This window comes from Pseudoalteromonas sp. NZS100, assembly GCF_015864815.1.
GTDB lineage: Bacteria > Pseudomonadota > Gammaproteobacteria > Enterobacterales > Alteromonadaceae > Pseudoalteromonas > Pseudoalteromonas distincta.
This window is the reverse complement of record NZ_JADYWM010000003.1, coordinates 173014-230684: the sequence shown is the minus strand read 5'-3', so window position 1 is coordinate 230684 and position 57671 is coordinate 173014. Positions and strand designations below refer to the sequence as shown.

At 39.7% G+C, this 57671-nt stretch carries 46 protein-coding genes, 3 tRNA genes and 2 pseudogenes (1 of these 51 running past the window's edge); 35 read left to right on the top strand and 16 right to left on the bottom strand.

Features of this window, described 5'->3' with window-relative positions; all coding sequences use genetic code 11:
• The 5 genes from I6E69_RS04450 to I6E69_RS04430 all read right to left on the bottom strand — a co-directional run.
• A protein-coding gene (locus tag I6E69_RS04450; protein WP_004335747.1) for a HAMP domain-containing sensor histidine kinase crosses the window boundary here: on the bottom strand, window positions 1-132 show its beginning. It extends 1161 nt beyond the left edge of the window; only the first 132 of its 1293 coding nucleotides appear in the window; its start codon is at window positions 130-132; its stop codon lies off the left edge, out of view.
• A gap of 19 nt (window positions 133-151) precedes the next feature.
• Window positions 152-856 carry a response regulator transcription factor gene (locus I6E69_RS04445; RefSeq protein ID WP_024597092.1) on the bottom strand — a complete coding sequence of 235 codons (705 nt, stop codon included), beginning with the start codon at window positions 854-856 and terminating at the stop codon, window positions 152-154.
• 24 nt (window positions 857-880) lie between these two features.
• Window positions 881-1264: a DUF3019 domain-containing protein gene (locus I6E69_RS04440; protein WP_024597091.1), complete on the bottom strand. Its 384-nt coding sequence runs from the start codon at window positions 1262-1264 to the stop codon at window positions 881-883.
• Window positions 1254-2036, bottom strand: coding sequence for a MipA/OmpV family protein (locus tag I6E69_RS04435; RefSeq protein WP_231619704.1), 783 nt, complete (start codon window positions 2034-2036; stop codon window positions 1254-1256). Before I6E69_RS04435 ends, I6E69_RS04440 begins: the two co-directional genes overlap by 11 nt.
• 478 nt (window positions 2037-2514) lie before the next feature.
• Window positions 2515-3318, bottom strand: a complete 804-nt coding sequence (locus tag I6E69_RS04430; RefSeq protein ID WP_002963149.1) for a hypothetical protein — start codon at window positions 3316-3318, stop codon at window positions 2515-2517.
• Window positions 3319-3430: 112 nt separating this feature from the next.
• Between I6E69_RS04430 and I6E69_RS04425 the strand changes: the two genes are divergently transcribed.
• Both I6E69_RS04425 and I6E69_RS04420 read left to right on the top strand, forming a co-directional pair.
• Window positions 3431-4585, top strand: coding sequence for a serine hydrolase (locus tag I6E69_RS04425; protein ID WP_039484498.1), 1155 nt, complete (start codon window positions 3431-3433; stop codon window positions 4583-4585).
• Window positions 4582-5082 (top strand): histidine phosphatase family protein, encoded by a 501-nt coding sequence (locus I6E69_RS04420; RefSeq protein WP_197120726.1) that lies wholly within the window; start codon window positions 4582-4584, stop codon window positions 5080-5082. The genes I6E69_RS04425 and I6E69_RS04420 overlap by 4 nt, the downstream gene beginning before the upstream one ends.
• 82 nt (window positions 5083-5164) lie before the next feature.
• Here the strand turns inward: I6E69_RS04420 and yhbY are convergent, their stop codons facing one another.
• Complete coding sequence (gene yhbY, locus I6E69_RS04415) at window positions 5165-5461, bottom strand: ribosome assembly RNA-binding protein YhbY (RefSeq protein ID WP_002963153.1); 297 nt, start codon at window positions 5459-5461, stop codon at window positions 5165-5167.
• An 88-nt stretch (window positions 5462-5549) separates the two neighbouring features.
• On the opposite strand from yhbY, the gene rlmE reads away from it, so the two are divergent.
• The 8 genes from rlmE (at window position 5550) to I6E69_RS04375 (ending at window position 13629) form a co-directional block, all read left to right on the top strand.
• A complete protein-coding gene (gene rlmE, locus I6E69_RS04410) occupies window positions 5550-6179 on the top strand; it encodes a 23S rRNA (uridine(2552)-2'-O)-methyltransferase RlmE (RefSeq protein ID WP_002963155.1) in 630 nt (209 codons plus the stop codon).
• Between the two features lie 66 nt (window positions 6180-6245).
• The gene (gene ftsH / locus I6E69_RS04405; protein ID WP_231619703.1) at window positions 6246-8180 is read left to right on the top strand and encodes an ATP-dependent zinc metalloprotease FtsH; all 1935 of its coding nucleotides are present in this window, start codon (window positions 6246-6248) and stop codon (window positions 8178-8180) included.
• A gap of 79 nt (window positions 8181-8259) precedes the next feature.
• Window positions 8260-9105 carry a dihydropteroate synthase gene (folP, locus tag I6E69_RS04400; protein ID WP_197120724.1) on the top strand — a complete coding sequence of 282 codons (846 nt, stop codon included), beginning with the start codon at window positions 8260-8262 and terminating at the stop codon, window positions 9103-9105.
• The gene (gene glmM, locus I6E69_RS04395; protein ID WP_197120723.1) at window positions 9105-10454 is read left to right on the top strand and encodes a phosphoglucosamine mutase; all 1350 of its coding nucleotides are present in this window, start codon (window positions 9105-9107) and stop codon (window positions 10452-10454) included. The genes folP and glmM overlap by 1 nt, the downstream gene beginning before the upstream one ends.
• Before the next feature lie 71 nt (window positions 10455-10525).
• The gene (tpiA, locus tag I6E69_RS04390) at window positions 10526-11275 is read left to right on the top strand and encodes a triose-phosphate isomerase (RefSeq protein ID WP_197120722.1); all 750 of its coding nucleotides are present in this window, start codon (window positions 10526-10528) and stop codon (window positions 11273-11275) included.
• Between the two features lies 1 nt (window position 11276).
• A complete protein-coding gene (gene secG, locus I6E69_RS04385) occupies window positions 11277-11630 on the top strand; it encodes a preprotein translocase subunit SecG (RefSeq protein WP_002962769.1) in 354 nt (117 codons plus the stop codon).
• A gap of 80 nt (window positions 11631-11710) precedes the next feature.
• Window positions 11711-11795 (top strand) — tRNA-Leu (locus tag I6E69_RS04380).
• 208 nt (window positions 11796-12003) lie between these two features.
• Complete coding sequence (locus I6E69_RS04375; protein ID WP_138488740.1) at window positions 12004-13629, top strand: methyl-accepting chemotaxis protein; 1626 nt, start codon at window positions 12004-12006, stop codon at window positions 13627-13629.
• A 226-nt stretch (window positions 13630-13855) separates the two neighbouring features.
• Here I6E69_RS04375 and I6E69_RS04370 read toward each other — a convergent pair whose 3' ends face one another.
• From I6E69_RS04370 to I6E69_RS04360, 3 genes are all read right to left on the bottom strand, one after another.
• Window positions 13856-14263, bottom strand: a complete 408-nt coding sequence (locus I6E69_RS04370; RefSeq protein ID WP_039484474.1) for a phosphate ABC transporter substrate-binding protein — start codon at window positions 14261-14263, stop codon at window positions 13856-13858.
• A gap of 12 nt (window positions 14264-14275) precedes the next feature.
• On the bottom strand, window positions 14276-15424 hold the full coding sequence (locus I6E69_RS04365) for a porin (protein WP_039484471.1): 1149 nt from the start codon (window positions 15422-15424) through the stop codon (window positions 14276-14278).
• A gap of 322 nt (window positions 15425-15746) precedes the next feature.
• Entirely contained in the window at window positions 15747-16337 is a 591-nt protein-coding gene (locus tag I6E69_RS04360) for a LuxR C-terminal-related transcriptional regulator (RefSeq protein ID WP_033022035.1), read from the bottom strand.
• A 409-nt stretch (window positions 16338-16746) separates the two neighbouring features.
• On the opposite strand from I6E69_RS04360, the gene I6E69_RS04355 reads away from it, so the two are divergent.
• The 10 genes from I6E69_RS04355 to purF all read left to right on the top strand — a co-directional run bounded on the left by I6E69_RS04355 (window position 16747) and on the right by purF (window position 32397).
• Window positions 16747-18969 carry a TonB-dependent receptor gene (locus tag I6E69_RS04355; protein WP_149602317.1) on the top strand — a complete coding sequence of 741 codons (2223 nt, stop codon included), beginning with the start codon at window positions 16747-16749 and terminating at the stop codon, window positions 18967-18969.
• A gap of 255 nt (window positions 18970-19224) precedes the next feature.
• Window positions 19225-20346, top strand: coding sequence for a 4-phosphoerythronate dehydrogenase (locus I6E69_RS04350; RefSeq protein ID WP_197120721.1), 1122 nt, complete (start codon window positions 19225-19227; stop codon window positions 20344-20346).
• A gap of 48 nt (window positions 20347-20394) precedes the next feature.
• Window positions 20395-21411, top strand: coding sequence for an aspartate-semialdehyde dehydrogenase (locus tag I6E69_RS04345; RefSeq protein ID WP_024594855.1), 1017 nt, complete (start codon window positions 20395-20397; stop codon window positions 21409-21411).
• Between the two features lie 354 nt (window positions 21412-21765).
• Complete coding sequence (locus tag I6E69_RS04340) at window positions 21766-26115, top strand: FimV/HubP family polar landmark protein (protein WP_197120720.1); 4350 nt, start codon at window positions 21766-21768, stop codon at window positions 26113-26115.
• 278 nt (window positions 26116-26393) lie between these two features.
• Window positions 26394-27188 (top strand): tRNA pseudouridine(38-40) synthase TruA, encoded by a 795-nt coding sequence (gene truA, locus I6E69_RS04335; RefSeq protein ID WP_002958360.1) that lies wholly within the window; start codon window positions 26394-26396, stop codon window positions 27186-27188.
• Between the two features lie 155 nt (window positions 27189-27343).
• The gene (accD, locus tag I6E69_RS04330) at window positions 27344-28219 is read left to right on the top strand and encodes an acetyl-CoA carboxylase, carboxyltransferase subunit beta (RefSeq protein ID WP_007376856.1); all 876 of its coding nucleotides are present in this window, start codon (window positions 27344-27346) and stop codon (window positions 28217-28219) included.
• A 25-nt stretch (window positions 28220-28244) separates the two neighbouring features.
• The gene (gene folC, locus I6E69_RS04325; protein ID WP_197120719.1) at window positions 28245-29510 is read left to right on the top strand and encodes a bifunctional tetrahydrofolate synthase/dihydrofolate synthase; all 1266 of its coding nucleotides are present in this window, start codon (window positions 28245-28247) and stop codon (window positions 29508-29510) included.
• Between the two features lie 11 nt (window positions 29511-29521).
• Entirely contained in the window at window positions 29522-30163 is a 642-nt protein-coding gene (locus I6E69_RS04320; RefSeq protein ID WP_002958357.1) for an SPOR domain-containing protein, read from the top strand.
• Between the two features lie 194 nt (window positions 30164-30357).
• Window positions 30358-30852, top strand: a complete 495-nt coding sequence (locus tag I6E69_RS04315) for a CvpA family protein (protein ID WP_002958356.1) — start codon at window positions 30358-30360, stop codon at window positions 30850-30852.
• A gap of 18 nt (window positions 30853-30870) precedes the next feature.
• Window positions 30871-32397 (top strand): amidophosphoribosyltransferase, encoded by a 1527-nt coding sequence (purF, locus tag I6E69_RS04310; RefSeq protein ID WP_024596369.1) that lies wholly within the window; start codon window positions 30871-30873, stop codon window positions 32395-32397.
• Window positions 32398-32511: 114 nt separating this feature from the next.
• Here the strand turns inward: purF and I6E69_RS04305 are convergent, their stop codons facing one another.
• Window positions 32512-33111 carry a Yip1 family protein gene (locus tag I6E69_RS04305; RefSeq protein WP_193226651.1) on the bottom strand — a complete coding sequence of 200 codons (600 nt, stop codon included), beginning with the start codon at window positions 33109-33111 and terminating at the stop codon, window positions 32512-32514.
• Between the two features lie 206 nt (window positions 33112-33317).
• On the opposite strand from I6E69_RS04305, the pseudogene miaE (I6E69_RS04300) reads away from it, so the two are divergent.
• The 9 genes and pseudogenes from miaE (I6E69_RS04300) to I6E69_RS04260 form a co-directional block, all read left to right on the top strand.
• Window positions 33318-33446: pseudogene (gene miaE, locus I6E69_RS04300) on the top strand (tRNA isopentenyl-2-thiomethyl-A-37 hydroxylase MiaE); the annotation flags it as partial.
• Window positions 33447-33558: 112 nt separating this feature from the next.
• Complete coding sequence (miaE, locus tag I6E69_RS04295) at window positions 33559-33792, top strand: tRNA isopentenyl-2-thiomethyl-A-37 hydroxylase MiaE (RefSeq protein WP_197120718.1); 234 nt, start codon at window positions 33559-33561, stop codon at window positions 33790-33792.
• A gap of 1 nt (window position 33793) precedes the next feature.
• Complete coding sequence (gene miaE / locus I6E69_RS04290; RefSeq protein WP_197120717.1) at window positions 33794-34570, top strand: tRNA isopentenyl-2-thiomethyl-A-37 hydroxylase MiaE; 777 nt, start codon at window positions 33794-33796, stop codon at window positions 34568-34570.
• Between the two features lie 9 nt (window positions 34571-34579).
• Window positions 34580-35833 carry a hypothetical protein gene (locus I6E69_RS04285; RefSeq protein ID WP_197120716.1) on the top strand — a complete coding sequence of 418 codons (1254 nt, stop codon included), beginning with the start codon at window positions 34580-34582 and terminating at the stop codon, window positions 35831-35833.
• A gap of 934 nt (window positions 35834-36767) precedes the next feature.
• Window positions 36768-39122: an EcoAI/FtnUII family type I restriction enzme subunit R gene (hsdR, locus tag I6E69_RS04280; RefSeq protein WP_197120715.1), complete on the top strand. Its 2355-nt coding sequence runs from the start codon at window positions 36768-36770 to the stop codon at window positions 39120-39122.
• Window position 39123: 1 nt separating this feature from the next.
• The gene (locus I6E69_RS04275; protein WP_197120714.1) at window positions 39124-40941 is read left to right on the top strand and encodes an AAA family ATPase; all 1818 of its coding nucleotides are present in this window, start codon (window positions 39124-39126) and stop codon (window positions 40939-40941) included.
• Window positions 40942-40944: 3 nt separating this feature from the next.
• Window positions 40945-42429 carry an N-6 DNA methylase gene (locus I6E69_RS04270; protein WP_197120713.1) on the top strand — a complete coding sequence of 495 codons (1485 nt, stop codon included), beginning with the start codon at window positions 40945-40947 and terminating at the stop codon, window positions 42427-42429.
• A complete protein-coding gene (locus I6E69_RS04265; protein WP_197120712.1) occupies window positions 42426-43583 on the top strand; it encodes a restriction endonuclease subunit S in 1158 nt (385 codons plus the stop codon). Before I6E69_RS04270 ends, I6E69_RS04265 begins: the two co-directional genes overlap by 4 nt.
• A gap of 9 nt (window positions 43584-43592) precedes the next feature.
• Entirely contained in the window at window positions 43593-45611 is a 2019-nt protein-coding gene (locus tag I6E69_RS04260; protein ID WP_197120711.1) for a hypothetical protein, read from the top strand.
• Between the two features lie 1175 nt (window positions 45612-46786).
• Here the strand turns inward: I6E69_RS04260 and I6E69_RS04255 are convergent.
• Together I6E69_RS04255 and I6E69_RS04250 are read right to left on the bottom strand one after the other, a co-directional pair.
• Complete coding sequence (locus I6E69_RS04255) at window positions 46787-47398, bottom strand: recombinase family protein (protein ID WP_231619702.1); 612 nt, start codon at window positions 47396-47398, stop codon at window positions 46787-46789.
• 166 nt (window positions 47399-47564) lie between these two features.
• The gene (locus tag I6E69_RS04250) at window positions 47565-49298 is read right to left on the bottom strand and encodes a recombinase family protein (RefSeq protein ID WP_197120709.1); all 1734 of its coding nucleotides are present in this window, start codon (window positions 49296-49298) and stop codon (window positions 47565-47567) included.
• Between the two features lie 63 nt (window positions 49299-49361).
• Here I6E69_RS04250 and I6E69_RS04245 point away from each other — a divergent pair.
• Window positions 49362-49997 (top strand): annotated as a pseudogene (locus I6E69_RS04245) (tRNA-(ms[2]io[6]A)-hydroxylase); the annotation flags it as partial.
• Between the two features lie 2 nt (window positions 49998-49999).
• Here the strand turns inward: I6E69_RS04245 and I6E69_RS04240 are convergent.
• From I6E69_RS04240 to I6E69_RS04230, 3 genes are all read right to left on the bottom strand, one after another.
• Window positions 50000-50785: a transporter substrate-binding domain-containing protein gene (locus I6E69_RS04240; protein WP_138488746.1), complete on the bottom strand. Its 786-nt coding sequence runs from the start codon at window positions 50783-50785 to the stop codon at window positions 50000-50002.
• Window positions 50786-50839: 54 nt separating this feature from the next.
• Window positions 50840-51577 (bottom strand): UDP-2,3-diacylglucosamine diphosphatase, encoded by a 738-nt coding sequence (locus I6E69_RS04235; protein WP_039484437.1) that lies wholly within the window; start codon window positions 51575-51577, stop codon window positions 50840-50842.
• Between the two features lie 89 nt (window positions 51578-51666).
• Complete coding sequence (locus tag I6E69_RS04230) at window positions 51667-52158, bottom strand: peptidylprolyl isomerase (protein WP_002958350.1); 492 nt, start codon at window positions 52156-52158, stop codon at window positions 51667-51669.
• Window positions 52159-52313: 155 nt separating this feature from the next.
• On the opposite strand from I6E69_RS04230, the gene cysS reads away from it, so the two are divergent.
• On the top strand, window positions 52314-53693 hold the full coding sequence (gene cysS, locus I6E69_RS04225) for a cysteine--tRNA ligase (RefSeq protein WP_039484435.1): 1380 nt from the start codon (window positions 52314-52316) through the stop codon (window positions 53691-53693).
• Window positions 53694-53766: 73 nt separating this feature from the next.
• Here the strand turns inward: cysS and folD are convergent, their stop codons facing one another.
• Complete coding sequence (gene folD / locus I6E69_RS04220) at window positions 53767-54621, bottom strand: bifunctional methylenetetrahydrofolate dehydrogenase/methenyltetrahydrofolate cyclohydrolase FolD (RefSeq protein ID WP_002958348.1); 855 nt, start codon at window positions 54619-54621, stop codon at window positions 53767-53769.
• Window positions 54622-54974: 353 nt separating this feature from the next.
• On the opposite strand from folD, the gene I6E69_RS04215 reads away from it, so the two are divergent.
• The 4 genes from I6E69_RS04215 (at window position 54975) to clpP (ending at window position 57663) form a co-directional block, all read left to right on the top strand.
• Window positions 54975-55051 (top strand) — tRNA-Pro (locus I6E69_RS04215).
• A gap of 70 nt (window positions 55052-55121) precedes the next feature.
• Window positions 55122-55198, top strand: a tRNA-Pro gene (locus I6E69_RS04210).
• Between the two features lie 378 nt (window positions 55199-55576).
• Window positions 55577-56881 (top strand): trigger factor, encoded by a 1305-nt coding sequence (gene tig / locus I6E69_RS04205; protein ID WP_002958347.1) that lies wholly within the window; start codon window positions 55577-55579, stop codon window positions 56879-56881.
• A gap of 164 nt (window positions 56882-57045) precedes the next feature.
• Window positions 57046-57663, top strand: coding sequence for an ATP-dependent Clp endopeptidase proteolytic subunit ClpP (clpP, locus tag I6E69_RS04200; protein ID WP_002958346.1), 618 nt, complete (start codon window positions 57046-57048; stop codon window positions 57661-57663).
• Window positions 57664-57671: the final 8 nt, after the last annotated feature.

Here is a 57671-nt window from a genome sequence, read left to right as displayed (position 1 = left end):
GATCATTTTACTTTGCTGACTAAATTCATCTTGTGGGGTATGCGCTTGTTGACTAAAAGCATCAATAAGCCAGCCCAATACCACAATAGATAAAAGTGCACTGCCTAGAAGCGATATATAAAACTTTTTCATTTATTTATTCATCGCTCTATTACCACGCGGTAGAAACAAGTAAATATCCACGGCCCCAAATAGTTTTAATTTTTTCAGGGTTTTGTGGATCATCATTAAATTTTTTACGAAGTGCAGAAATAAGTACATCAACACTTCTATCAAGCCCGTCGTACTCTCTACCTTTCGTCGCTTTAAATACGGCATCGCGTGAGACAACTTGACCTGCATTGCTTGCAAGGTAGTGTAATAATAGATATTCGGCGCTTGATATGTTTATATCTTGCTCGTTAAGGGTCACATTTCTAGATTCGGTATTAATACTAAGTGCACCAACTTGAATAACGCTTTGGCTAACCTGTGGCTTATTTGGCTCATTGTTTTGACGCAGTGCTGCTTTTATTCGCGCTAGCAATGCACGCGGACGCACCGGTTTCATTATGTAGTCGCTTGCGCCAACTTCTAAACCAATAACTTCATCCATCTCTTCATCGCGTGCGGTGAGCATTATAATAGGCGAATTATAAAAGCTACGAAGCTCTCTACATACGCTGATACCATCTTGCCCCGGGAGCATAATATCAAGGAGCACAATATTTGGGTTTAACGTTTTGACCTGGCTAACAACTTCGTCACCACGATGACAAACATGCGTTGTATAGCCTTGCTCTGTTAAATATTCAGCAACCCATTGCGCTAGTGATGCATCGTCTTCAACAAGTAAAATAGTGCCGTAGTTATCCATAAAATATCCCTAATGCAATTGGTATTAAAATAGTCGCCAGCGGCGTTTTTTTTGTCTGTTTTGATAAACCCACTGTAGTTTTACTTCTGCTGTACTGATGACTTTGGATGTATTGCTATCAAATAGTTCAAATGAAATGCTTTGCTGTGAGTCAAAAGCATAATTAAAAGTACCACTTTGTTGCTTTAGCCAACATTGCATAATGTACTTTGAAGTTGCATCGCGTAGGCAGTAATTACCAATGATAGGTTGCTCCCACGTAAGTGTAACATCGGCATAGCAATTACGCCCTTCGCGCAGTGCAACGCAAGTGTCGGGTAGTGCTATGAGTGCTTCAGGGGGGTCCTGCGCTTTAACAGTAAAGGTACTGGGAAAGATCAGTAATACCCAGATCCATCTAAAATACATAACGTAGGCCTACCTTGGCTTTATGTTGATATCCTTGGGAAATAATTGGACTGTCGTCAATTTCTTTTGAAAACCATGTAGTAAGCCAACCGGATAAAAACACCCAATCTTGGCTTATTGGATATTCAGCATGGAACTCAAAGATAATACTAGTACTGGCATTGCTGGTATAAACCGGGCGAAGGCTGGTGGCTTCATCGCTATCAATGCCAAAGTAATAATTGGTAAAGTCAGCAGAGTAGGCGCTTAAACCAACACCAGACCTAAACTCCCAGTTTCGCCATGGCAAAATGTGGCTAAAAAAGCTATTTATAACCCAGCCATTATGGGCACCAGATACGTCATGAAGGTATTCAAAGGAGAATTGTGAGTTTTCAAATCGGCGCGAGAGCCTAAGACCAACATCAAAATCGTAATTACGTTTTTTAATACCTTGGAGTTCTTTTATAACACCGTGGTTATAAAACCCGAGGCCTTTTTCGTCAAACCCGGCTTGAGTATTTGTGCCAAGTATATCTAAGCCCCAATCAAATTTATCTATAAGGCTGTAACCAATTACAAGGCCACCGCTGAGTTGATTGTGATCAAAATCAAGATAAAATTTATCGTAAGAAACAGCAAGACTTAAATCAAGCTCAACGCCCTTATCGTAAGATTCGATACCGATTAGGTAAGAATCTTCAATATAAAAACCCGCACCGGCACTCCAATCCCACGCAAAGCCTTGGGTTGGTTCTAACGTATTGTCTGCATAATAGCGATTACTTGCCATACTTGTGGTGCTAAAAATAAAGCAAAAAAGCAATGTTATGCTCACTAAAGTATGGTTAAGCAAAGTGTTTCTCATCCCTATAGGGCCTAATTATTATTTGTTATTAAGCGTAGTATATTGTTAATTCGTTCCTTTAATCTGTAAAAAAATGTAGTAAGTGTTAGGTCTGTTGAACTTTCAAAGTTAAATTTGCAGCAGTCTGTTTGGTATTTAGGCAAGGCAGAGCCTATGCAGTGTGGCTATTCCCCATAAATGGGCGATAACGTAGCATTAATGCCAAACAGGCGCTGCCCAAAGGGTTCTTCCTAGGGGCTATTTACGCTTTGTTGCTCGGTTTTTACTTATTCTTACATGGATGTAAGCCATTAGAATAACGCAGGAGCAGTTACCGAGCCCACTAGGTTACAAACCTCGCGCCGCGATTAAATAGCCCCTAGTTTGAACAAATTTTAATCCGTAAAGTTCAACAGACCCTAATTTACTGAACTTTAATTTTATCGATTAATATACTGCTTAAGTAAAACTGCATCATAGGCGTTAATGCGCTTACTTCTGTTCTGTTACATGGACCACTAAGCTTGGCAAGGCTAGATAACTTTGACAACGTTTTGTACTGAGGAATTTGAATGTCTTTTCCAAGTCTTTCCATGCGGGCTTCATCAGTATTTTGCTGATGGACAAAAGCGACAACCTCAAGCTCATTAGTTATTTTTTGCTCTTCGGTGAAACTATAAACTAGCGGCTCACGATGAAAACTTGCACTATCAATAGAAGATTTAGCAAACCAAACAACATCACCCGATGCTTTGTGTGTGAGGCGCATACTTACTTGTGCGAATATTGCAGCACATTCCTGAGTTGGGTATTGCTGAGCAATATCTGAATATAATGTAAAAGGGTTCTCAGGTTGCTTTATTGCGTACTTAACATCGTCAGTGAAAGTTAAATCAAGTTGCTGAATAGTTAGTGTGTAGTCGCTGTTATTTTTAGTGGTTACTTTTAGCTGTTTATCGTTAAGTGCTTGGCTAATTTGCGATAAAAGTTTATCGGTTACACTTGCCTTATCGGTAATAATTTTTACTGTTTGGTTTCTAACTACCTTATGTGCAGGAAGTTGAACGGATTTAACTTTTGGGGATGAGTGTTCTGTGGTGTACTCAAGCTGGTAGGTCTGACTTTTTAATGTTGGCTTTAATGGCATAGCCAGTGGCTCGGCCGGCTGCTTTGTAAGAGTACAACCAGTTGATAATATAACAAAAAGTGACACAACTAAAAAACGCATAAGTACTAAACACTCGCTTAAAACCAAATAATCGTCGTATTGTACGTTAGTCCAAACAAAACTTCATGATATTATCTACATAGATGTAGTTAAAAAGATAAAATTTATAAAAATGAAGTATCTCAAATCTTTATTGTATAGCCTACCTGCTTTGTGTTTGTTGTTTAGCTCTGTGAGTTTTGCAGCAAAAGCAGATCCTGATTGGGATGCATTTGTAAAAAAGTACGGCCGTTATGCGCAAAAAAAACTGAAAAATAAAGGTATACCAGGCGCTGCACTTTCGATTGTAAGTACAAACAACTCAGACTACATCCATACTATGGGTGTAACTAAAACCCGAAATGGACAAAAAGTAAATAAGCATACCCGGTTTAGGCTCGCGTCTGTTTCTAAAACATTTGCAGGCTCGTTATCTGCTAAATTAGCCAATGAGGGCTTACTTAAATTAGATAAAGCTGTTAGCGATTACATAACTGAGTTCAAAGGGACTGTTTATCAAGATGATTTAAAGGTATTTCACCTTTTAAGTCATGCAAGTGGGTTAGTGCCTAATGCGTACGATAATTTGATAGAGTCTCGTATGGATTACCCCAGTATTGTTGAAAAATTACTTAGTGTTAAACCTATTTGCAAACCAGGCGAATGTTATGGTTATCAAAATGTTATGTTTAGCCTTATAGGTAATGTGATATTACAAAGCAGCGGTAAAAGTTACGCGCAGTGGTTACGAGAAACTATTTTTGCGCCTTTAAAAATGAGTGATGCCAGCTTAGGTTTTGAATCTATGGTTCAGGATGAAAATTACGCATTACCACACGTGCGCGGTACAAAACGTTGGTATAGCGCTAAGCTTAAAAAAAATTATTATAAAGTGGGACCTGCAGCGGGTGTAAACGCAAGTGCAAGTGACATGGCCATTTGGTTAAAAGCCCAGCTAGGGCAATACCCTGATGTTTTGTCATTGGATACTCTCGCAAAGCAAACGCGTCCTTATACACATACAAAAAAAGAAATGCATCGCAGGGTGTGGAAAAAACACCTTAATGAGGCTTATTACGGACTAGGTTGGCGGGTTTATAATTACGCTGATGAAACGCTTTACTATCATAGTGGCTGGGTGCAAGGATATAGAAGCGATGTGGTTGTGTTTCCCCACTTAAATGTTGGTTTTAGTTTAATCGTTAATGCTGAAACCGGCGTAATAAATGAATTAACGACTGAATTTATCGACAGGCTATTAGAATACAAACGAGGAAAAAAAATATGAATAAAATAATATTAGCAATCACTTTTTTAGCCTTGTCATTTAATTGTAGTTTGGCATTTGCCGCACCTGACGAGGTATATTTGTTTCGTCATAGCGAAAAGTTAACGGGGAAAAACCCAGCGCTCTCAGAAGAGGGGAAGGCACGTGCAAATAATTTAGTTACTTTGTTTAAAAAACATCAAAATATACATCTTTTTAGCAGCAACTATAAACGCACGTTGCAAACAGCCGCACCTTTGCAGGCACATTTTAATACCAAATTAAATGTGTATAACGCAGGTGAGCTAGGTGATTTAAAAAATGAGTTACTCAAACTAAAGGGTGTAGTTGTTGTTATTGGGCACAGTAATACGACGCCGCAACTGGCTGAACTACTCTCCAATGAAAAAGTGCCAGCTATGAGTGAAACACAATTTACTCAGTATTTTATATTGCATAATAAGCCCAGAAGTAATGGCACTGATTATGATGTAACGCATCATACAATGAGCTTTTAAAATAAAAAGTGTTATATAACAAAAAACCAGCATTAAGCTGGTTTTTTAATTTAAACGTACTAAATCCTTTAAATAGGATTAATTAGTTACGTGGTAAATGTATTTTTTTCTCAACACTTTGACGATAAAGCACAATAGTGTGACCTATCGTTTGTAGCTTAGTCGCACCAGTTTCACGTACGATTGCTTCAAAAATAAGTGCTTTTGTTTCACGATCATCAGTTGGAACTTTAACTTTGATTAATTCGTGAATTTCTAATGCACTTTGAATTTCGACTACTACGCCTTCGGTTAAACCGTTAGAACCTAGTAAAACTACAGGCTTGAGGCTATGTGCCTGACCTTTTAAAAACTGCTTTTGTTTGTTTGATAATGTCATGTTTATACAAATTTTGCTGAATATGGCTTGAATTAAGGGTATTCTAACGCCATCTAGAGAATATTACTAATTAGTTGCGTGTTAATTTATGACAAATAAAAAACAGTCAGCCAGTTCACAGCGATGGCTGAAAGAACATTTTGATGATAAATATGTTCAAGAAGCGCAAAAAAAAGGCTGGCGTTCCCGAGCGGTTTTTAAATTAGATGAAGTACAAAATAGAGATAAGTTACTTCGCCCTGGTATGACCGTTGTTGATTTAGGAGCAGCTCCAGGAAGCTGGTCACAGTATTTGGCAGAAAAAGTCGGTGACAAAGGTCAAGTAATTGCCTGTGACATATTACCTATGGACTCACTTGCGGGTGTTGACTTTTTACAAGGCGACTTTCGTGAAGAAGCTGTGTTAAATGCGTTGCTAAAACGTATTGATGGTAAAAATGTTGATGTGGTACTCTCTGACATGGCACCAAATATGAGTGGTAATAACTCAGTAGATCAAGCGGGTAGTATGTATTTGGTAGAACTTGCGCTGGATATGTGTAGTCAAGTACTAAAGAAAAATGGCGCATTTATTGTTAAGGTTTTCCAAGGTGAAGGCTTTGATCAATACTTGCAAGATGTACGTAATAGTTTTAAAGCAGTGAAAATACGCAAACCTGATGCCTCACGTGCCCGTTCTCGGGAAGTATATATAGTAGCGACTGGATACAAACTGTAGTACAGTTGCTTGGCGTTTAGTTGAATTTAAATTAATTGGATACAAGAGGTTAACCCCTTGAGCGATATGGCGAAAAATTTAATACTATGGCTGGTGATTGCAGTTGTGCTGATGTCAGTCTTTCAGAGCTTTAATGGTGGCGAGCAAGTTGATCGTCAAACAAGTTACACTCAATTTGTTAAAGATGTCCGCAGTGGCTCTTTACAAGAAGTTATTATCGACCGCGGTACAGGAAATATTACTGGTACTAAGAGCAGTGGTGAGCGTTTTCAAACAACGATGCCAATGTACGATGAAGACTTAATAAATGATTTACTTAAAAATGATGTAAATGTGAAGGGTGTACAACCTGAAGAACAATCATTCTTAGCAAGTATATTTATTTCTTGGTTCCCGATGATACTGCTTATAGGTGTATGGATATTCTTCATGCGTCAAATGCAAGGCGGCGGCGGTAAAGGCGCTATGTCATTTGGTAAGAGTAAAGCTCGTTTAATGAGCGAAGATCAAATTAAAACAACGTTTGCAGATGTTGCTGGTTGTGATGAAGCGAAAGAAGATGTTACCGAATTGGTAGACTTTTTACGTGACCCTTCTAAGTTTCAAAAGCTTGGCGGTAGTATTCCTAAAGGCGTACTAATGGTTGGTCCTCCTGGTACTGGTAAAACGTTACTTGCAAAGGCTGTTGCGGGTGAAGCGAAAGTACCGTTTTTTACAATTTCTGGTTCAGATTTTGTTGAAATGTTTGTCGGTGTTGGTGCGTCACGTGTACGTGATATGTTTGAGCAAGCTAAAAAAGCGGCACCTTGTATTATCTTTATAGATGAGATTGATGCGGTTGGTCGTAAACGTGGCGCAGGTATGGGCGGCGGTAACGATGAACGTGAGCAAACACTCAACCAAATGCTAGTAGAAATGGATGGTTTTGGTGGTAACGAAGGTATTATCGTTATTGCGGCAACTAACCGACCAGATGTTCTAGACCCTGCATTACTTCGTCCAGGTCGTTTTGACCGTCAAGTAGAAGTTGGTTTACCTGATATCCGTGGTCGTGAGCAAATACTCAAAGTACACATGCGTAAGGTGCCATTAGGCGATAACGTAGAAGCGGCTCTTATAGCACGTGGAACACCAGGTTTTTCTGGCGCTGATTTAGCGAACTTAGTAAACGAAGCTGCACTTTATGCTGCACGTGGTAATAAACGTGTTGTAAGTATGGCTGAATTTGACGCTGCTAAAGATAAAATCATGATGGGCGCAGAGCGCAAAACCATGGTGATGAGCGAGCAAGAAAAAGAAATGACAGCATATCACGAAGCAGGCCACGCAATTGTGGGCCGTATGGTTCCTGAACATGATCCAGTTTACAAAGTATCTATTATTCCACGTGGCCGTGCGCTAGGTGTAACAATGTACTTGCCTGAACAAGACCGTGTTAGTCATTCAAAAGAGCTTTTAGAATCAATGATTTCAAGCCTTTATGGTGGCCGTATTGCTGAAGCGCTTATTTATGGTGCTGACAAAGTAACAACGGGTGCAAGTAACGATATTGAGCGCGCAACTGATATTGCACGTAAAATGGTTACACATTGGGGTTTAAGTGAAAAGCTAGGTCCATTGCTTTACGCTGAAGATCAAAACGAGATGTATATAGGTGGTGGCGGAAGCCGTGCATCTAGTATGTCGGATGATACTGCTAAAGTAATTGATGCTGAAGTACGCTTGTTTTCAGATCGTAACTACCAAAGAGCAGAAGAAATATTAAAAGAAAATATTGATATTCTTCACTCAATGAAAGACGCGTTAATGAAATACGAAACAATCGACGCTAAGCAAATTGATGATTTAATGGCGCGCCAACCAGTGCGTGAGCCGCGCGATGCTCATGACCGCCATGAAGCTAAGCCGGTAAAAGAGCAAGAGCCAGTGCTTGATGAAAGTCAAAAAGCGGATGATTCATCGAAAAAAGATGAAACAAACCTTGATGATAAAGCTGAATAATCGTTAAAATAGCTAGTGAAAGCCCCGAATTTCGGGGCTTTTTTGTATCAGCTATTTAGAAAAAGAATAAAGGTTGGCAATGACTAATATATTAAAGCTTCCCAGAGGACGTACGCTCAATATTGAAAAGCCTGTTATTATGGGAATATTGAATGTAACGCCTGACTCATTTTCTGACGGCGGGCAGTTTTTAGACCCCAAAATAGCGCTAAAGCGCGCAATGCAATTGTTAGAGGATGGTGCGCAAATTTTAGATATTGGGGGGGAGTCTACCCGGCCCGGCGCGCCAGATGTGAGTTTAAAAGATGAACTTTCCCGAGTAATTCCTGCTATTAAAGCGATACGTGAGTACAGTGATTGCGTTATTTCAATTGATACTAGTAAAGCGCAAGTTATGGAGCAAGCAATACTCGCTGGGGCAGATATAGTCAATGATGTAAGAGCTCTACAAGAAATAAACGCCTTAGAAACGGTTGCGCAGTATGAAGATGTAGCAATTTGTTTAATGCATATGCAAGGGCAACCTCGCAGCATGCAGTGCGCACCTCATTACGACAATCTGTTTGCAGATATAAATATGTTTTTTAGTGAACGTATTAAAGCATGTGAAACAGCAGGGATTAAGTTTGAGCGACTTATTCTAGACCCTGGTTTTGGATTTGGAAAAACACTTAGCCATAACTATCAAATATTGGCTAAGTTTGATGATTTTAATAAGTTAGGTTTGCCATTATTGGCCGGATTATCTCGTAAGTCGATGATAGGTAATCTATTAAATAGAGAAACAAATGAGCGATTAGCGGGCAGCTTAGCTGGTGCGTTAATCGCGGCGCAAAATGGCGCAAAAATTATTCGTGTACATGACGTTAAAGAAACCGCAGATGTACTTGGTGTATATCAAGCCTGCGAGAAAGGATTTGTATAATGAAAGAAAGAAAATATTTTGGTACTGATGGCGTACGTGGTCTGGTAGGAACGTCACCAATTAATCCTGAGTTTGCAATGAAGTTGGGTTGGGCTGCCGGACGCGTATTATCACAAAGTGGCACTAAAAAAGTAATTATAGGTAAAGATACGCGTATTTCGGGCTACATGCTTGAAACTGCACTTGAGGCTGGTTTAATTGCCGCTGGTATTGATGTTGTATTACTGGGTCCAATGCCGACACCTGCAGTTGCGTATTTAGCGCAAACATTTCGTGCAGAGGCAGGCATAGTAATTAGTGCCTCACATAACCCTTATTACGATAATGGTATTAAGTTTTTCAATGGGCAGGGTCTAAAGCTTGACGATGAAGTAGAGCTTCAAATTGAAGCGATGCTTGATGAGCAAATGACATGTGTTGCTTCAGATAAACTAGGTAAAGCTTCGCGTTTAGTTAGTGCAGACGGCCGTTATATAGAGTTTTGTAAGAGCCAGTTCCCCCAAGGGTTATCTTTAGAAGGTCTTAAAATTGTTGTCGATTGCGCAAATGGCGCTACATACCATATAGCTCCTTCTGTCATGCGTGAACTTGGCGCTGAAGTTATAACACATGCATGCGAGCCTAATGGCGTTAATATAAATCATGAATGTGGCGCTACTCATGTAGATACTCTTAAGCGCAAAGTGCTTGAATTTAAAGCTGACGTAGGTATTGCATACGATGGGGATGGCGATCGTGTAATGATGGTTGATCATAATGGTCGTGTATTTGATGGTGACGATTTAGTTTATATTATTGCTTGCCAAGCTGCCGAAGATGATATGTTGGGTGGAGGTGTAGTTGGCACTGTAATGTCTAACATGGGTCTTGAAAATGCTTTAAAAGCGAAAGGTATCGAGTTTGCTCGCAGTAAAGTGGGTGACCGCTATGTAATGGAATTACTACAGCAAAAAGGCTGGAAAATTGGCGGTGAAAGCTCAGGCCATGTATTAAATTTAGATTTAATTAGCACGGGTGATGGCATTATATCAAGTTTGCAAGTACTTGCAGCTATGGTTGCACAAAACCGTACACTACAAGATTTGGGTGCTGGTTTTACTAAATATCCAATGAAAATGATTAACGTGCGTTATACCGCTGGAACAGATCCGACAAAAGCGCCAGAGGTACTTTCAGCTGTAGCAGAAGTTGAGCTTGCTTTAGGCGAAAAAGGACGAGTTTTACTGCGCAAATCAGGCACTGAACCTGTTGTTCGTGTTATGGTTGAAGCCGAGCAGGAAAAAATTGTAATAGACAGCGCTCAAAAAATTGCAGCTGTTGTAGAATCTATGAGCAAACGGACTGATTAATAACAATAACCTCTTGTAACTTTGGGCGAGAAAAGTTAATATCTCGCCCGCTTTCTAATGTGGAGTGGAAAATGGCAATACGCAAGGCGATGGTCGCAGGCAACTGGAAAATGAATGGTTCGTTAGAGCTAGTTAAACAAATGTCTGATGCTATTAACGATGTAAAATCACAAGAGATGGACATTGTTTTATTTCCTCCATTCCCACTTGTACCAGCGATGATAGCTAGTGGTGTTTCTACAGGCGCTCAAACTGTTTCTGAAAATACACCTGGTGCGTTTACCGGTGAAGTAGATGGACAGCTTCTAAAAGATTTAGGTGCAACTTACGTACTCGTGGGTCACTCTGAACGCCGTAGTATTTATAACGAAAGTAATGAAACTGTCGCTGAAAAGTTTGCTAGAGCACAAGAAGTTGGGTTAACACCAATTTTATGTATTGGCGAAAGTGAAAGTGAGCAAGAAAACGGTCAAACCGAACAAGTAGTTGCTGCACAAATTGATGCAGTAATTGAAAAATTAGGTGTAGCAGCACTGAAAGATTCTGTGATAGCATACGAGCCCGTTTGGGCCATAGGCACAGGTAAGACTGCATCGCCAGAGCAGGCACAAACTGTTCATAAATTTATCCGTGATAAAATTGCTGCACTTGATAGCACTTTAGCACAAGGGCTTTCCATCTTATATGGTGGTAGCGTTAATGAAAAAAATAGCGAATTATTATTTGCACAAACAGATATAGATGGCGGCTTAATTGGCGGCGCAAGTCTAAAAGCAGAATCTTTTACTGCAATCTGTAACAGTGCAAAAGGGACTGTATAAGATGTACGAAATTTTATTAGTAGTTTATTTAGTTGTGGCTTTAGCTCTAGTTGGAATGGTTTTAATTCAACAAGGTAAAGGCGCAGATATGGGTTCTTCATTTGGTGCTGGTGCATCAGGCACGGTTTTTGGTTCGTCAGGTGCTGGTAACTTTATGACAAAAACAACCACAAGCTTAGCAACAGTATTTTTTGTTTTAAGCATTGTGCTAGGTAACCTAACTGCAGGTCAAATTAAAAAGACTGACGAGTGGGAAAACCTAGAAGCAGCTCCTGCAGTGGAAACTGTAGTTCCTGTTGAAGAAGATGTTCCGGTAACATCTACGAAAGAGCAAAGCTCTGACGTACCGAACTAATTTAGCGTAATGTTATCGTTAAACGATTTATACTCCTCAAATAAATCATATGTTTAACAAATAAGCGAAAGCTTAAAAATGCGGATGTGGTGGAATTGGTAGACACGCCACCTTGAGGGGGTGGTGCTTTCGGGCGTGGGGGTTCAAGTCCCCCCATCCGCACCAAATTTAGAAACCAGTAACAGAAATGTTACTGGTTTTTTTGTGCCTGCGATTTAAATTGAATGTTATTTGTACTTTCTTTTTTAAAGAGCAATTAGTTATGTAAAATTTTGAATTATTTGTAAAAAAAACTAGAAATATTACAAATTTAGTTAACACTTATGAGTAATAAGCCGATAATAGATTTAGACAATAAAATAAGGTATTCACAATGGCTTCAGGCTTCTCTTTTCAAAATCTCAGCATAAGTAAAAAAATACATGCGATTACGAGTATTGCTGTCGTTGCATTTTTAGTGATTGTTCTGATCAACTATTTTGCTATGAATGATAATAGAATTGCACTTGATGAAATGGAAAAATCATCCTACAAAGTTGTTAAGTTAACATCAGCTAATGTTGGCATTTTAGAGAAGCTGGACGAACTTTACACCCAAGCCGTAACATTTGGTGAGCAAGATTTAGTCGAGAAAGCATCTGACACATACAAGCAACTTGAGTTGAATATTATTGCGATAGAAAAAATAAATGCCTCTTACATTCACAGTGACACTAAAGAGCAGCTCGCAAATTACGAAAAAATATCAGCGACTATCGCAAATGGCATGGTAAATGGAACAGCAGATTTTAGTGAAATTCAACAACAAGCACAGAGGAAAACAGCGCTTTATACCGATGTCCTAGAAAAGTTTAAGGCAGCACAAGTCAAAGCTGACGATCGCTTTTTTGAACTTGTTGCAAGCACAAAGGACCGTTCTGATTACGCCCTTACGTTAATGTTAGTTGTTTCTATTGTATCGCTTATTTTATTACTCTTTATGGCTATTTGGATAGCTAAGCGAATTGCTTCTTCGGCAAGTGATGCGGCAAATAATTTAAGCTTATTAGCAAGCGGTAAAGGCTCGCTAAGCACTAAATTGACAGTTAACTCTGAAGATGAAATAGGTCAAGTATCTATAAACTTCAACTCTTTTATTGGCATATTGAAAAAAACGGTGTTAGAAATTATCGCGGTTTGCGAACCGTTAATGGAAAACTCTACTCGTTTAGTGCAGGGGATGGAACAAGCGGAGCGTGCAACGACCAAACAAACCACTGATGCTGAGATTGTAAAGCAATCGATGGAAGAGATGAAACAGAGTGTAGGAGATATCTCTCAATCAGCTGCAAGTGCTTCTCATGCAGCGCAAACGGCAGAGAAAGAAGTTGAGCAAAGTCGAACTCAAGTACGAACATCAGTAACCGCTTCTCGTACGTTAAGTGATGAGATTAATCACGCTGCTACAACTATCAATAAATTAGCAGACGATACAAAAAATGTGTCGCAAATATTAAATGTTATTACATCAATAGCGGAGCAAACAAATTTACTAGCACTTAACGCTGCCATTGAGGCTGCTCGTGCTGGTGAGCATGGCCGAGGCTTTGCTGTTGTTGCTGATGAAGTTAGAGAGCTTGCATCGCGAACTGCTCACTCTACAAATGAGATTCGAGAGCTGTTGACTACTTTAACTGAAGCGGCTAACGAATCAGTTACTGCAATGACGACTGCAAGAGATATGGCTACAGATAATGCAACTGCAGCAGAAAAAACGGGCATTTCTATAGAGAAAATTGCAGAGCAAATGCTAGAAATAAATGGGATGAACTCACAAATTGCTGCTGCCACAGAAGAGCAAACATCAGTTGCTGCTATGGTTGTAGAAAACGTGACAAATATGCACGTATCATTTGAAGATACAATGGACTCGCTAACGGCTGTGAGGGATGTAGCTAAAAACCTTCATTACCTTTCAGATAACCTATTAGATGCCACGGCTAAATTTAAAGTTGAGTAATGTAACTACACCAATTCGCAGTAATGCTTATTCATTTTGAGAGGGCAGGTCAGACGCTAGCTGCGTTAAAATTTCTTATTTAGAATACTAAATAAGAAATTATTTGCCTTGCTATCGACACCGTTTCTCTCCCTCAAAATATTTTACTTAATTGAGCGAATTGTTATTAAAGTTAAGTTATAAAAAAACCACCGATTAGGTGGCTTTTTTAATTTAATAATAGCAATTAAAAGGTAGCAATCACTTTAACTTTATCAGTTGCTTTACTGCTATCTATATAGCCGATTGAATCACCATTAGCGGCAACAAAGTCAATGACAGCTTGATCTGAATCAAACTTTTCAGGCGGTGTCCCTTTACCTGTAAAAACAAGTTTTGACCAATAGGCATTTAATTGGCTGCTCGATTTACCTACCACTTTAGAATTGAATTCATCAGCAATAGCGGTACCGTTTTGAGTTGCTGGGTTGACTTTATTGCCGTTATCAAACGACTTGGCCTTTCCTAAGTAAATTTTCTTAATAGTCTCTGCATCAAGTGCATTTGCATTACTAGGATTTACAATTACTGCAACTTCAGCCAAAGCACCGAAAGAACATAATGAAAGCGCACTAGCTAGGATTAATTTTTTCATATTCCGCTCCAATTAAAATACTAAATCAACACCAACGGCGACTATATCCGTTTCAGTGTCAGTGATGTCATCATCAAATCGACTGAAGTCAATTTTAAATGCAGCTGAAGGGTGGAAGTCATAACGTGCGCCAATTGTGTATACGTTACTCTCTGCACGCATGCTCTCGAGGGCAAAGTTCACAGTAGTATTTAATAAAGGAATTGATTCAAGAGTATTAAAACGTGACGAATCATGCTTATCATCATTTTTTTCATAGGTGAAGTGAACAATAACATCATCTATACGATAACCCGCAGAGGCATAGTATTGTGATTGTTCAGCCAAAATACTTCCCTCTACTTCAAACTGTGTATATTCAGCATCAAATAAGAAGTTATCATAGTCAATAGAGAAGCCAATACCAACAAAAGTTGTTTCATCTTCGTCAGTAATCAGATCATTTACTGTACTGGTTAAACCGTTAGTATTGAGTACATCAATAATTCCATTTAAGGCACTTAAGTTACTTGAGTCACTGCTATCAATAGAAATGCTAGTGTCGGCCACAATATATGCAGCTCGTGCACTGAACCAGTCGTATGATAGGCTCCAGTTTATACCGCCTAAATTATTTAACTCAGCAGGTAAGCTATCTCCAAATACATCTATATCGCCATCAAAAGCGCCGTAAAACCCTTGCAAAGTAGAGTCCCAATCTCCTAATTGATTGTTGTAAACAACACTCAAGCCTTCATAAGTCGAAAATGGGATACCGTACACTGAGCGAGGTGGGCGTACCCAGCGATAAGCATAGCCAACATCCAAAAAATCTGAGTATTTATAGAAAGGGACACGCATTTTACCAGCGCTAAATTGCAGTTCATCGCTGTATTCATAAGTAACATATGCCCATTCGAACGTGGCGTCAAAGTCGTCCTCTCCACGCGCAATAATTTGAGCCGTAGCCGTCAGTTTCTCTTGAAGATCAGCAGATAGTTGTAAAGCGAACTTACTCTCATTTTTAAATGAGATATCGTCGTCATATCCGTATAAGGTTTGATCACTGTCTAGGCTTTTACCACCCACAATAGATGCAAAACCATTAATACGTACTTCAGCGCTTGCATAGCTAGATGCAAGTACAGCACATACAGCTACTGCTACAGATAGCTTTTTCATATGTATTTCCTATTTGTTATTTAGATGTTGATTTCAATAGGATTATAGAAGTGATAGTGTTTTTTATCTAATAAATTTAGGAAGTTAATAAAAATAAATTTAGTAACGGCTTTTTAATTTTGTAACATATATATTTTATGTATGTATTAAAAGCAGAATAGTATGATTTTATTAGAATAAATTTTAAATCTAGTTAATAAGGCTTTTTTAAAGTGGCGGGAATATTATAACTAAATTTTCTTTTTACGTTCTTTGGTTAAGGAGTTAGAACGAATGTTGCTGGTAATTACAATGGCTATTATCAAGTTTGCTTAATCGGTTTTTAACTATTGATCTTACTTAAGTTTTTCTTACACCAAAGTAATGCCTGTTGCTTGTTTTTTACAGCGATTTTTTGATACACCTTGTGTAAATGTACACGAACTGTAGCTTCACTGATAAATAAAGTGTCTGCAATTGCGCTTGAATGTAAGCCAGAAAATAACAAGTTTAATACTTTCATTTCTTTGCAGGTTAAGTTATTTGATTGCAGCGCAGTTTGTTGTTCACTCGCTAGCATTTGTCTCATCCAACCATCAGTTACCGCACGTGGAAACCAAAGTTTCCCTTGTTCTATTGCTTCTAATCCTTGCTGCAGTAGTACTTCGTCAGTGCCTTCATAAAACAAACCTTTTAAATTAGGCCACTCTTTTAATGCCAAAACATCACCGTCTTTGGGCACGTCAAAAATAACGAGGCCTTGATGACCGTTTTTTAGCATAAACTGATTTATAAGTTCATGGTTGATAATGACGTTTAAAGCTTGATAATTAACAAGTAGGACGTTGAAGTCAGCTGCAACACAAAAAAGTGATGTGTAATTTGGGCTGGTGAAGCATGTGGGGCTTTTATTGGCTGTATTTTCAATATTCATAATATTCTATCCATAGACTACATTTTAGCACTATATTCTTATTTTTAGTTAATTTCAATGATACCTGAATGTGTTTTAGCTCTTTTTTTATACACTAAAGTACATGTATGAGTATGTTTTATGCGCTCTTTAAAATAGTATTTATGAGATTTTTTGTTTTAAAACAGTTCATTAGTGAGGTAAATATTAGAGGGGTTTATTTATGATAATTCATCTAAAGCTAACAATGCTTAAATTACTGTCATTTTCTATGAATTTATTTAAATAATTTTATACATTTATTCACAATAATGTCATATAATACCTGTCCAGAGGAAAGATGCTATTTAGCGTCTTTTTTTATGCCTAAAATTTATATTATCAATATAAAAGCATAACAAAAATCACACGGTATCCTTTGGAGAATATTTTGAAACTACGCACACTCTCACAGTTAAGCCTAGCAATTGTCGCTGCACTATCTACCTCAGTAAATGCTGAAGAAGCTAAAACAACAGCAAAACAAGACGCGTTTGAAAAAATCGAAGTCACAGCTCGTAAACGTACAGAGAGCTTATTTGAATCTCCAACCGCTATCACATCAATTGGGGCGAACCTAATTGATAAAGCCAATATGAGTAATCTTGAAGATATTGGCAAATATGTTCCAAACTTAAACATCACCCGTTACGGTGTTGGTAATGCAGCACATGCGTCTGTATTTATTCGTGGTATTGGTCTGCAAGATCACATAATAACTACTGATCCAGGTGTAGGCGTATACTTAGATGGCGTTTATTTAGGTCGTCAAATGGGTTCTAATTTATCATTACCTAATGTTGAGCGTGTTGAAGTGCTTCGTGGCCCACAAGGTACTTTATATGGTCGTAATACACTAGGTGGCGCTGTAAATGTAATTACAAAGCAACCTGGTGATGAAGGTATTGTAACTACTTCAGCTAAGCTGGGAAGTCGTGGACGTATTGCTGGTGATGTTTATTTTAATAACTCACTAAACGATGAACTAAGCATGTCTGCGAGTGCATCTTACAAAACACGTGATGGTGTTGGTGAAGCTGTTAATTTAGCAAATCCAGAGAAAGAAATTGGTGAGGAAGAAGAATTTAGTGGTCGTGTAGCCCTTAAATGGCAAGCGAACAGCGATTTAGCATTCACTTTTGCTTTAGATGGAGTTGATAACGAGTCAGGTCAATCGCCTTACACAATTGAATTAACTGACCCGCTAGATGCAAACGATGTGTTTAATGGCGACTTCCCATTATTGACTCAAGATTTAATTCCATCAGACCCTGATGATTTAGGTACAACCGTTGCAGGTATTGAATCAACTTCTTACTCAGGTTGGGGCACATCGTTCTCGGCTGATTGGGCAATTAACGATACTTATACTACTAAGTTTATTTCAAGCTACCGTACATCTGAGTATGAAGGTGGCCTAGATGACGATGCATCACCTTTAAACTTGTCTGAGTTTCCAGAAGAGGGCGGAGCTGATCAGTACTCGTTTGAAATTCAACTAAATGCCACATTTGATAATATGGACTTTGTGTCAGGCCTTTACTTTTTTAATGAAGATGGCTTTACACGTTCAGGCCCATTTGTATTCAGCCCATTTAATACACCCAATGGCTTATTGAATGACGGAGTAACAGAATCATTTGGTGGTTACGGCGATTTTGAAATTAACCAAGAAACTAATTCTTACGCAGCCTACTTTAATGCAAGCTACGATTTAACTGACGATTTAACGGTAGGTGGTGGCCTTCGTTATTCAAAAGATGAAAAAGATGCAAATGCTATATTCCCATCATTTCCTACTCGTAAGTATGTAAGTGCAGATTTTGATGCAGTTACCTGGGATGTAAATGCATCTTATCAGCTTAGCAATAATATGAATGTGTATGGCCAGATTCAAAAAGGCTACCAAACAGGCGGTTTTCCACCGCGCCCATTTGGTGGACCAGACCAGTTTGTATCATTTGACGAAACGAAAGCGATTAACTACGAAATGGGTCTAAAAGGCCAAGTACACGAAAATGTATCTATGATGCTTGCGGTATTTGTGACTGATTACACTGATTTAGCATTACCGTTTTCAGACCCAACAGCAGGTGGCGGTTTCGTAACAATTGTAGAAAATGCGGGTCAGTCTAAAGCACAAGGTATTGAGCTTGAAACAACCGTCGCTATTACTGATGATTTTACTATTCGCAGTGCAGTTGGTTATTTAGATTCTGAAATAACAGAAGTGGCTGAGGGTGTACAAGGTATAGGTAAAGGCGATTCACCAGCACTTACACCACGCTGGACTGTCATGGTTGCACCTTCTTACTTTATGGATTTAGAGAGCGGCGCAACACTTGCGTTTAATGCTAATTATTCGTACCGAAGCGAAATGCAAGGGCAATCAGTTTATAACCAAAGTGAGACCATTGACTCTCGTGAACTAGTTGGTTTTAATATTTCCTACACTAATCCATATGGCGATATGGAAGTTACACTGTATGGTGAAAACGTTCTAAACGAAGTTTACGATGTTGGTCGTCTACAACAATCAGGTTTTGTTGGCGTAATGCGCAGTAATGATCGAAGTGAATTTGGTTTGAAATTCAAAAAAGATTTTGAGCTATAAACTAAAATCAAGTAAATGTAATTGAAGTTTATTTTGCATAATAAAGGCCGAATCATGCTGTGATTCGGCCTTTGTGTATTCAATAGTAAGGTTATTATTTGCATCGTTTAAATTCCTAATTTTAATTGCTGATTTAAAACAATCCACATCCCCATTTTTGAGTCTTTGTATTAACTAAAATGCGCCTTTTTAGTTTGTGTAAAGGCTAGGTTGTTCGCTACAATGGCGCCTCTTAATTGCCAAACGGACTCTGTAATGAAAATTCTTGCCGATCAAAATATGCCTTTAGTTGAGCAGTACTTTGCAGACTTTGGTGAGGTTGAGCGTTTTGATGGTCGTAAATTAACGCCTGAACAATTAATAGATGTAGATGTTCTTCTTACTCGTTCGGTGACAAATGTTAATCATGAACTTTTGGTACAAGCTAACAAGTTGAGCTTTGTAGGTACTGCCACAATCGGCATTGACCATATTGATACGCAATTACTGCATGATAGAAATATTGCTTTTACAAGTGCACCTGGTTGTAATGCTGTTGCTGTAGCTGAATATGTAATTAGTAGCTTATTTGCATTAAGCCAAGAAAATGCGCGTCCATTGTGTGGTCAAACAATTGGTATTGTAGGGATGGGCAACATTGGTACATGTTTGGCGCAAAAATTAAAAGCATTAAACGTAGTTGTACTGCTGTGCGATCCGATTAAGCACGAACAAGGCTTATTACAAGAGCATGTAGCGCTTGATGAGTTATTAGCGCAGTCAGATGTTGTTACTTTTCACGTTCCACTTGTTAAAAGTGGCGAGCATAAAACACTGCACATGATGGGTAAAGAGCGTTTAAAAGCACTTAAGCCAGGAACCACGCTAATTAATGCAAGCCGTGGCGATGTAATTGATAACCAAGCATTACTTGAGGTAATGGAAGCTGGGGCTGATTTAGATTTAGTACTTGATGTATGGGAGAAAGAACCCAATATTTTAACTGAATTACTAGAGCATGTTCGTTACGCTAGTGTGCACATTGCAGGGCATACACTTGAGGGAAAAGCTCGTGGTACACAAATGTTGTATCAAAAACTGTGTCAGCTCAAAGGTGTTGAGGCGATTAAATCGTTGGATGATTTTTTACCAACACCAGCCGTTACAAATGCAACTGTTACGCAAAGCCTTAATGAGCAAGATATTGCTGGTTTAGTGCATTTAATTTATGACGTTCGCCGCGATGACGGAATTTTACTTCGCCGCCTAGAGAGCGACGGCTTCGATAGTTTACGTAAAAACTATCCAATAAGGCGAGAATTTAGCACCTTATTTCTACAAGGTGATAGCTCACAACTAGCAGCACTTAGCCAGCTTGGCTTTAGCATAGCTGAATAATTATTTAACTAACGATGTTGTTTTAATGTCGTTTATAGAGGAAGAAATATGTCGCAAAAATATAACGTTGCCGTACTTGGCGCTACTGGTTTAGTAGGCCGTCAAATCATTGAAACGCTAGCAGATCGTAAGTTTCCTGTTGATCAGCTTTTTTTACTTGCTAGCAGCCGCAGCGCAGGTGAAGATATAAAGTTTCGTGGTGAGACCATTGAAGTACTTGACGTTGAAGGCTTTGATTTTAGCCAAGCGCATATAGGTTTGTTTTCTGCTGGTGGCAGTGTATCTGAAAAATATGCTCCTATTGCTGCTGAAGCCGGCTGTATTGTAATCGATAATACATCGCACTTTAGAAATGATTTTGAAATCCCACTCGTGGTGCCAGAAGTTAATGCTTCAAGCCTAGCTGATTTTAGAAATCGTAATATTATTGCTAACCCTAACTGTTCAACTATTCAGATGATGTTAGCACTTAAACCAATTTATGATGCTTACGGAATAGACCGTATTAACGTATCTACTTACCAAGCTGTATCGGGTGCAGGCAAAGACGCGGTTGATGAACTTGCAAAGCAAACAGCTAATTTGATGAATGCACGCCCTATGGATAATAAAGTATTTCCAAAGCAAATTGCATTTAACGTTATTCCTCAAATTGATAGCTTTGAAGATAATGGCTATACGCGCGAAGAAATGAAAATGGTAAACGAGACTCATAAAATTTTGGGTGATACCACTATTGCAGTGAACCCAACGTGTGTACGTGTTCCCGTATTTTTTGGGCACTCAGAGTCAATTAATATTGAAACGCGCATGCCTTATGACTTTGAACACGTTAAACAACTTTTAAAAGACGCGCCTGGTGTCGAGCTAATTGATGATGAAGGTGACTACCCAACAGCAGTGTCTGACGCTAGTGGTAACGATACAGTGTATATAGGTCGATTACGTGCTGATATTTCTCATCCTCATGGATTAAACATGTGGGTTGTAAGTGACAACACCCGTAAAGGTGCTGCGACTAATAGCATTCAAATTGCAGAAGAGCTTATTGCCAATTACATGTAATAGTTAATTGCGCTAAACATGCCTTTGAAGCGGTAAACAGTAATTGTTTGCCGCTTTTTGTTTATATAGCTTGTCAAATTTTTGCCGTTTAATTTTAAAAATACAAAAACTGATTGATAACACTCAATAAATTAATATTTATAAAGATGTTTTAAGGCATTTATTTTCAAGGTGTTGCGATGGATATTACGCTCTAACTGGTTTATAGTTTGTAATTGGAATAGAGCTTGCAATAAAAATAGATTGTAATAATAAATGCGAGTCAGTCATTTGGCTGATAATAGCAATAATAAACAATATTTATGCACTTAAGTTTTAGGTGTTTTATTAATATTTAAATATTAAAGGATCAGCATGCGCGGTTTAGCTACACTTATTATATTAGCGTCTGCATTGATAGTAACGCCAGTTTACTCTCAGGACAGTACCCAATTAAAGGGGCCTAAAGGCGTTGACTATGGTGCGCAAGGGCGATCAATTGGGCCAATTAAACCAACTGATACGCTTTGGCGTATAGCAGCTAAAGTGCGCCCAGACAATTCTGTCAGTATTTATCAAGTTATGCAGGCTTTGTATAACAAAAATCCCGATTCATTTTTAGAACAAAATCTTAACCACATTCAAAATGGTGCCTATTTAAAAATCCCTACCTTAGCCGAAATAAAAGCTGTAAATACGCAGCTCGCAAAGCAACGCTCTGAGCAAGATGATGCATTATGGGAAAAGAAAAAAAATGGCACGCTTACACAAAGCGAAATTAACTCAGCGCAAACAAAAGTAACTCAAGCGCGTAAAATTGATGTAGACGATGCTAAAAAAGAGATACAGAAAGAATTAAATGAAATAAAAACAGAGCAAGGAACTAAGCTTGTTGAGTTACAACAACAGTTTAAAAGCTCAGTTAGTAATGTAGAAGAGATTTTAGTTGAAAATAATAATCTTAAAAAACAGTTATCAGGAATATCAAAAGAGCTCGAAAACTTACGTTTGCAATTAGGACAAGACAGCGAAATTCAAAATCAGTTAAAAGAACTCATTGTTAAACAAAACGAGATTATTGCCCAACAAAAAAAACAAGAAGGAATACCAAAAGAGTCATTTGATTTTGGCTCATTATTTTCAAACCCCATAGTACTGGGCTTGTTAATGTTTATTCCTGGATTACTGATTATTTTTGCAATCGTTATGTTTTTACGCAAACGAGCAAGTAATCAAGAAGAGCCGCAAAACGATGATGACTTTTTACCACAAACCCCAACCTATACTGGCGATGATGATTTAGGCCCAAGCTTAAATGACGATCCAATTGTACCTGACCCTTTAGATGACTTGAGTGTTCAATTAGATGATAGTCTCGAAAGTGATATGTTGCCTAATGATGATTTAGACGACGGCTTAGATGATTTTTCTGGCGACGAAAATTTACTTGATCAGGATGAGCTCGAAAGCTTGCTAAGCGATGACATTGTTTTTGATGATGAAAATACCGATGACGATGATGAGCTCGATATTTTTATGCAGCAAGGGTTTGATCAACCTTCAGATGAAAACGCTGAAGATATAGATTTAGACTTATCTGATGACTCAATTAACAATGATGAAATCCTAACTAATGACGATTTAGATAGCTTGTTTGATGAAGACGATAGTCTACCTGAATTTGATGCACCGCAAACAAGCGAAGCTTTAGAGGATGACAGCTTAGAATCTCATGATGAAATGGCGGCTTTAAGTGAAGAGCTTGCAGATGAAGATAATTTTGATATAGATGAATTATTAGATCAAACATCAACAGAATTAGATACCTCAAATAACACTTCAGCTGAACTTGATACAAGCGACGATTTTGATTTAGACGATATAGATAGCTTAATTGATGAGGCGAATGACCCAAAAAGTGATGTGGTAGATGACTCACTTGATGCAGAGTTACTCGACGAAGATGAACTTCTAGAAGAAAGCGACGACTTTGATTTAGACGACATAGATAGCTTAATTGATGAGGCTGCAGTCGATACTGCAGATGACTCATTAGTTGAGGAAAGTGAAGACTTTGATTTAGACGACATAGATAGCTTAATTGATGAAGCAGCAGTTGATACTGCAGATGACTCATTAGTTGAGGAAAGTGACGACTTTGATTTAGACGACATAGATAGCTTAATTGATGAAGCAGCAGTTGATACTGCAAATGATTCATTAGTTGAGGAAAGTGATGACTTTGATTTAGACGACATAGATAGCTTAATTGATGAGGCTGCAGTTGATACTGCAAATGATTCTTTAGTTGAGGAAAGTGACGACTTTGATTTAGACGACATAGATAGCTTAATTGATGAGGCAGCAGTTGATACTGCAAATGATTCATTAGTTGAGGAAAGTGACGACTTTGATTTAGACGACATAGATAGCTTAATTGATGAGACTGCGGTTGATACTGCAAATGATTCATTAGTTGAACAAAGCGATGACTTTGATTTAGACGACATAGATAACCTAATTGATGATGAAGTAAAAAATTCAGATGTAAGAGATTCAGAAATTGATAATGCATTGGCAGACTCAGTTGAGGATTTAGCAGATGCTCAAGAAGAGTTAAATGTTGATGATATTGAGTCGCTTGCTTCATCATTAAATGAAGAGCCCGAGCTTATAGAAGAACCTGAGCTTGAAGAAGAGCCTGAGCTTATAGAAGAGCCTGAGCTTTACGATGAGCCTGAGCTTGTAGAAGAGCCTGCGCTTGAAGAAGAGCCTGAGCTTGAAGAAGAGCCTGAGCTTGAAGAAGAGCCTGAGCTTGAAGAAGAGCCTGCGCTTTACGATGAGCCTGAGCTTGAAGAAGAACCTGAACTTGAAGAAGAACCAGAGCTTGTAGAAGAACCCGAGCTTGAAGAAGAGCCTGAGCTTATAGAAGAGCCTGAGCTTTACGATGAGCCTGAGCTTTACGATGAGCCTGCGCTTGAAGAAGAGCCTGAGCTTGAAGAAGAGCCTGAGCTTGAAGAAGAGCCTGAGCTTGAAGAAGAGCCTGCGCTTTACGATGAGCCTGAGCTTGAAGAAGAACCTGAGCTTGTAGAAGAACCTGAGCTTGTAGAAGAACCTGAGCTTGTAGAAGAACCTGAGCTTGTAGAAGAACCTGAGCTTGTAGAAGAACCTGAGCTTGTAGAAGAACCTGAGCTAAAAGAAGAACCTGAACTTATAGATGTAACGGTTGATGATTTTTCAGATACATCAGAGTCGCTTCTTGATCCAGAAGATGCGCTTGAAGAATATACAGATGATACTTTAAAGAGCGTTGATGAGCTTTTAAATGAGCTACAACAAGCGACGGATGATGACTATATAGAAACACCAGATTGGTCTTTAGATGAGCTTGACGACGATCTTGAAGAAATAGAAGTAGATCTTGGTGACGATCCGTTAGCGGGCGACGATGACTCAGATCTTACAAAAGTTGAAGAGCAGCTTGATAGCGATCTTATAACGCCAAGTGAAGAGTTAGATGAATATCCTGAACTTGAATTAGATGATGATCATTCATTATTGGAGAATGAACCTTCGTTTGAGCCGCAAGAACCTAAAGAAAATGCACCGAGTGAAGAAAATGCAGTATCACTTAGTCAAACAGAGAAAGATCTCGCAAATGCGCTTTCTGAAAATGCTAACTTAGATAGCTTAGAAGATGATTTTGATGATGAACTATTAATTGATAATGACTTCTCTGAATCAGAAGCTAAGGTTGAAGACGAGTCGTTTGATGATGATTTACTGCAAGAAATTAATGACGGAATTGATTCTGTTGAACCAGTTAGTATAGAAGAGGATACCAAACCTCTTAACCTTGATGAAGTTCAAGAAACACTAGAAAGTGAGTTGCCATTTACCCCCGAAGAATTACAAGGTGATGATTTAGACGGTGAGGCGCAGGGAGTCGCTTCCAGCCAAGCTGAGCAGGACTTATCAAATGCGCTTTCTGAAAATACTGATTTAGATAGTTTAGAAGACGATTTTGATGATGAAATTTTAATTGAAGACGATTTTTCTGACTTAGATGTTGAGTTTGACGAAGATATTTTAGAGCAAGCGCTAACTGATGAGTTATCAGACGAGCAGCAAGAGCAAACAAATGCAGAGCGCGAAGCACAGTTAACAAACTCAGATGAAGCAGGTAGCACTGATATTAGCTCTGACGATGAACTTGATGAAGAGTTTATGTCAAATTTGACGCAAACTGATTTTGATTCATTACTTAGTGAGTTAGCGGAGCCTGAAGAATTAAGTGCTGAGGATAGCAGTGAATTTGATGTCGACTTTGACAGCTTGCTAAAAGAAGACTTAGAGGAAGATGACTCATTAACTACAAAAGAGCCACTTGTTGAAAGTAGTGATATTGAGCAACTTGATAATGATGAATTTGTAGATATAGATTCATTATTAGAAGAAAGTGAAGAGGCTGAACTTGAACACGAACCTTACACCGACGTTAATATGGATGTCGGTTTGAGTGAGTTTGATGCATTACTTGCTGGTGATAACCCAACCGATGTTGATGCTGAAAGTGGTGGCTACTCAGCTAAACTAGATTTAGCGCGTGCTTATATTGAAATTGATGATTTTGATTCTGCGCTCAAGGTCATTGAGGATGTCATCAACAAAGGCCCAGAAGAAGTTCAAGAAGAGGCACTTAGTTTAAAAGCGAAACTAAAATAACAAATTGTTAAAAAAACCCTTAATTGGTTATTCTAATTAAGGGTTTTTTTATGGATGTTAGTTTAATTATAACAAGGAAAAGCAACGCATTAATGAAGCGAATTTTATTGTATGTAATTGTTATAAAGGAATAATTTACATCGTAATTATTAAGTTATTTGATTCATTAAAATGATCATGTTTTTAATAAAAAGGGTATTACCGCACACCTCCTTTTATTGCGTCGAGAGATAGCATAAAATGCCGTGTTCATTAGCACAGTAGGTAAAGCAGTAATTATGCGAGTAGCACTTGGAGTTGAATACAACGGCGTACGCTATAGTGGGTGGCAACGTCAATCACATGTAAATAGCGTACAACAAGAAGTAGAAAAGGCATTGTCGCGTATTTGTAATCACCCAGTTGAAGTAGTATGTGCGGGGCGAACTGATGCGGGTGTGCACGGTACAGGTCAAATAATACATTTTGAAACTGAAGCTTCGCGTGACATGGTCGCATTTACAATGGGTATGAATACCCTATTGCCTAAAGATATTGCTATTCGCTTTGCACAACCAGTTGCTGTCGATTTTCATGCTCGTTTTAGTGCAACAGCTCGCCGATACCGCTATATTATTTATAACTCTCCTTTTCGAGGAGCGGTGTTAAGCGAAGGGGTTACGCATTTTCATCACCCATTAGATGAAGTTAAAATGCAGGAAGCCTGTCAGTATTTGATCGGGACACACGATTTTACATCTTTTCGAGCGATCCATTGTCAAGCAAATACACCGACTCGCACTATTCATCATTTATCGGTACAGCGCCAAGGGTGTTACGTTATTATTGATATTAAGGCGAATGCGTTCTTACATCACATGGTACGTAATATAACGGGGAGCTTGATGGATATTGGCATACATAAGCAACAGCCCATTTGGTTGAAAGAATTACTTGATTGTAAAGAGCGTGCTAAAGCAAGTGCTACAGCTAAAGCTGCAGGTTTATACTTAGTTGATGTCGATTATCCTGAAGAGTTTAATATTCCTAAAATGCCTTTAGGTCCATTGTTTTTACCTGACGCTGAAATTTAGTTATGGTTGTCGTTAGTACTTTTTATGAACACTTTTAACTACTAAGACCAGTTTTTTATACCGCGTTAGTGTAATTCATGTTTTAATTGAAAAAATTTGTCTGCTAATTGCTATTGGCAGGCTCGCGACACAGAACAGCATTAAGAGAGTTGCAAATGAGTTGGCTAGAAAAAATCTTACCTAAAACGACAAAATCATCAGGTCGTAAAGAAATCCCAGAAGGTGTTTGGGCTAAGTGCACATCGTGTGATTCAATTTTATATAAAGCTGAATTAGAAAAGTCATTAAACGTATGTCCTAAGTGTGACCACCACATGCGTGTTAGTGGCCGTAAGCGCCTGGAGCACTTTTTAGATGAAGGTGACCGTCAAGAGCTTGGCACACAACATGAGCCTAAAGACATTCTTAAGTTTAAAGATTCTAAAAAATACTCTGATCGTATCAGTGCAGCCCAAAAAGCAAGTGGTGAAAAAGATGCACTTGTAGCTATGAAAGGCCGATTAAAAGGCATTCCAGTTGCAGCAGTAGCATTTGAGTTCTCATTTATGGGTGGCTCAATGGCTTCTGTTGTTGGCGCTCGCTTTGTTGATGCTGTTGATCAATGTTTAGAGCATAACATGCCGCTTATTTGTTTTTCTGCATCAGGCGGTGCACGCATGCAAGAAGCGCTTATGTCGCTTATGCAAATGGCTAAAACAAGTGCTGCACTTGCAAAAATGACTGAAAAAGGTCTTCCGTTTATTTCAGTCATGACTGACCCAACTATGGGTGGTGTATCTGCATCACTTGCTATGCTGGGCGATATTAACGTTGCAGAACCTAAAGCGTTAATTGGCTTTGCGGGTCCTCGTGTTATTGAGCAAACAGTTCGCGAAACATTACCTGAAGGCTTTCAGCGTAGTGAATTTTTGCTTGAACACGGTGCAATTGACATGATTATTGACCGCCGTGAAATGCGCGATACCCTTGCACGCATTTTAGCTAAATTTATGAACTTGCCTTCTACGGAACAAGAGCATAGAGTAGCGTAAATTTCAGCTTTACTGATTACACGCTATGACAAAAAAAATTCCTAGCCAATCATCAAGCCTTGATGATTGGCTTTTTTATTTAGAAAGTGTTCACCCAGCTAACATTGCTATGGGCTTAGAACGAGTTGCTAATGTTGCTAACAATATTGGCCTGTTAAACACTCCAAGTAAAATTATTCTTATTGCCGGTACAAACGGTAAGGGCACCACAGCACGCTGCTTAGAGTCGCTATTGCTAGCGCAAGGTTTCAGTGTGGGTACTTACGCATCTCCACATTTAATTCGTTATAACGAGCGTGTACGAGTTAATGGGGAAGAATTGGCAGACCAATTTCATATAGATGCTTTTCACCAGCTTGAGCAAGGCCGTAAAGACACTGCTCTGACTTATTTTGAATATGGTACTTTGGGGGCGTTGGCAATTTTTAAACGCTGTAACGTCGATTATGTATTACTAGAGGTTGGTTTAGGTGGGCGCTTTGACGCCACAAATATAGTCACTCCCTTTGCAAGCGTGATCACCACTATAGACTTAGACCATAAAGAGTACTTAGGTGATACCCGTGAGTTAGTGGCTTATGATAAAGCCGGTATTTTTCGTGAAAATACGCCCGCTATTATAGGGGATTTAAATATTCCTCACACAATGACTGATTACGGCAAAGAAATTAATGCCAACATGACGCTGTCGGGCAGTGACTTTATTTTTAAAGAAAATGCTGAGAGCTTTAATTGGCAATATAAAGAACATAATCTTGAAATAGATAAGCCTGCAATACCGTGTCAAAATGCAGCTACCGCATTAACTACGCTAAGTGTTTTAAACTTATTACCTAGTGAATCAATTATACGAAGTTGTTTAGCTAATTTAGTTGTCGAAGGGCGCTTTCAACAGTTAAGTATTGAGCCTTTAGTCTTTACCGACGTAGCACACAACCCTGAGTCGGCGCGTTATTTAGCCAATAAGTTATCAAGCTATAAAGATAAAGGCTTTAAAATTCATGCATTAGCCGCTATGCTTGCTGATAAAGATAAAGCGGGTGTATTTAAAGAAGTAAGTCACTTGGTCGATGAGTGGTCATTAGCGAGCTTAAGTGGCCCGCGAGGCGACACTGCAAGTAATTTACAAAATGCACTGCACGAATTGTCTCATCATAATACTATTAATAGCTATGATAGTGTGGCACAAGCACTGAATGTAATTTTACCAGAACAACAAAGTGATACTATGTTGATTATATTTGGTTCATTTTTTACAGTTGCTGGCGCTATTAATTACTTTAAAAAATAGAGAGGATGTCGGTGAACTCAAGTTTTATTAATCGCTTAGTCGGAACAAGTATAGTGGTGATCGCAGCAATTGTGTTTATCCCTAATATACTCGATGGCGAAAAAGTGCATTATAAAGAAGGCTTTAAAGCGATCCCAGACCGCCCTGAGTTCAAAACAATCGATCTTCAAGAGTCAATTGATGAAAATATGGCTAATGCTGAGCCACTAAAGCAAGATGAAATTGAAGACATTCAAGCTGACGATGAAGCTTTTGAGCAGCAAAGCGCGATGGATGAGAGTGATTACGCTGTGGAAGATAAAGTTGTTGAAGCAACTATAGAGCCCAAAGCTACACCAATTACAAAAGCGCCTGTTCAAGCTAAGCCAGAGCCAATTGCACCACGTAAAAGTGATGAAAACCTAACGAGTATGGCCTATGTTATTCAATTAGGTAGTTTTTCACATGTTGCAAACGTTAAAGCATTACAGGCTAAATTAAAGGCTGAAGGGTTTAAAACGTTTACTAAACCGATTAAAACCCCAAATGGGACACTAACCAAAGTATTTGTTGGTCCTTCGCTTGATAAAAGTGAATTACAAAAGCAGCTCCCCCAGCTCAAAGAGCTTACTAAATTAAATGGTAAAGTTACGCAGTACGAAGTAACAAAATAATTTTAAAAAGGCTTGTATAACAAGCCTTTTTTTATTTATTTATATTTTTTTTATCATTATCTTTATCTCACAATACCTAGACTAGAATGTTAATTTTTTGTATTAACTACAACCCAGTAATCTCCCGTTTAAACTTGCATACTAACGATGTTTGGGTATAGAATGCGCCCCAAATTAGCGACTAATTGGTTCTTATGATCTGGGTTGATTACGCCATTATTGGCATCATTGTATTGTCTACCATCATCGGTTTAATACGCGGCTTTGTAAAAGAAGCAATGTCATTAGCGGTATGGGCTGGCGCCTTTATCATCTCTAGCTTATTTTACCAATATTTAGCTTCCTTCCTAACAACCATTTCTGAACCCCTTTTAAGAAATGCGGCGGCCATAGCCATATTATTCTTTGCGACGCTACTGTTAGGCGGTTTACTAAACTACATTTTAGGTGAACTTGTACATCGTACTGGTTTATCGGGTACCGACCGTGTCTTTGGCATAGTGTTTGGTGCTCTACGAGGCGTGTTGGTCGTGAGCGCGTTACTCTTCTTTCTTGATGCTTTTACTGGTGCACCCAATACGCACTGGTGGGGCAATTCTATTTTGATTCCAGAATTTGGCTTTGTTGTTGAATGGTTCTTTTCATACCTAGAAAACAACTCGAGCTTTTTAAATTCAGTAAACCGTTAATCGGCGAGGATAAATTACATGTGTGGTATCGTTGGAATAGTCGGAACATCCCCTGTCAATCAGGCGATTTATGATGGCTTAACTGTTTTGCAGCACCGTGGTCAAGATGCCGCGGGTATAATTACCATTGAGAATAATACGTTCAGCTTACGCAAAGCAAATGGCTTAGTGAAAGATGCCTTTCACACTCGTCATATGAAACGACTACAAGGTACGATTGGTCTTGGCCATGTGCGCTATCCTACAGCAGGGTCTTCAAGCTCATCTGAAGCACAGCCTTTTTATGTTAACTCACCGTTTGGTATAGCACTTGCCCATAATGGCAACCTTACTAATGCAGAAGCTTTAAAAGAGCAGTTATTCTCAGAAGCACGTCGTCATGTAAATACAACATCTGATTCAGAAATCTTACTCAACATCATGGCACATGAACTAAGTAAATCTGATAAGTTGCATTTAGACCCTGAAGATATATTTACTGCGGTAACCGAGGTAAATAATAAAGTAAGCGGTGGTTATGCAACAATTGCTATGATTATTGGTCACGGTATTGTTGCTTTTCGCGACCCTAATGGTATCCGCCCACTTGTATTTGGCAAACGTGAGACTGCAAAAGGCACTGAGTACATGTTCGCCTCAGAAAGCGTTGCGTTAAAACCGGACGGCTTTGAGTTTGTACGTGACGTTGCCCCTGGTGAAGCTATATATGTTACAGAAGAAGGTGAATTTCATTCACTTAGTTGTGCAGATAAAGCATCTTACTCGCCGTGTATTTTTGAATTTGTTTATTTTGCTCGACCTGATTCAACAATAGACCGTATGTCTGTGTACGCAACACGCGTAAACATGGGCACAAAACTAGGTGAAAAAATTGCACGCGAATGGGCTGATAAAGACATTGATGTAGTTATCCCAATCCCAGAAACTTCATGCGATGTAGCACTGGAAATTGCACGTGTGCTTGATTTACCGTATCGTCAAGGTTTTGTTAAAAACCGTTATATCGGTCGTACATTTATCATGCCTGGCCAAGAGATGCGTAAAAAATCAGTGCGTCAAAAGCTAAATGCAATTGATCGCGAGTTTAAAGGTAAAAACGTATTATTGGTTGATGACTCAATTGTTCGTGGTACAACATCAGCACAAATTGTTGAAATGGCTCGAGAGTCTGGTGCTAAAAATGTTTACTTTGCATCCGCAGCGCCTGAAATACGCTTCCCTAATGTGTACGGTATTGATATGCCTTCAGCAGCAGAGCTTATTGCTCACGGACGTGAAGTTGAAGATATTAATGCAAGTATTGGCTCTGACGGTTTAATCTTTCAATCGTTAAAAGATTTAATAGCTGCGGTTAGCCAAGAAAATCCTGAAATTACTAAGTTCGAAACCTCAGTATTTGATGGGCAATATATTACAGGCGATATTGATCAAAACTATTTAAACCGTATTGATGAGCTACGTAACGATTCAGCAAAAAGCACCCGCGAAAGTGCGATGTCTTCAAGTTTAGAGATTCACAACCAAGACGAAAACGAAGCTGATTAATAATTAGTTAATAAAAAGTCGTTACATAAAAAAAGGAGCTAATTAGCTCCTTTTTTGCGAAGGAAAGAAAGGGAACATTTCTATCAAACACGACTCTTTATTAGCTAAACTTTATTAAGTAAACATTGGACTAACAATCCCATTTGTCCAAAGCATAGCTGTTACAGCTAAAATAATAACTAGTAATATTAATCCACACGTTACAACCGAGCTGGCATAAATAAAGCCACGCTCTTGTGGAATATGCATAAGTATTGGTACGCCGGTATAAAGTAAGTAGACCGAGTAAGCTAGTGCAATAATTCCAATACACACTACAAACCAAAGTACAGGCCAAAAGGCGGCAAGCGCCGACATAAACACAGGTGTTGCAGTATAAGCTGCAAGTTCAAGTGTTTGTGTAAATGTAGGCTTAGAGCCAAATGTAACGGCCATCCAATGAGCCAAATACGCCAATGCAAAAACACCCGCTATTAAAGCAAAATACATTGCAACTGCAATTAATAGCGCACTATCGTGTGTTAAAAATACAGGATTGCCTGCGCCTATACTCCATCCTAAATAAACAGATGAGTAATAACCCATTATTGAAGGAAACAAAGCAATCAGTAAAATATGCGACAAACTATAGGTTAAACTTTCATGGCGATTATCTATTGTTTGCCATTCTTCAAGTGGGTGAGCATAAATGCCCCAGAGATGATTTAGTATCATAGTGCTTACTCCATAAAAGGAACGTATTACTGTTTTGGTTGGTTTATTTTTATACAGTCTATGTACAGTTATGGTTCACTTATTTTGCAAAGTCAAGTTAACTCACTATTAACATTTTTGCACAGGTTAGGGCTTTGATTTATCCCAAACAAAATTTCGTGTTAAAATAATGGCATATCAAATTTATTTAGTAATGAGCAGTCAACGTGCCACATAGCCAACTTTTAGAGCCGATCAATAACTTTTTAGTGTGTACAACCCCACAGCAGTGGGTGGAGCAGGCAATTAAAAAAGAGAACTTATCAGTAATCTTAATCGATCACTTAATTTGTGAGCTAACGACTTATGTGTGCAAGTTACTAAATGGTTGTACAACGAATCTATTTATAAGTGCTTTCAATGGTGATTTTCCCCTAGGCCATAAATTAACAGCTAAGGAGGCTTAAGATGGATGAGTTACTAAAGCCAATTAATTCGTTTCTGCAAGCATCAACGCCTGATGAGTGGATTACTGAGGCAACAAAGCAAGACAACCTATCAGTGGTGCTCATAGACCACCTAGTGTGTGAGCTAACGACTTATGTGTGCAAGTTACTAAATGGTTGTACAACGAATCTATTTATAAGTGCTTTCAATGGTGATTTTCCCCTAGGCCATAAATTAACAGCTAAGGAGGCTTAAGATGGATGAGTTACTAAAGCCAATTAATTCGTTTCTGCAAGCATCAACGCCTGATGAGTGGATTACTGAGGCAACAAAGCAAGACAACCTATCAGTGGTGCTCATAGACCACCTAGTGTGTGAGTTGAAGGCAGCTCAGTCAGCTATGTTTTTGATTCGAAAGTATGCAGTGGATAAAGAAAGCGGTGATGCGCTACTCGAATGGCTTAAACCCTTCGAGACACTGATATACAAGCGACAGGGTAACTGGCGTGAACTAGCAGACAAGAACAAGCTCACCAAATCAATGATCCCGAAGTCAAATACACCTTACGGGCAACATTTGATAGACAAAATGGTGATGCTTATCAAAGAAGAGTTACATCATTTTTATCAAGTACTCGAGATCATGTATGAGTATGGTGTCGAGTATCACAGTATTACTCCATGTCGTTACGCAAAAGGTATGCTGCGTCATGTAAAAAGTTACGAGCCTGACGCTTTAGTCGATAAACTAATCATAGGTGCCTATATTGAAGCTCGCTCTTGTGAGCGCTTCGCAAAATTAGCACCACATGTGGATAAGCGTCTAGGTGATTTTTATATCTCATTGCTACGCTCTGAAGCGCGTCATTACCAAGATTACTTAACACTCGCACAAGATATTAGCGAATTTGATATCACTGAGCGCGTTGAGTTCTTTGGCAATGTTGAAGCTGATCTTATCTCTAGCCCCGATGAGGACTTTAAGTTTCACAGCGGTAAGCCAACAGCACCTTGGTCTGCTAATAGAAGGTAGGGTGTCGCTTTGGTTGAAGATGCAATAGAATTACTACCTGTATGGACTCTGCATGGAAAAGCAATAAGTAACCGGTTGAGTAATAGGATTAGCTATCAAAGTTCTCTTATTGTTGAAGAGCTGTTGGAGTCTATGAAAAAGTTATATAATGACAATGGTAAACGTTTTAACAAGCCAGTAACTAAAAAGTGTCTGTCTACAATTTTAGCCCACCTAATTTATGCAAGCGAACATAGCCTTCGAGTAAGGTATTCGCGTTCAACAAGTCATACAAAAGGGAAAATGAATGCACTGACCATAATAGGTGTATTAGATTTCCTTCAAATACAGTCACTCGTAAAACAAGACATAGCTCACCAAAATGAGCATAGCAACAAACAGTCAACGTTTTGGGCGACAGACCAGTTCAAAGAGCTTGTTAAAAATACTGTTAAGTGGAGTGAATTAGCATATACGGGTCCATTAGTAGTCATTAGAGACGAGAGCAAGAAAATGTTACCTCTGCCTGCTCAAGCAAAAAAGATTGTTACAGCCGTAAATATCTTAAATACCTTCTTGAAGTGTTTTGAGGTTGTTCAGGATGGCAAGAAGCAGTGTATAGCTTTAAGAAGGGTCTATAGGGACTCCTTAGAGTTAGGAGGGCGTTTCTATACTCATGGCATGCTGACGTACCAAAATAACAAAAAAGCTCTACGTAGTACTATCAAAATTGATGGTGAAGATACTTGCGAATTAGACTATAAGGCAATGCACCTAAACATTCTACATGCATGGAAGAAAGTACAATGTAAAGAAGATCCATATGATATCCCTGGTCTTGATAGGGACACTGTAAAGCGCCTTGTGGTTAGATGGGTTAATTCAAAGCCTTCTGATTTTAAGAGAGTGGTTACCATGAGTGGTAAACCAGAGCACAGAACTGAAGCTGGAAGAGCGCATTTAAACCCTGATGCAAGAGATAGCCTTATTGAAGGTCTACCTCCAGGGATTAAAGGGGAATATGCGTACAGTAAGCTCTTGGAAGCTTACCCTGACATAGTCAGCTTTATAGAGAAGAAGAATATCGGACTACAGCTACAGTATACGGACAGTACTATCATGAGCATCATTCTTGATGAGCTCAGGTTGAGAGTGATCCCTGCATTGCCATTACATGATTCAGTAATAGTCAAAACCAGTGATGCTGAGATTACTGAAAAAGTAATGTTAAAAGCGTATCAGAAGGTTTTAAATGGCTTCAGCATTGGTATATCTCGAAGTTAGCTAATCAACAGTAACGCACCGGTTTACGGCTTAAAGTAGTTATATATGGTTGATTGGTAGGGTGGTTACTTTAGCCCATTAGTCCTGACCTTACATTATAAAAGATAAGTAGTTCTCCTACGACGAAGTCGGAGGAGCACAAAGGAGGCGAAGCCTTCTTTGTCCTTGTGGCCGTTATTATAGTTATAAATGGTCTTTCAGCGTATGTTTAATGTTTGTTACTTGGATTGTTTTATTGACCGTATATTAAGCACCAATTACGTTGATGTGTCTATTGGTGCTTTATTCTCTAATTGGAGTCTATCCTAGGATAGAAGGGGGGTAGTCGATATGTATCTAGTGGTACCCCTTGTACATATAGTCTTCTATTATACTACTTAAGCTTTGTATAATCCGAAACCCCTGCATCGCAATTAATTTGGGATTAGCTCGTGAGTAGGAACCACCAGCTAGGTTTGTCTTAAAAGTGTTCATATACACTTAATTCGGGGTGAAAAACCTTCTTTAACTACGGTCCCTTTAGAAACAATGATCGTGAGTACGAAAAGTCAGCATCCTGCGGCGTAGAGGGTTTGAAACGATTACAAAAAGTATGGGTAGTGGCCTAACCGCTATATTTTTCATGCTACTCCTACGTTAAGTTACTTGTTAAAGCCTCTGTAGCAGCTACTTAGCTTTAATAGCAGTCTTTAATATTAGCTATGGCCTACCAAATATTAGAATGAACCTTACGAACCTAGTGGGTGCTTTTTAACCGATTGATGAAGTGGTTACATAGCTCGAGATTTAACCTAAGCCTAAATAGGTAAAGACAAAAAAGTGGTTTTTGTGTATAAAACACTATCGGTTAAGTATATCTTGTCGGTAGTTAAACTTACGCGCACACGTGTGCGCAGTAGGACATAAGCGAATAACGTTTACAGGGAGTAGATAAGTGCAATCAGAAGCAGATACTAGAGCAAATTATATAGACCCAGCTCTCAAGGCCGCACATTGGCAGCCAGGTAACATCATTCGTGAACATTACTTCACAGATGGCCGCAAGCTATCAGGTGGCTTAAGAGGCAGGCGCTGCTTCGTCGATTACCTTCTTCACAAGGAAAACCGTTACCTCGCTGTTGTTGAGGCCAAGAAGGAGTCTGAGCACCCCACTAAAGGGCTTCAGCAAGCTATTGACTACGCTAAAAAGCTACTAGTTCGTTTTGTATACTCTAGTAATGGTCTTCAAACCTATGAGTTTGATCTTAAAACCGGTAAGGGTGATTACATTGAGTTTTACCCAACGCCAGAAGAGCTCGAAAATCGTTACGACGGAGTGAGTTCTGACTTGGGTCAGCAGCTGCGTAATGTAGCGTTTCATCTAGAAGGAGCGATGCAGCCTCGCTATTACCAAGAATTAGCCGTACATGCTGCTACAGATGCGATTGGTAAAGGTGAACCACGTGTATTGTTAACTCTGGCTACGGGCACGGGTAAAACATTCATCGCTTTTCAAATTGTGCATAAGCTGTTTCAATCCCGCTGGAACAAAGAAACTCCTGGCACCCGCCGCCCCAGAATACTGTTTTTAGCCGACCGTAACATTTTAGCAGACCAAGCAATTAACACCTTTAACCCCTACGAAAAAGACCTCATCAAGATTAATGGAGAAGAAGTACGTAAGCGTGGTGGAGTTGTACCAACTAATGCGCATATCTTTTTTGCCATCTACCAAGCTATTGCTGAACGCGAAGATATAGAAGGACACTATAAAGCCTACCCAAGTGACTTTTTTGACTTAGTAATGATTGATGAGTGTCATCGTGGCAGCGCTAATGAATCAGGCTCATGGCATGCGATTCTGAAGCACTTTGATAGTGCAGTGCATGTAGGTTTAACTGCAACGCCAAAACGTGAAGCAAATGTAGACACTTACGACTACTTTGGCGCACCAGCTTTCGAGTACTCATTAAAAGACGGTATCAATGATGGTTTCCTAACACCTTATAGAGTCAAACGTGTCCGTACTAACTTGGATGAACTGGTACTGACCAAGGACGACAAAGTCATCGAGGGCGAGTCAGGACAAGATGTGTATCAGGTTGAAGACTACGATAAGAAAATAGTTGTCGACGAGCGTACAGAGCTAGTGGCGAAGGCTATTATCGATAATATTAACCAGTTCGACAAAACCATAGTTTTTTGTGAAAATCAAAACCATGCGCTTACTATGCGCGACATGATCAATAAGCACAAAAAGGTGAAAGACTCACACTACTGTGTACGCGTTACTAGCGATGAAGGAAAACGAGGGCGTGAGCTACTTGAAAAATTTCAAGATAACGATAAAGACATCCCCACGATTATCACTTCATCACAAATGCTCACTACGGGTGTTGATGCTCGTAATGTGCGCAACGTAGTGCTTGATAGAACTATAGGATCAATGGTGGAGTTCAAGCAAATTATTGGTCGTGGTACTCGCGTTTTTGACGGTAAAGACTATTTCAGCATTATCGATTTCCGTGGTGCTTCTAATAAGTTTTACGATAAAGATTGGGATGGAGAGCCTGAAGCGCCAGAACCAGGCGGTACCAGTGAGCCACCAACACCACCTTACACACCAGAGCCGCCAGGAGGCACTGAAGGGCCAGATCCTACACCAGAGCCACCAGGAGGTACAGAAGGGCCAGAGCCTACGCCAGGTGAGCCTAAGCCTCGGTTAAAAGTGAAACTAAGCAAGTATCGTGAACTTAAGGTTACTGATGTTGAGATTCGCTATATAGGCGATAATGGCAGACCACTCACGGTACAGGAGTTTGTTGAGCGTCTTATGACTCAACTGCCGGGACTATTTAAATCGGTTGAAGAGCTAACAAAAATTTGGTCAGATCCCGACGAACGAGAAACCTTACTCAGTAAACTTTTGGAAGCGGGCTTCGATAAAGAGCAACTCGCCACGTTGCGTCGCATGTTTGAAGCAGAAGAGTGCGATATATTCGACTTATTAGCATTTTTAGCCTTTGAGCAGCCTATGGCTACACGCAAGGCTCGCGCTGATAGTGTTCGTGCTAACAGCACCTTTTTTAGTCAGTACCAACAAGAAAAAGCTCAACAATTTTTACACTTTGTACTAAATCGCTACGAGCAAACGGGCAGTGCAGAGCTATCACGCGAGCGCTTGCCAGCTCTAATTGAACTATCAGGTTTGGGGACTGTTAAAGATGCCTCGACTGCTTTTGGAGGTAAACCTGCATACCTACTAGCAGCATTCAAACAATTGCAGCAACAGCTTTATCACGTGAATTAATATGGAAATAACACTAGCGCCCAACCCTCTTTATGACCAACAGCAAAACCTTATGATCAATAAGGTAGCAACCTTGATTGGTGAGAATGGCAGCGGTAAATCGAGTATTTTACAATCGGTATTTGAAGAACGGTTAAACAAACGAGCACACCAAAACTTGAACGTGGTGTGTTTTTCTTCTGGGCAAAACGAAAACTACTCAGAAAAGTTTAGTAGCTACTTGGGACGCGAAAGACAAGCTGGTAGAGGCCTTGCTTTAGAATGTATGTACTTCGATAAACCTTGGTCTAAACTACTTATTTTTTTGGCGACTTCAATCAAACGTTCCGGTAAAGTTCGCTCGTTTTTGCGTGAGCGCGGGTACGTTACTGAGTCAGCTCAGAATGGTGATGATCAATCTACCTGTCTGAAGTGTGCGTTTAAAATAGACAAAAACTATGTATCTAGAGTGCAAGATGCCTTAAAACGAGAAATGAAGGGCGAAGTTAATACGCTTAGAAGTACACCTTATTTTCGTTCACTTGATAGCTTTATCAGCATCCTTTACTCGAAGGACTATGAGTTCGAAGAGCCAATTCGCAAGCACACTATTGAAATATTTGCAGATCGCTTGGTTGATATATCGTTCGATTTTCCAAGACAAACTCAAGCAGGAGAAGAAGGCGCTGAAGCAGGTGAAGTAAATGCTCAAGCTCAAAATACAGCGTTTGATCCTGAAGTGAGCTTTTTCACTCAAGCAGCGGACAATAACTACTTCATAGACAAGCAAGGTTATAAGCTTCTTTTCAAGGGGGGAATTGAGCTCGATCAGCTAAGTGATGGAGAATATCAATTACTCTTTCTTTATGCGCTGATAGATCTTTTTGATGCGCCTGATACCTTGTTCTTATTGGATGAGGCCGACTCACATCTACACTATAAAAATGTGGAAAAACTATGGAGTTTACTACATGGTATTCAAGGCAATGCAATTACAACCACCCACTTATTAGACTCTATTTCAGCAAAAGAAAACCGCATCGAGCACCTCAAAGTAGTAGAAAATGGCCGCATTAATGAGGATAACAAAATCAAGCAATTGATTAACCGCTTAGGTATACTATCCCGCATGAAATCTGTTGAATTTGAAGTGTGTGGTAAGCTACCCAACATAGCAATACTAGATGATGAAAATGATTGGGCAATCTTCATTAAACTATCGCGGCAGAAAGGGCTTGATATCAGTACGTTACTTGCTATTAGCCCTTTGAAGAAGTCCTCTAGCTATACGAATGACGAAGATACATTAGGTGAAGCCAAAGTGAATTGGGTCAAGGCGTTGAGCTCGTCAGAAAGCCAAGTTTTTACAAGAAAAATATTCCTAGTATGTGATAGGGATGAGGCAACCCCGAATTGGAAGTCAAACGGTGTTCAATTAGCAGGCCGTACCTACGGAAAATTAGTTAGCTCCATTAAATGGGGTCAAGAACATAGCGTTGACACCTTTTTACTCGCTTGGAAAAGACGAGAAATCAAGCATTATTTATTAAGCTATACCGCTTTATCGCACCATGAGCGAATAAACACTATTAACAATGACCGCTTAGCAGCAAAGTTCCACCTCAGACAGCACGATTGCGCTGATAATGATGGAATTAGGAAGCTTCCATCGGAATTTGTAAAGGCTGCAACTCACGATCTTATTAATGAACTTAAAGGCGACGAAGAAGCTAAAGGACTTTGCATGGATAAGCTCCAAGCCTATATCGATCTTATTCCGCCCGAAGAAATCAGCGAAGACATCACCAACATGTATAACTTTATTACTGGAAAACTTTAAACAATGTCATTACAGCAAAAAATTGACCGAATTACCGACATATTGCGCCGCGACGATGGTATTAGTGGTGCCATGCACTATACAGAGCAGACTTCATGGGTGTTATTTTTAAAGTTCTTAGACGATTACGAGTCTGAAAAAGAGGATGAAGCAGTGTTGTCAGGCAAGGACTATCAACCTGTCTTGGATGATGAGCATCGCTGGTCAAGTTGGGCATGCCCAAAAAATGCCGAGGGTAAACTAGACATTAACTTAGTTCGTACGGGTGATGACTTGACTGACTACGTTAATACCAAACTATTTCCATACTTAAAAGGTTTCGCAGATGCGGCCGTAACTGGCGCTGGAGCCGACCCTAAATCGTTTACATACAAGATTGGGGGTATATTCCAATATCTAGATAACAAGGTCGCGTCAGGTCATACGCTTCGTGAAGTGCTGGATATTATCGACACCCTAAACTTTCAATCTGGTGACGAAATGTTCGAACTATCACTCGTCTATGAAGGTCTGTTACAGAACATGGGGGATGCGGGAGGCTACGCAGGTGAATTTTACACCCCTAGACCTGTTGTAAGGGCGATGCTTAAGGTAATTGACCCCAAAGCAGGGCAAACTATTTACGACGCGGCAGCAGGCTCTTGTGGCTTCTTAGTAGAGGCTTTTGATCATTTAAAGGCCAAGAAGGATGAGCTTTCTACTGAGCAGTGGAATTTTATACAACGCGATACTTTTTATGGGTTTGAAAAAACCTCGTTGGCTTATGTGATGGGCATGATGAACATGATCTTGCATGGTATTGAATCACCAAACCTTTATCGTGGTAATACTCTTACGCAGAACATCCGTGATATTCAAGAGAAAGATCGCTACGACATCATTCTTGCTAACCCCCCATTTGGTGGTAAAGAGAAGCCACAAATCCAACAAAACTTCCCTATTCAAGCTAACGCCACTGAATTGTTGTTTATGCAACACTTTATGAAAACGCTTAAAAGTGGGGGTAAAGCTGCTATTGTAGTGCCAGAAGGAGTACTGTTCCAAACCAACAGCGCTTTTAAGCAAGTTAAGCAAGAGCTGTTAGAGAACTTTGACCTGCATACTATCTTAAGTCTACCTTCTGGCGTGTTTTTACCTTATTCGGGTGTTAAAACCAACGTGCTGTTTTTCGAGCGTAGCGGTGGTACTAGTGATGTGTGGTACTACGAATGTGAACCTGAACAAAAGCTTACAAAAAACAAACCGATAGATGATAAGCACTTAAAAGAGTTTGTTAAGCTTTATAGTAGCCGCGAAACCACGGATCGTTCATGGACAGTATCGGCCAGCAAGCTTGCAGAAGACTACGACTTATCAGCCAAGAATCCTGCCAAGCAGAAGGATGCCGAGCATTTAGCGCCTAGCGATATCCTTAAGCAGATCCGTATCAAAGAAAAGTTGGTATCTGGTCTGTTGGATGAGGTTGAAGTCCTCTTGGCGGAAAAATGAGTATGGGGCAAGTTGATTCTAAACTTCCAAGTGGCTGGAGCTGGAAAAAATTTAAAGATGTTTGTGGTCTTAAAAGAGGCTATGATCTTCCTACACATGCGCGTACGGCTGGTAAATTTCCTCTATATAGTGCTAATGGCGTTACTGATTACATCGATCAGTTTAAAGTTAATGGGCCAGGAGTTGTAACCGGGCGAAGTGGCACTATAGGAAAAGTTCATTTCGTTGACGGAGACTATTGGCCGCTTAACACAGCATTATATGTGCAGAAATTTAATGGAAATAACCCACGTTTTATAAAGTATTTTCTTCAATCCTTTGATCTAACTCGCTTTGCATCTGGTGCGGCTGTACCAACTCTAAACAGAAATTCTCTCAGTGCTGAATTAGTTTGTACGCCGGACACCGTAGAAGAACAAAAACGCATTGTAGATAAACTCGATGCAATTCTCACCCGTATCGATGCCGCTATCGAGCATTTACAGGACAGCGTCTCATTAAAAGGCAATCTTCTTCAATCAGCGCTTGATGGTCAGTTCGCGGCTATCACTGAAAGAATGACAATTGAATCGATTGCAAATGTAAAAGGCGGCAAGCGATTACCAAAAGGTGAAAAGCTAAGTGATGACGTGACTGAACACCCATATATACGGGTAGCAGATTTCACTGATAAAGGAACGATAGACTTATCCAATATTAAGTACATATCAAAAGAAATCCATGAGCAAATTAAACGCTATGTAATTTCCAAGGACGATCTCTACATAAGTATCGCCGGAACCATCGGTAAAACAGGCTTTGTGCCACCCGAAATAGATGGCGCAAATCTGACAGAAAACGCAGCTAAGTTGGTTATCAAAGATAAGCAACAGCTAGATTTAAGCTACTTGTATTTGTTTACATTGACTTCTGATTTCTCTGCTCAGGCAGGGCTAGCGACTAAAACAGTTGCACAGCCTAAGTTGGCGTTAACTCGTTTAAGCAAGATTGAAATCCCAATGTGTTCCTTGGGAGAGCAGAAAGCTCTTGTGGCGACGATTGAGGCACTGAAAAGCAAAATTCACGATACAGAAGAAGTCCTTCTAGGGAAAATAAAAGATTTAAAATGCTTGAAAGCATCAATTCTCGATTCTGCCTTTAAAGGCGCTTTATAAGGAGGGAGTATGAGTTTACAAACCAACCTAAAAGGACGTTTGCGCAACACCTCTTTACCCAAAAGCCACGGCCTAATGCCTGTATTTGAGGCAGTAGTAAACTCTATTCACTCAATCGAGGAAAGAGGTAGTAGCGAGGCAGGTAAGGTTGTACTTCGTATTGATCGCGTTGCTCAGGGCAGTCTTGACTTCAGCGCTAAATCACAACAGCAAATTATTGGTTTTATTATTACGGATAATGGTTGTGGCTTTGATGATGTAAACTTTAGGTCATTTGAAACACTTGATTCTGACCATAAAATAGGTAAGGGTTGTCGAGGCGTTGGTCGTTTGATGTGGTTGAAAGTGTTTGATTTGGTGGAAGTGGAAAGTCACTTTATCGATACTGATGGTGAACTCAAAAAACGTGTACTCTGTTTTGATGATAAGAAGGGCGTTCATGGTGAGAAGGTTGTGTTTGCTACTGCCCAGAAGCCTGGTACTATTATTAAGTTGGTTGGTTTTGACAAAAGCTACAGAAAGCAGGTACCTTGCAAGGGAGCCTCAATAGCAAACCAACTACTAGAGCATGTACTGTGGTATTTTGTACGTAGCGAAAAGCCGCCACGAATAATTGTAGAAGACTCTGGAGAGACAATAGACCTAGACACTTTGTATGAGCGGCACATGCATGCTAGTACTCAACATGAAACTATAACTATTCAAGGCCACTCCTTCGACCTCACTCACATTAAATTTAGAGCATCAGCTAATAAAAAGCATCAACTAGCCTTATGTGCAGCTAACCGATTGGTTAAAGAGGAATCGATTCAGGGCAAGATACCTGGCCTTTACGGCAAGATATCAGATGCTGACGGCGAGTTTACGTACACTTGTTATGTATCCTCTAACTACCTCGATGAGCATGTACGAAGTGAGCGTACTTCTTTTAATATTGCCGAAGACGTTGATGGCATGCTCAACGATGTGAGTTTTAGCACTATTCGTGTTGAGGTGTTAGCACGCACTAAAGAGTACCTACAAGATGTTTTAGCAGGAAATGTATCAGCAGGTCGCAAACGTGTAGAGGACTTTATTGACAATAACGCGCCACGATACCGACCTATAGCACACTATGTTACAGAAGAGCTGCTAATTGTTGATCCTGAAAAGTCAGATAGAGACTTGGAGCTGCACTTGCATGCCCAATGGTACGAGGTTGAGCGTCAACTTGTGACCGAGGGCCATGACGTTATGCAGCCTAAAAGTGACGAACACCTAGAGGTATACAAAGAAAGGCTAAGTGAGTATTTACGCAAGGCTGAAGACCTTAAAAAGTCTGATCTAGCTAATTATGTATCACATCGTAAAGTTGTAATCGACCTACTGCAAAGATCCATAGAGCGGCTAGATGATGGCAAGTACGCACGTGAGGATATGATTCATGAGCTGATCATGCCCATGCGTAAGGATTCTAGCGAGGTTTTTGTTGACTCATGCAACCTTTGGCTTATCGATGAGCGTTTAGCCTTTCACAATTACTTGGCTTCTGACAAAACGCTGAATGCCATGCCTATTACAGGAAATGTCACCACCAAAGAGCCAGACTTACTAAGCTTAAAAGTGTTCGATAACCCTATGCTCGTTAACGACGATACGAGTTTTCCACTTGCCTCAATAACCGTAATCGAAATTAAGCGCCCCATGCGTAACGATATGAGTGAGGGTGAAGGCAAAGACCCCATTGATCAAGCTTTAAGCTATTTAGAGCGAGTACGAGATGGTAAAGTTACGACGAAGTCTGGACGGCCCATACCAGGGAATAATGACATCCCTGGTTATTGTTATGTGTTGTGTGATCTGACAGAGACTATGAAAAAGCGATGCCGTCGAGCTAACTTACGCATCACATCTGATGGTATGGGCTACTTCGGCTATAATGAGCCGTCACATGCCTATATTGAAGTAATTAGTTTTGACCAGTTAGTGAAGGCAGCTAGAGAGCGAAACAGGGCCTTCTTTGACAAGCTAGGCTTACCCTCTGCATAGTGTTTTATCAACAATGGCTTCTTCGCGGCCAACTCGTATCTGTAAAAGGTGACAACATCTTACTACCACGACCTGGTCGTTAATATTCGATCACGCACTTGTAGCTGCAAGTGGTGGACGAGAGACTATCGTCTTCATTGTGCTCGAGATCGTATCTGTAAAAGGTGAGAACATCTTACTACCACGAACTGGTCATTAATATTCGATCACGCACTTGTAGCTGCAAGTGGTGGACGAGAGACTATCGTCTCCTTTGTGCTCGAGCTCGTATCTGTAAAAGGTGAGAACATTTTACTACCACGAACTGGTCGTTAATATTCGATCACGCACTTGAGCTAGTTGATAGCTGGAAGTGATGGGCGAAAGACAGTCACCTCCTTTGTAATAGAGCACTTAACTAATAAAGCCGGTAGATTCTATTGTACAATGTTCTAATCGTTAATATTCGATCACGCACTTGAGCTAGTTGGTAGCCGGAAGTGATGGGTGAGAGACCATCATCTCCTTTGTGATAGAGGACGTTGCTAATAAAGCTAGTAGTTTCTGTTGTACAACGCCTGGTCGTTAATATTCGATCACGCACTTGAGGTAGCTGGAAGTGATGGGTGGGAGACTATTATCTCCTTTGTGATAGAGCACGTAGCTAATAAAGCTAGTAGTTTCTGTTGTACAACATCTGGTCATTAATATTCGATCACGTACTTGAAGTAGCTAGAAGTGATGGGCGAGAGACTGTTATCTTCTCTGTAATAGAGCACGTAGCTAATAAAGCTGGCAGATTCTATTGTACAATGATCTAGTCGTTAATATTCGATCACGCACTTGAGGTAGCTGGAAGTGATGGGCGAGGGACTGTTATCTCCTCTGTGATATAGCACGTAGCTAATAAAGCCGGCAGATTCTATTGTACAATGATCTAGTCGTTAATATTCGATCACGCACTTGAGGTAGCTAGAAGTGATGGGCGAGGAACTGTTATCTCCTCTGTAATAGAGCACGTAGCTAATAAAGCTAGTAGTTTCTGTTGTACAACATCTGGTCATTAATATTCGATCACGCACTTGAGCTAGAAGGTAACAGCCAGTGAGTGATGGAAGTGCGCTGCCTATTTTACGTTCGATTTCGCAGCTAATTAAGTCCATGGCACCTCTTGTACAATGGGTCGTTAATATCGATTACGCGCATGTTAGCTGATCCAGCTGTATTTCTTTCTTTATCCGGTAGACAGTGGCAACACTACAGTCTGCTAGTTTAGCTACTTCTTCTGCTCCAAGATTCTTGTCAGTGTATCTAGCGACCTTCTCTCTAGTTGCTTGGTTCTTACTACGCCCTCCAACTTTTTTCCCCTCAGCTTTAGCTTTGGCTAAGCCCTGCTTAATTCTCTCACGGCGCTTATCGTTATCTTGGCGAGCCATGGTTGCCATGAGGTCGAGTAACATGTTGTTGACTATTTTTAGGACATTACTTGTAAGGTCATCATCACTGATCAGTGTGTGAGTAGTTGGTAAGTCAGCGACTATAAGGCGTAGGCCTTTTTCGTTAATGATTGCTTTCAGCTGATACCACTCATTAAGCGGTAGACGAGAGAGGCGGTCGACGCTTTCAACAAGAAGTATCTCATCAGCTTTAGACTCTGTTAGCAGTAGGCCTAATTTAGGTCGCTTTAATATAGTACCAGTGTAGTTCTCAACGTATTTCCCTACGATAGTTATAGCATTACTCTGACAAAAATCAGTAAGCTCTTGTTCCGCTCGGTAAGCGTCTTGTTCTTGTGTGCTTGCTCTCATGTAGATTCTAGCGTTCATATTCTCTCACTTCTCATTAGCCTATGGCGTAACTAACTTCATTGATAAACTCTCAATAGCCATTCGATTTATTGCCTATTGAGAGTTAATACATATCAACCTGACGATTTAAAAACACCTCACTGAGCTATAGTCAATTGACACCACATCATGACTTAATCCTCTGACGCTCATCGTCTATTTTTTGTAAGTCTGCGTCGAAGCTAGATAAGAACTCATTTTGGCCTTCATCAACCTGGGCGTCAGTTTCTTTAAAAGCATCAGCCGGGGAGTTCATACGGAGGTTTTGTATGTTTATAGCTTGCTTCCAAATAGAGATGTCTTCTTCGGTCATTTTAGTCAATGGAAAAAAGAGGTTCTCTTCGCTGTAATAGCTATTAGGTATCTCTAACTGCGGCAGGGGGAAGTCATCACACTTTACAATATACCTTTTGCTCTTTCTGCTGAACTCAATGTATTCAAGGCTTCGACTCTCATCGAAGTAAAGTTTCGTCCCATCAAGGTACGCATATATTTGTAATCGATGCATTGCAGTATTGAAGCGTTTCGGCTCGTTTAAAAGGTCTATTAAGTCGGGGAGTATTAGCTCAGCTTTTTCAACGTGGCTATCCTTTTTTAAGCTCTGTAGCTTTTGATATACATCCTCGACCTCTTGCTCTATCGTTAAAATATGCTTAAAGGCATGACGTACAGTTGCATTATCACCAGCCTCTTCTGCTTCGTTGGAGACCTCCCTGTAGTTGTCTAGTTTTGCCGATAATTTACTCAGCTGCCTGTTTAAAGTACTTTCTTGTTGGAGCCTATCTTTATGTAGCTCTGACTTGGTCAGCTTTTCAAGTATGGTTCGACGTGAATACTCGAAATAAAAATAATGTGCAATGATAAGAGGAAACGTACTCTTTGTCGTGCAGTCAGGGCTCTTGATACCTTTACGCTGAGTGTTACTACACCTTAGTAAAGGAAGGCTATAGCACCCTTTTTTCTTATTATAGCTGCGCTGAATGCTCATTCCGCAACCACAACCCTTGCATCGGACTAAACCACTAAGTGGCCATTCGCTATCAGGCTTAATATTTTTATATTTACGATTTTCGCGAATATCTTGTGCTTGGTAATACGTACTCTCATCTATAGCGGCCTCATAAACTTTGTTCCCACGCCACATGCCGATCACTGAGTCCTTAGTAATCCAATCCATTACAGTGCTTGGGTTAGTTTTTTTCAAAAAAGAGGCTTCAGGGTACTTTTCTTTAATAGCGTTGAGGATATTTCTTTGGCCTTGGCCTGATAGGTAAAGATCGAAGATATCCTTAATTATGCCTTTATGTTCGTTGCACGTACCATCACTGCCTAGCCAAAAAGGACGTCGCATCTTTGGTACAATGCCTTGCTTAGCGTTTTCTTCACGTCTTACATAGCTACCCTTAACCTTTCTAGAACGGTACTCTGAGTCTTCATAGGCGCTTTTAATTTCAAGTATTAGCTCAATCCGTCCAACAAGATCGTTAACGTCCTCAGGTTCATATATCTTATCCTTTTTTGTGATCGCAATAGATACTCTATGCTTCCAAAGCCTTTTTAGTAGGCTTTCGGCTTCGTCGATGTCTTGGCGTGTAAGGCGGCTAAAGTGTTCGATCAGTACAATCGATTTAGGCTCGATCAGTCCTGCCTCAAGGCGTGCAATAAACTCACCTAGTGCGCCAGCCGATACGTTTTTACCTGTGTATGCAGAGACACCTTCATCAACAATCTCTTCTGCAAGCTCACATTCTGGGTGCCTACTTAACCAGCCTTTAAGCTGTTCCGACTGCCTATGTAAGGAGCTGTTACCTCTTTGTGCATCCGAGCTAAACCGCTGGTAGGCATATACTTTACGTTTCATAATCTTTAATTTCGATGTGATTTAGGGGGGATGTTATTTGATGTGCACAGGTAGGTCAATAGTGAGTTAAAAGCGGCTCAAAGTGCGATGTTTTTAATACGTAAATACGCTGTTGATAAAGAGGGTAGTGATGCCTTACTCGAGTGGCTAAAGCCATTTGAAACGCTTATTTATAAGCGTGAAGGAAATTGGCGTGATCTCGCCGCTAAAAATAAGCTAACTAAATCAATAATTCCTAAATCTAATTCGCCATATGGACAAGATTTAATTGATAAAATGGTATTGTTGATAAAAGAAGAGTTGCATCATTTTTACCAAGTGCTCGAAATTATGGACGAGTACGGTGTAGAGTACCAAAGCATTACACCATGTCGTTATGCAAAAGGCATGCTTCGTCATGTTAAAACGTTTGAGCCAAACGCCCTTGTTGATAAATTAATTGTAGGCGCTTACATTGAGGCGCGTTCGTGTGAGCGTTTCGCAAAGCTTGCGCCGCATGTTGACAAACGTTTAGGTGATTTTTATATTTCGCTGCTGCGCTCTGAAGCCCGTCATTACCAAGATTATCTAACTTTAGCGCAAGAAATTGCTGATTTTGATATTACCGAACGAGTTAAAGAATTTGGCGAGATTGAAGCCGAATTAATTTCATCACAGGATGAAGATTTTAAGTTTCATAGTGGCCTGCCAATAGCATAAAGCTAATTTTCTTTTAAAAAATTAATGTATTCAGCTGTTTTTTGATTGCTGAAATTGTGTTTTTTCATGATTTCAGCAATGCTTCCGTTTTCAATTATTATATCAATCCCTCTATTAAATTTTTGTAAGTACTCTTTTGCCCTGTAATTTGATTTAGAGACAACTAAATATAGTTTATGAGAAGCAAGATCTGGCAATAAGTACTCAATTTTATTCTTATCTAAATCAACTTCGTTATTGTGTTCAAGCCAATATTTCCCTACTTCTTTAGTGCCTGCGACCAAATCAATACGACCTTGTTGTAGCAGGTATAAACTTGTAGGAAGGCTTTTAGTAGATGTTATTGCCAGCTCAGTATTTCTAGTAAACTCTTGGCTTACAAAGGCATTGTCTTCTGTACCAATACTATAAGGTGTTAATGATTTAACTGTACCATCGAAATTAATAGCACTCTCTTTGCGTTTAAAAATTCCTGAATGAGCAACTGCAAGTGGGCGAGAGTAGTAAAAAACTTCATTTCTTTTTAATGAGTAAAAAGCGCCTAAAATAGCTGTTTTTCTCTTTTTTTCTAATAGCTTTAGGGCGCGGTCCCATGTCGTAAACTCGGCTTCGCTATTAATGCCTTGAGTTTTAAGGGCTGATTGAGTGATTTCATATAACCAACCGTTATCAGGAAGGTTTTCGCTAAAATAGGGAGGGTAGTTTTCAGTAACAATTTGCCATGTTTGCTCGCTAAATACTTTGGTAGGAATGGCAATTACTACGATGAAAATTAACAGCTTAATCATTAAACCTCTCACTATTATTCAAATATATAGTTAAATAATAGTCAGGATTTTAAATTATGCGAAAGGCGTGCTAATTAATTCTTGTGATTGAGGGGTAACGACTAAATAAGAGCCTTGGGTATACCAGTCACCTAGCACTGTACGAGTAAGCGTTTGTTCATCAACTTTATAGGTATGAACATTAGGGCGGTGAGTATGACCATGAATCATATTAGTAACGTTATGTTTAGCAAAGGTGGCAAGCACGGCTTCATCTACAACGTCTAAAATTTCGATAGGTTTATCAGCTTGGCTCAACTTACTTTTTTCACGGGCATTACGCGCTATTTTTTTACGATACCAAAGTGGCATTGCAAGCATTAATTTTGGCCACCACCAACCACGGCTTTTTTTACGAAATTTTTGATACTCAGTATCTTGAGTACACATTTCGTCGCCATGTAAAATAACGGTAGGCGTACCATATAAATCAATGACTGTTTGTTCATCGAGTAAAGTCATTGCGGCCATGTCTGCATATTGCTTGCGCATGATGAAATCACGGTTGCCATGTATAAAATAAACAGGTGTCCCACCATCATTAACGGCGCTTAAATGCTTTGCTACATCGGCACTCAGCGCTGTAATGTAGTCATCTCCAACCCATACTTCAAAAAAATCACCCAAAATATAAAGTGCATCTACATCTTTATTTAGTATATGCGTATTTAAAAAGTCAAAAAATGCAGCGCTAATGTCGGGGCGGTTTTCGCTTAGGTGTAAATCTGCAATAAAGTAAGTTTGGCGAGTCATAGGTCAGTCTTTTCGATATAAATAAAGCGGGCGTATACACATTGCGTAAATGCCCGCTGATACTCCACATTACGTGGGTAAACTTACTATTAGCTAACAGTAACGCTTTCGATGATCACATCTTCAAGAGGCACGTCTTGGTGAAAACCAGTACTACCTGTTGCTACGCCTTTTATTTTATTTACTACGTCCATGCCTTCTACTACTTCAGCAAAAACACAGTAACCCCAGCCTTGCGATGTTTCGCTGCTATGGTTTAAAAAGTCGTTGTTATTCACGTTAATGAAAAACTGCGCTGTAGCTGAATGAGGATCAGGCGTACGCGCCATTGCTAAAGTACCTATCTTGTTAGATAGGCCATTATTAGCTTCATTTTTAATTGGGTCGTTAACTTCTTTTTGTTCCATACCTGGTACAAAACCACCGCCTTGAACCATAAAACCGTCGATTACACGATGAAAGATAGTGCCGTTGAAAAAATCAGCATTTGCATACTCTAAAAAGTTTTTAACTGTGTTTGGAGCTTCTTGCTCAAACATTTTAATGGTGATGTCACCAAAATTGGTGTGTAGAACAACCATGTGTTTTCCTATATCTGGTTTAAATATTGGCGCTATTTTATCGTAGTTGACTAAGATTAACAAAGTAGATGTTTGGTTTGTTATAAAGCGCTAGAGCAGGGGCTTTTCAAGTGGTAACATAACTGTTCAAGTAAATAGTCAAGGACTCAAAGTAAATGGTAAATATATACAACACACTCACGCGACAAAAAGAGCAATTTAAACCTATGGTCGAAGGCAAAATCGACATGTATGTGTGTGGTATCACCATTTATGATTACTGCCATATTGGACACGCTCGTACTTTTGTTGGTTTTGACGTTATTGTGCGCTATTTACGTCATATTGGTTACGATTTAAAGTATGTACGTAACATTACAGATATCGACGATAAAATAATTAAACGCGCAAATGAAAATGGTGAGTCAATAAACGACTTAACTGTGCGCATGACTAAAGCGATGCATGAAGATTTTGATAGCCTAAATATGCTACGCCCAGATATTGAACCAACAGTTACAAGCCATATGGATGAAATCATCGCTATGGTTAAGCGCTTGATTGAAAAAGGCCATGCCTATGTTGCAGCTGATGGCGATGTTTTGTTTGATGTATCAACGTTTGAGCAATATGGTGCGCTTTCTCAGCAAGATCTAACTATGTTGCAATCGGGCTCTCGCGTAGAAGTGGCTCAAGATAAAGACGATCCACTTGATTTTGTGTTATGGAAAAAAGCCAAAGCAGGTGAGCCATCATGGTCATCACCGTGGGGTGAAGGGCGTCCTGGTTGGCATATTGAATGTTCGGCAATGAGCTCAAAACACTTAGGAGAGCATTTTGATATTCACGGTGGGGGGTCTGATTTACAGTTTCCACATCATGAAAACGAAATTGCCCAGTCGTGCTGTGCAAACAACGGCAAGTATGTAAATACATGGATACATACTGGCATGGTGCAAGTAAATAAAGAAAAAATGTCTAAGTCGTTAGATAACTTTTTTACTGTGCGTGAAGTTTTAAAAGCATACGATGCCGAATCTGTTCGTTACTTTTTAATTTCAGGGCATTACCGCAGCCAATTAAATTACTCACAAGAAAATTTAGACCAAGCGCGTTCATCACTTGAACGCATTTATACAGCGCTTCGTGATGTCGTACCGGTAGAATGCGATTTAGAAGGCAATGAGTTTGTTGCTAAATTTAGAAAAGCAATGAATGATGACTTTAATACACCAGAAGCACTACCTGTGTTGTTCGAACTTGCTAAAGAATTAAACCGCGTGAAAGAAAGTGACGCAGGTCAAGCTGGCAAGTTAGCGTTTATACTGCGTAGCCTTGGTGAAGTGTTAGGCGTTGCTCAACAAGCACCGGAAGCTTTTTTACAAGGTGGGCAAGATGACGACGAAGTTGCGACAATTGAAGCATTAATTGTAAAACGTAATGAAGCACGTGCTAGTAAGGACTGGGCTGCTGCTGATGAAGCACGTGATGCGCTTAATGCGTTAGGTGTAATACTTGAAGATTCAGCTGGTAAAACAACGTGGCGTAAAGCGTAAGCGTTTAAAGTAATTCAGGTCAAACTAAAAAAAGGGTTGCCAAATGGCAACCCTTTTTTAATTTTTTAACAGCTTAGCTGTGATATTTCTCACACGCTTCAAGTGTGTTTTCAATTAAGCTTGCGACAGTCATCGGGCCAACGCCACCTGGTACAGGTGTAATAAAATGCGCTTTTTGTTCGGCCACACTGTATTGAACATCACCGACTAATTTACCCGTATCTAAGCGGTTAATGCCCACATCGATAACAATAGCGCCCTCTTTTATCCAATCTCCCGGTATAAATTCAGGTTTACCGACAGCCACAACTAATAAGTCAGCGCGGCGAACATGTGTTTCTAAGTCTTGAGTAAACTTATGACACACAGTGGTAGTACAACCTGCTAATAAAAGCTCTAACGACATTGGACGACCAACAATATTTGACGCGCCAACGACAACTGCATGCATCCCTTTATAACGTACACCCGTTGAATCAAGTAATGTAATAATACCTTTAGGCGTACATGGGCGAAGGGCAGGCATACGCTGTGCTAATCGACCAATGTTATATGGATGAAATCCATCAACATCTTTATGTGGGGTAATACGTTCTAAAATCTTTTCAGCATCAAGACCTTTTGGCAGTGGTAACTGCACTAAAATTCCATCAACTTCGGCATCATTATTTAGCTCGTCAATTAAATCTAAAAGAGTTTGCTCTTGTGTGTCTGCTGGTAAATCAAATGATTTAGAGATAAAACCGACTTCTTCACAGGCTTTACGTTTTGAACCAACATAAACTTGGCTTGCTGGATCAAGTCCTACAAGTACTACTGCGAGTCCTGGTGCACGTAAACCATTTGCTACACGTTCACTTACGCGTTCTGCTACAGCGCTACGTACTTGTTTTGCGATTGCCTTACCATCAATGATGTTTGCCGTCATGGGTGACCTTTAATTGGGGTTAATTAACTAGATACCGATACTCTAAAAACGAATGCATAATAAAATAGGGGTAAAAATGCTAATAAAGAAAAATACGCTCTTTATTTAACTCGTTTTATAATGTGGCTGCTATTTTCGCAGAAAAGCATAGCAGCGCCAAGTTGCTTTTAAGGTATATAACGTTTGAGCTGTTAAATAGTTTAAAATTCAGCCGACTATTGTAATATTTAACCATTGTGCACTAAAAATGAGCACTTGATTGGTTTTCTTAAAAAAACGTTTGACCTAACCCCGTCAAATCACTATTATGCACCCCGTTGTCAACGAGGTCACTCGCTAGCAATAATAAGTTTCGGCGATTAGCGCAGTTTGGTAGCGCACTTGGTTTGGGTCCAAGGGGTCGCAGGTTCAAATCCTGCATCGCCGACCATTTTCTTAAAATGGTCTTAAACTCTCAGTTTAAGTGTTCAGTATGAAAAAAGAAGTTAACTCTTCAATGTCGGCGATTAGCGCAGTTTGGTAGCGCACTTGGTTTGGGTCCAAGGGGTCGCAGGTTCAAATCCTGCATCGCCGACCATTTTCTTATTCAATAAGAACAATAAGTAAACTCCTCTAAGTTATAAATCTAAATCTGTTAGCCTATAATTCTATTAAATAATTTCTATTTTATTCTATTTAGTCCGTAGTTAGCCTGTTTTTTATTCAGTTAGTCTTTATAGTCCCTTATCTAGTCCAAATAATTGCCCCCTATACTCGACTATCATAAATATTAGGTTATAATGCCGCGTCTATTGTTTAACATAGTGCCCGAAGGGCAAAGCAGCAATGGTGTCTCATGGTAGCGACGGATGCTTTTAAGTGTGAAAAACCGCTTAAACTTTATCAAGACTCATGCAGAACACTTTGTTTGTAAAGGAAGGCGAACAGTCGCCAAAATTGAATATTGAGGTAAATCATGCAAGTTTCTGTTGAGACGACCCAAGGCCTTGAGCGCCGTATAACTATCACCGTTCCTTCAGAGAACGTTGAGACCGAAGTAAAAAAACGCCTACAACAACTGTCAAAAACACAGCGTATAGATGGTTTCCGTGCTGGTAAAGTTCCAGTGTCTGTAATTAACAAGCGTTTTGGCCCTGCAGTTCGTCAAGAAGTTGCTGGCGAAGTAATGCAACGTAATTACATTGAAGCAATCGTTTCTGAAAAAATCAACCCAGCTGGCGCGCCTACATTCGCTCCTAAATCACTTGAAGCAGGTAAAGATTTAGAATTCTCAGCAACGTTTGAAGTTTACCCTGAAGTTGAAGTTCAAGGTTTAGATAAAATTACTGTTGAAAAACCAGCAGTAACAGTAACTGACGAAGATTTAGCTAACATGCTAGAAACACTTCGTAAGCAACACGCAGCGTGGGCTGATGTTGATGCAGCTGCTGGCGAAAACGACCGTGTAACAGTTGATTTCGTAGGTACTATCGACGGTGAAGTATTTGAAGGCGGCAAAGCTGAAGACTTCCCATTAGAACTTGGCCAAGGTCGTATGATCCCAGGTTTTGAAGATAACATCGTAGGTAAAAAAGCAGGCGAAGAAGTAGTTGCTGATGTAACTTTCCCTGATGATTACCACGCTGAAAACTTAAAAGGTAAAGCGGCTCAATTCACTATCACAGTGAAAAAAGTTGAAGCGCAAGAATTACCAGAATTAAGCGAAGAGTTTGCAACTAAATTCGGTGTTACCGAAGGCGGCGTAGACGCGCTTAAAGAAGAAGTTAAAAAGAACATGACACGTGAGCTAGACCAAGCGGTTAAAGCAAGCGTTAAAGACCAAGCAATCAAAGGTCTTTTAGCTAACAACGAAATCGAAGTGCCTAAAGCACTTGTTGATCAAGAAGTTGATGCTCTACGTCAGCAAGCAGCTCAACGTTTTGGCGGCGACGCTCAAAACATGCCAGAGCTTCCAGCTGAATTGTTCCACGAGCAAGCTGTAACACGTGTAAAAACTGGCCTTTTATTAGGTGAAGTGATTAAAGCTAACGACATCAAAGTTGATGATGCTAAAGTTGAAGCATTAATCGCAACAGTAGCTTCTGCATACGAAGATCCAACTGAAGTAGTAGAATACTACAAAGGTAATGATCAACTTATGCAGCAAATGCGTAATGTAGCAATGGAAGAGCAAGCTGTTGAAGCTATTTTAGCTAAAGCAGTTGTTACTGATGTTGAAAAAGCATTTGATGACATCATGAATCCACAGCAAGGTGCTTAATAAGTCATTGACTTAAGCTCTCGCTAACGATTAAATGGCTCGTGTTACTCTGTTTATACAGCGTGCCCGGGCCATTTTAGTTTTTGGCTCTAAATTTGCGAAAAACGATAACTATGCTTCCTTATAATAAGGATAAGTATAAGCGCATAAGGAATTAAATAAGTATGAATACTGGTATTACAGATCCCCTAAATGCATTGGTCCCAATGGTTGTTGAACAAACACCAAAAGGCGAGCGCTCGTATGATATTTATTCGAGATTATTAAAAGAGCGTATTATCTTTTTAACAGGTCAAGTTGAAGACAACATGGCAAATCTGATCTTAGCGCAAATGCTATTTTTAGAATCAGAGAACCCTGATAAAGATATCTTTTTATATATCAACTCACCAGGTGGTTCAGTAACTGCGGGTATGGCTATTTACGACACAATGAACTTCATCAAACCAGATGTAAGTACAATATGTGTAGGTCAAGCTGCAAGCATGGGTGCTTTTTTACTTACTGCTGGTGCTAAAGGTAAGCGTTTTTGCCTACCAAACTCACGTGTGATGATTCACCAACCATTAGGTGGTTTCCAAGGTCAAGCATCTGACTTTGAAATACACGCTAAAGAAATTCTGTCTATTAAAGATAAGCTTAACCGCTTAATGGCTGAGCATACAGGCCAACCATTGGATATTATCTCTAAAGACACTGATCGTGATAACTTCATGAGTGCTTCGCAAGCTGTAGATTACGGTTTGGTAGACTCTGTGTTTACAAATCGCGACAAAAAGTAAGCGCTTGG

Excerpts from the sequence above, each read along its gene's own strand:
- clpP (WP_002958346.1), top strand. The coding sequence starts at position 57,046 with ATGAATACTGGTATTACAGATCCCCTAAATGCATTGGTCCCAATGGTT.
- purF (WP_024596369.1), top strand. The coding sequence starts at position 30,871 with ATGTGTGGTATCGTTGGAATAGTCGGAACATCCCCTGTCAATCAGGCG.
- miaE (WP_197120717.1), top strand. The coding sequence starts at position 33,794 with ATGGATGAGTTACTAAAGCCAATTAATTCGTTTCTGCAAGCATCAACG.
- I6E69_RS04370 (WP_039484474.1), bottom strand. The coding sequence starts at position 14,263 with ATGAAAAAATTAATCCTAGCTAGTGCGCTTTCATTATGTTCTTTCGGT.
- I6E69_RS04315 (WP_002958356.1), top strand. The coding sequence starts at position 30,358 with ATGATCTGGGTTGATTACGCCATTATTGGCATCATTGTATTGTCTACC.
- I6E69_RS04265 (WP_197120712.1), top strand. The coding sequence starts at position 42,426 with ATGAGTATGGGGCAAGTTGATTCTAAACTTCCAAGTGGCTGGAGCTGG.
- folD (WP_002958348.1), bottom strand. The coding sequence starts at position 54,621 with ATGACGGCAAACATCATTGATGGTAAGGCAATCGCAAAACAAGTACGT.
- I6E69_RS04260 (WP_197120711.1), top strand. The coding sequence starts at position 43,593 with ATGAGTTTACAAACCAACCTAAAAGGACGTTTGCGCAACACCTCTTTA.
- I6E69_RS04435 (WP_231619704.1), bottom strand. The coding sequence starts at position 2,036 with ATGGCAAGTAATCGCTATTATGCAGACAATACGTTAGAACCAACCCAA.
- yhbY (WP_002963153.1), bottom strand. The coding sequence starts at position 5,461 with ATGACATTATCAAACAAACAAAAGCAGTTTTTAAAAGGTCAGGCACAT.
- tig (WP_002958347.1), top strand. The coding sequence starts at position 55,577 with ATGCAAGTTTCTGTTGAGACGACCCAAGGCCTTGAGCGCCGTATAACT.
- I6E69_RS04275 (WP_197120714.1), top strand. The coding sequence starts at position 39,124 with ATGGAAATAACACTAGCGCCCAACCCTCTTTATGACCAACAGCAAAAC.
- accD (WP_007376856.1), top strand. The coding sequence starts at position 27,344 with ATGAGTTGGCTAGAAAAAATCTTACCTAAAACGACAAAATCATCAGGT.
- folC (WP_197120719.1), top strand. The coding sequence starts at position 28,245 with ATGACAAAAAAAATTCCTAGCCAATCATCAAGCCTTGATGATTGGCTT.
- I6E69_RS04235 (WP_039484437.1), bottom strand. The coding sequence starts at position 51,577 with ATGACTCGCCAAACTTACTTTATTGCAGATTTACACCTAAGCGAAAAC.
- I6E69_RS04430 (WP_002963149.1), bottom strand. The coding sequence starts at position 3,318 with ATGCGTTTTTTAGTTGTGTCACTTTTTGTTATATTATCAACTGGTTGT.
- tpiA (WP_197120722.1), top strand. The coding sequence starts at position 10,526 with ATGGCAATACGCAAGGCGATGGTCGCAGGCAACTGGAAAATGAATGGT.
- miaE (WP_197120718.1), top strand. The coding sequence starts at position 33,559 with ATGGATGAGTTACTAAAGCCAATTAATTCGTTTCTGCAAGCATCAACG.
- I6E69_RS04375 (WP_138488740.1), top strand. The coding sequence starts at position 12,004 with ATGGCTTCAGGCTTCTCTTTTCAAAATCTCAGCATAAGTAAAAAAATA.
- folP (WP_197120724.1), top strand. The coding sequence starts at position 8,260 with ATGACTAATATATTAAAGCTTCCCAGAGGACGTACGCTCAATATTGAA.
- cysS (WP_039484435.1), top strand. The coding sequence starts at position 52,314 with ATGGTAAATATATACAACACACTCACGCGACAAAAAGAGCAATTTAAA.
- truA (WP_002958360.1), top strand. The coding sequence starts at position 26,394 with ATGCGAGTAGCACTTGGAGTTGAATACAACGGCGTACGCTATAGTGGG.
- I6E69_RS04240 (WP_138488746.1), bottom strand. The coding sequence starts at position 50,785 with ATGATTAAGCTGTTAATTTTCATCGTAGTAATTGCCATTCCTACCAAA.
- I6E69_RS04420 (WP_197120726.1), top strand. The coding sequence starts at position 4,582 with ATGAATAAAATAATATTAGCAATCACTTTTTTAGCCTTGTCATTTAAT.
- I6E69_RS04350 (WP_197120721.1), top strand. The coding sequence starts at position 19,225 with ATGAAAATTCTTGCCGATCAAAATATGCCTTTAGTTGAGCAGTACTTT.
- rlmE (WP_002963155.1), top strand. The coding sequence starts at position 5,550 with ATGACAAATAAAAAACAGTCAGCCAGTTCACAGCGATGGCTGAAAGAA.
- ftsH (WP_231619703.1), top strand. The coding sequence starts at position 6,246 with ATGGCGAAAAATTTAATACTATGGCTGGTGATTGCAGTTGTGCTGATG.
- I6E69_RS04365 (WP_039484471.1), bottom strand. The coding sequence starts at position 15,424 with ATGAAAAAGCTATCTGTAGCAGTAGCTGTATGTGCTGTACTTGCATCT.
- I6E69_RS04230 (WP_002958350.1), bottom strand. The coding sequence starts at position 52,158 with ATGGTTGTTCTACACACCAATTTTGGTGACATCACCATTAAAATGTTT.
- secG (WP_002962769.1), top strand. The coding sequence starts at position 11,277 with ATGTACGAAATTTTATTAGTAGTTTATTTAGTTGTGGCTTTAGCTCTA.
- I6E69_RS04255 (WP_231619702.1), bottom strand. The coding sequence starts at position 47,398 with ATGAGAGCAAGCACACAAGAACAAGACGCTTACCGAGCGGAACAAGAG.
- I6E69_RS04440 (WP_024597091.1), bottom strand. The coding sequence starts at position 1,264 with ATGTATTTTAGATGGATCTGGGTATTACTGATCTTTCCCAGTACCTTT.
- I6E69_RS04360 (WP_033022035.1), bottom strand. The coding sequence starts at position 16,337 with ATGAATATTGAAAATACAGCCAATAAAAGCCCCACATGCTTCACCAGC.
- I6E69_RS04305 (WP_193226651.1), bottom strand. The coding sequence starts at position 33,111 with ATGATACTAAATCATCTCTGGGGCATTTATGCTCACCCACTTGAAGAA.
- I6E69_RS04425 (WP_039484498.1), top strand. The coding sequence starts at position 3,431 with ATGAAGTATCTCAAATCTTTATTGTATAGCCTACCTGCTTTGTGTTTG.
- I6E69_RS04445 (WP_024597092.1), bottom strand. The coding sequence starts at position 856 with ATGGATAACTACGGCACTATTTTACTTGTTGAAGACGATGCATCACTA.
- I6E69_RS04345 (WP_024594855.1), top strand. The coding sequence starts at position 20,395 with ATGTCGCAAAAATATAACGTTGCCGTACTTGGCGCTACTGGTTTAGTA.
- I6E69_RS04250 (WP_197120709.1), bottom strand. The coding sequence starts at position 49,298 with ATGAAACGTAAAGTATATGCCTACCAGCGGTTTAGCTCGGATGCACAA.
- I6E69_RS04270 (WP_197120713.1), top strand. The coding sequence starts at position 40,945 with ATGTCATTACAGCAAAAAATTGACCGAATTACCGACATATTGCGCCGC.
- I6E69_RS04340 (WP_197120720.1), top strand. The coding sequence starts at position 21,766 with ATGCGCGGTTTAGCTACACTTATTATATTAGCGTCTGCATTGATAGTA.
- glmM (WP_197120723.1), top strand. The coding sequence starts at position 9,105 with ATGAAAGAAAGAAAATATTTTGGTACTGATGGCGTACGTGGTCTGGTA.